The 57671-nt window shown below is 44.0% G+C and carries 61 protein-coding genes (1 of these 61 only partly in view); 31 read left to right on the top strand and 30 right to left on the bottom strand.

Annotation, left to right across the window (positions count from 1 at the left end):
* Window positions 1-340: 340 nt before the first annotated feature.
* From Y697_RS08315 to Y697_RS08290, 6 genes are read left to right on the top strand one after another with little or no spacing between them, the layout of a single operon-like run.
* Complete coding sequence (locus tag Y697_RS08315; RefSeq protein ID WP_121551170.1) at window positions 341-1318, top strand: LacI family DNA-binding transcriptional regulator; 978 nt, start codon at window positions 341-343, stop codon at window positions 1316-1318.
* Window positions 1319-1336: 18 nt separating this feature from the next.
* Window positions 1337-2587, top strand: coding sequence for an extracellular solute-binding protein (locus tag Y697_RS08310; protein WP_121551169.1), 1251 nt, complete (start codon window positions 1337-1339; stop codon window positions 2585-2587).
* 18 nt (window positions 2588-2605) lie between these two features.
* The gene (locus Y697_RS08305) at window positions 2606-3484 is read left to right on the top strand and encodes a carbohydrate ABC transporter permease (RefSeq protein ID WP_121551168.1); all 879 of its coding nucleotides are present in this window, start codon (window positions 2606-2608) and stop codon (window positions 3482-3484) included.
* A complete protein-coding gene (locus Y697_RS08300; protein WP_121551167.1) occupies window positions 3481-4299 on the top strand; it encodes a carbohydrate ABC transporter permease in 819 nt (272 codons plus the stop codon). Before Y697_RS08305 ends, Y697_RS08300 begins: the two co-directional genes overlap by 4 nt.
* Before the next feature lie 12 nt (window positions 4300-4311).
* Entirely contained in the window at window positions 4312-5193 is an 882-nt protein-coding gene (locus tag Y697_RS08295) for a glycosidase (RefSeq protein ID WP_121551166.1), read from the top strand.
* Between the two features lie 4 nt (window positions 5194-5197).
* A complete protein-coding gene (locus Y697_RS08290) occupies window positions 5198-6148 on the top strand; it encodes a glycoside hydrolase family 130 protein (RefSeq protein WP_121551165.1) in 951 nt (316 codons plus the stop codon).
* 27 nt (window positions 6149-6175) lie between these two features.
* On the opposite strand, the gene Y697_RS08285 is transcribed toward Y697_RS08290, so the two are convergent.
* Genes Y697_RS08285 through trpS form a run of 4 tightly spaced genes read right to left on the bottom strand, consistent with a single transcriptional unit; the run spans window position 6176 to window position 9135 of the window.
* Window positions 6176-6856 carry a pseudouridine synthase gene (locus Y697_RS08285; RefSeq protein WP_259462397.1) on the bottom strand — a complete coding sequence of 227 codons (681 nt, stop codon included), beginning with the start codon at window positions 6854-6856 and terminating at the stop codon, window positions 6176-6178.
* Window positions 6816-7460, bottom strand: coding sequence for an SMC-Scp complex subunit ScpB (gene scpB / locus Y697_RS08280; RefSeq protein ID WP_121551163.1), 645 nt, complete (start codon window positions 7458-7460; stop codon window positions 6816-6818). The genes Y697_RS08285 and scpB overlap by 41 nt, the downstream gene beginning before the upstream one ends.
* A complete protein-coding gene (locus Y697_RS08275; protein ID WP_121551162.1) occupies window positions 7457-8149 on the bottom strand; it encodes a ScpA family protein in 693 nt (230 codons plus the stop codon). The genes scpB and Y697_RS08275 overlap by 4 nt, the downstream gene beginning before the upstream one ends.
* Before the next feature lie 2 nt (window positions 8150-8151).
* Window positions 8152-9135 carry a tryptophan--tRNA ligase gene (gene trpS / locus Y697_RS08270; protein ID WP_121551161.1) on the bottom strand — a complete coding sequence of 328 codons (984 nt, stop codon included), beginning with the start codon at window positions 9133-9135 and terminating at the stop codon, window positions 8152-8154.
* A 143-nt stretch (window positions 9136-9278) separates the two neighbouring features.
* Between trpS and Y697_RS08265 the strand changes: the two genes are divergently transcribed.
* Together Y697_RS08265 and Y697_RS08260 are read left to right on the top strand one after the other, a co-directional pair.
* Window positions 9279-9872, top strand: coding sequence for a DUF4897 domain-containing protein (locus Y697_RS08265; RefSeq protein WP_121551160.1), 594 nt, complete (start codon window positions 9279-9281; stop codon window positions 9870-9872).
* Entirely contained in the window at window positions 9865-10620 is a 756-nt protein-coding gene (locus tag Y697_RS08260; RefSeq protein WP_121551175.1) for an NAD-dependent protein deacylase, read from the top strand. The genes Y697_RS08265 and Y697_RS08260 overlap by 8 nt, the downstream gene beginning before the upstream one ends.
* Here the strand turns inward: Y697_RS08260 and prmC are convergent.
* From prmC to Y697_RS08235, 5 genes are read right to left on the bottom strand one after another with little or no spacing between them, the layout of a single operon-like run.
* Entirely contained in the window at window positions 10595-11428 is an 834-nt protein-coding gene (gene prmC / locus Y697_RS08255; protein ID WP_121551159.1) for a peptide chain release factor N(5)-glutamine methyltransferase, read from the bottom strand. The two genes, Y697_RS08260 and prmC, sit on opposite strands and share 26 nt — an antisense overlap.
* Window positions 11425-11727, bottom strand: coding sequence for a metal-sulfur cluster assembly factor (locus tag Y697_RS08250; protein WP_121551158.1), 303 nt, complete (start codon window positions 11725-11727; stop codon window positions 11425-11427). Before Y697_RS08250 ends, prmC begins: the two co-directional genes overlap by 4 nt.
* A gap of 1 nt (window position 11728) precedes the next feature.
* Entirely contained in the window at window positions 11729-12751 is a 1023-nt protein-coding gene (locus Y697_RS08245) for a SurA N-terminal domain-containing protein (RefSeq protein WP_259462393.1), read from the bottom strand.
* Window positions 12748-13533, bottom strand: coding sequence for a nucleoside triphosphate pyrophosphohydrolase (mazG, locus tag Y697_RS08240; protein ID WP_121551157.1), 786 nt, complete (start codon window positions 13531-13533; stop codon window positions 12748-12750). Before mazG ends, Y697_RS08245 begins: the two co-directional genes overlap by 4 nt.
* On the bottom strand, window positions 13530-14234 hold the full coding sequence (locus Y697_RS08235) for a ribonuclease HII (RefSeq protein WP_259462392.1): 705 nt from the start codon (window positions 14232-14234) through the stop codon (window positions 13530-13532). Before Y697_RS08235 ends, mazG begins: the two co-directional genes overlap by 4 nt.
* Window positions 14235-14411: 177 nt before the next feature.
* Between Y697_RS08235 and Y697_RS08230 the strand changes: the two genes are divergently transcribed.
* The 7 genes from Y697_RS08230 to Y697_RS08200 all read left to right on the top strand — a co-directional run bounded on the left by Y697_RS08230 (window position 14412) and on the right by Y697_RS08200 (window position 20297).
* Entirely contained in the window at window positions 14412-14870 is a 459-nt protein-coding gene (locus Y697_RS08230) for a MarR family winged helix-turn-helix transcriptional regulator (RefSeq protein WP_121551155.1), read from the top strand.
* A 17-nt stretch (window positions 14871-14887) separates the two neighbouring features.
* The gene (locus Y697_RS08225) at window positions 14888-15553 is read left to right on the top strand and encodes an OstA family protein (protein ID WP_121551154.1); all 666 of its coding nucleotides are present in this window, start codon (window positions 14888-14890) and stop codon (window positions 15551-15553) included.
* Window positions 15554-15567: 14 nt separating this feature from the next.
* Window positions 15568-16836: a serine--tRNA ligase gene (serS, locus tag Y697_RS08220; RefSeq protein WP_121551153.1), complete on the top strand. Its 1269-nt coding sequence runs from the start codon at window positions 15568-15570 to the stop codon at window positions 16834-16836.
* On the top strand, window positions 16837-17523 hold the full coding sequence (locus Y697_RS08215; RefSeq protein ID WP_121551152.1) for a 16S rRNA (uracil(1498)-N(3))-methyltransferase: 687 nt from the start codon (window positions 16837-16839) through the stop codon (window positions 17521-17523).
* Between the two features lie 12 nt (window positions 17524-17535).
* Window positions 17536-18462 (top strand): 1-phosphofructokinase family hexose kinase, encoded by a 927-nt coding sequence (locus Y697_RS08210; protein WP_121551151.1) that lies wholly within the window; start codon window positions 17536-17538, stop codon window positions 18460-18462.
* Window positions 18463-18556: 94 nt separating this feature from the next.
* Entirely contained in the window at window positions 18557-19264 is a 708-nt protein-coding gene (locus Y697_RS08205) for a DUF4332 domain-containing protein (protein ID WP_121551150.1), read from the top strand.
* 145 nt (window positions 19265-19409) lie between these two features.
* Window positions 19410-20297 carry an AraC family transcriptional regulator gene (locus tag Y697_RS08200; protein WP_121551149.1) on the top strand — a complete coding sequence of 296 codons (888 nt, stop codon included), beginning with the start codon at window positions 19410-19412 and terminating at the stop codon, window positions 20295-20297.
* 39 nt (window positions 20298-20336) lie between these two features.
* On the opposite strand, the gene Y697_RS08195 is transcribed toward Y697_RS08200, so the two are convergent.
* The 4 genes from Y697_RS08195 to Y697_RS08180 form a co-directional block, all read right to left on the bottom strand.
* On the bottom strand, window positions 20337-21677 hold the full coding sequence (locus Y697_RS08195; RefSeq protein ID WP_121551148.1) for a cyclic 2,3-diphosphoglycerate synthase: 1341 nt from the start codon (window positions 21675-21677) through the stop codon (window positions 20337-20339).
* A 153-nt stretch (window positions 21678-21830) separates the two neighbouring features.
* Window positions 21831-22019: a hypothetical protein gene (locus Y697_RS08190; protein ID WP_121551147.1), complete on the bottom strand. Its 189-nt coding sequence runs from the start codon at window positions 22017-22019 to the stop codon at window positions 21831-21833.
* A 5-nt stretch (window positions 22020-22024) separates the two neighbouring features.
* Window positions 22025-23101 (bottom strand): ThiF family adenylyltransferase, encoded by a 1077-nt coding sequence (locus Y697_RS08185; RefSeq protein WP_121551146.1) that lies wholly within the window; start codon window positions 23099-23101, stop codon window positions 22025-22027.
* A 359-nt stretch (window positions 23102-23460) separates the two neighbouring features.
* The gene (locus tag Y697_RS08180; protein WP_121551145.1) at window positions 23461-25191 is read right to left on the bottom strand and encodes an ABC transporter ATP-binding protein; all 1731 of its coding nucleotides are present in this window, start codon (window positions 25189-25191) and stop codon (window positions 23461-23463) included.
* A gap of 207 nt (window positions 25192-25398) precedes the next feature.
* Here Y697_RS08180 and Y697_RS08175 point away from each other — a divergent pair, with 207 nt between their 5' ends.
* From Y697_RS08175 to Y697_RS08165, 3 genes are all read left to right on the top strand, one after another.
* On the top strand, window positions 25399-25953 hold the full coding sequence (locus Y697_RS08175) for a flavodoxin domain-containing protein (RefSeq protein WP_121551144.1): 555 nt from the start codon (window positions 25399-25401) through the stop codon (window positions 25951-25953).
* 320 nt (window positions 25954-26273) lie between these two features.
* Window positions 26274-27011 carry a GNAT family N-acetyltransferase gene (locus Y697_RS08170; protein WP_121551143.1) on the top strand — a complete coding sequence of 246 codons (738 nt, stop codon included), beginning with the start codon at window positions 26274-26276 and terminating at the stop codon, window positions 27009-27011.
* Window positions 27012-27665 carry a Crp/Fnr family transcriptional regulator gene (locus Y697_RS08165; RefSeq protein ID WP_121551142.1) on the top strand — a complete coding sequence of 218 codons (654 nt, stop codon included), beginning with the start codon at window positions 27012-27014 and terminating at the stop codon, window positions 27663-27665.
* Here the strand turns inward: Y697_RS08165 and Y697_RS08160 are convergent.
* From Y697_RS08160 to Y697_RS08150, 3 genes are read right to left on the bottom strand one after another with little or no spacing between them, the layout of a single operon-like run.
* Complete coding sequence (locus Y697_RS08160; protein ID WP_121551141.1) at window positions 27662-28318, bottom strand: HAD family phosphatase; 657 nt, start codon at window positions 28316-28318, stop codon at window positions 27662-27664. The two genes, Y697_RS08165 and Y697_RS08160, sit on opposite strands and share 4 nt — an antisense overlap.
* Window positions 28315-29382, bottom strand: a complete 1068-nt coding sequence (locus Y697_RS08155; protein WP_121551140.1) for a winged helix-turn-helix domain-containing protein — start codon at window positions 29380-29382, stop codon at window positions 28315-28317. Before Y697_RS08155 ends, Y697_RS08160 begins: the two co-directional genes overlap by 4 nt.
* Window positions 29382-30458 carry a helix-turn-helix transcriptional regulator gene (locus Y697_RS08150; RefSeq protein ID WP_259462391.1) on the bottom strand — a complete coding sequence of 359 codons (1077 nt, stop codon included), beginning with the start codon at window positions 30456-30458 and terminating at the stop codon, window positions 29382-29384. The genes Y697_RS08155 and Y697_RS08150 overlap by 1 nt, the downstream gene beginning before the upstream one ends.
* A 1069-nt stretch (window positions 30459-31527) precedes the next feature.
* Here Y697_RS08150 and queD point away from each other — a divergent pair.
* Together queD and Y697_RS08140 are read left to right on the top strand one after the other, a co-directional pair.
* Window positions 31528-31896: a 6-carboxytetrahydropterin synthase QueD gene (queD, locus tag Y697_RS08145; protein ID WP_121551138.1), complete on the top strand. Its 369-nt coding sequence runs from the start codon at window positions 31528-31530 to the stop codon at window positions 31894-31896.
* On the top strand, window positions 31890-32675 hold the full coding sequence (locus Y697_RS08140; RefSeq protein ID WP_121551137.1) for an energy-coupling factor transporter transmembrane protein EcfT: 786 nt from the start codon (window positions 31890-31892) through the stop codon (window positions 32673-32675). The genes queD and Y697_RS08140 overlap by 7 nt, the downstream gene beginning before the upstream one ends.
* On the opposite strand, the gene Y697_RS08135 is transcribed toward Y697_RS08140, so the two are convergent.
* From Y697_RS08135 to Y697_RS08100, 8 genes are read right to left on the bottom strand one after another with little or no spacing between them, the layout of a single operon-like run.
* The gene (locus Y697_RS08135; protein WP_121551136.1) at window positions 32665-33942 is read right to left on the bottom strand and encodes a HEAT repeat domain-containing protein; all 1278 of its coding nucleotides are present in this window, start codon (window positions 33940-33942) and stop codon (window positions 32665-32667) included. The genes Y697_RS08140 and Y697_RS08135 overlap by 11 nt on opposite strands.
* A gap of 1 nt (window position 33943) precedes the next feature.
* Window positions 33944-34360, bottom strand: coding sequence for a type II secretion system protein J (locus tag Y697_RS08130; protein ID WP_121551135.1), 417 nt, complete (start codon window positions 34358-34360; stop codon window positions 33944-33946).
* A complete protein-coding gene (gene gltX / locus Y697_RS08125) occupies window positions 34335-35756 on the bottom strand; it encodes a glutamate--tRNA ligase (RefSeq protein WP_121551134.1) in 1422 nt (473 codons plus the stop codon). Before gltX ends, Y697_RS08130 begins: the two co-directional genes overlap by 26 nt.
* The gene (locus Y697_RS08120) at window positions 35743-36273 is read right to left on the bottom strand and encodes a TIGR00725 family protein (protein WP_121551133.1); all 531 of its coding nucleotides are present in this window, start codon (window positions 36271-36273) and stop codon (window positions 35743-35745) included. Before Y697_RS08120 ends, gltX begins: the two co-directional genes overlap by 14 nt.
* Window positions 36270-36992, bottom strand: a complete 723-nt coding sequence (gene lptB / locus Y697_RS08115; protein WP_121551132.1) for an LPS export ABC transporter ATP-binding protein — start codon at window positions 36990-36992, stop codon at window positions 36270-36272. Before lptB ends, Y697_RS08120 begins: the two co-directional genes overlap by 4 nt.
* Window positions 36989-37486 carry an OmpH family outer membrane protein gene (locus Y697_RS08110; protein WP_121551131.1) on the bottom strand — a complete coding sequence of 166 codons (498 nt, stop codon included), beginning with the start codon at window positions 37484-37486 and terminating at the stop codon, window positions 36989-36991. Before Y697_RS08110 ends, lptB begins: the two co-directional genes overlap by 4 nt.
* Window positions 37487-37497: 11 nt before the next feature.
* Window positions 37498-37944, bottom strand: coding sequence for a D-aminoacyl-tRNA deacylase (gene dtd, locus Y697_RS08105; RefSeq protein WP_121551130.1), 447 nt, complete (start codon window positions 37942-37944; stop codon window positions 37498-37500).
* Complete coding sequence (locus Y697_RS08100) at window positions 37941-40118, bottom strand: bifunctional (p)ppGpp synthetase/guanosine-3',5'-bis(diphosphate) 3'-pyrophosphohydrolase (protein WP_121551129.1); 2178 nt, start codon at window positions 40116-40118, stop codon at window positions 37941-37943. Before Y697_RS08100 ends, dtd begins: the two co-directional genes overlap by 4 nt.
* A gap of 180 nt (window positions 40119-40298) precedes the next feature.
* On the opposite strand from Y697_RS08100, the gene Y697_RS08095 reads away from it, so the two are divergent.
* From Y697_RS08095 to Y697_RS08075, 5 genes are all read left to right on the top strand, one after another.
* Window positions 40299-41216, top strand: a complete 918-nt coding sequence (locus Y697_RS08095) for an alpha/beta hydrolase (protein WP_121551128.1) — start codon at window positions 40299-40301, stop codon at window positions 41214-41216.
* Between the two features lie 16 nt (window positions 41217-41232).
* Window positions 41233-41754, top strand: coding sequence for a type 1 glutamine amidotransferase domain-containing protein (locus Y697_RS08090; protein WP_121551127.1), 522 nt, complete (start codon window positions 41233-41235; stop codon window positions 41752-41754).
* A 265-nt stretch (window positions 41755-42019) separates the two neighbouring features.
* Window positions 42020-44440 (top strand): heavy metal translocating P-type ATPase, encoded by a 2421-nt coding sequence (locus Y697_RS08085; protein ID WP_121551126.1) that lies wholly within the window; start codon window positions 42020-42022, stop codon window positions 44438-44440.
* A 14-nt stretch (window positions 44441-44454) separates the two neighbouring features.
* A complete protein-coding gene (locus Y697_RS08080; RefSeq protein ID WP_121551125.1) occupies window positions 44455-44670 on the top strand; it encodes a heavy-metal-associated domain-containing protein in 216 nt (71 codons plus the stop codon).
* The gene (locus Y697_RS08075; protein WP_121551124.1) at window positions 44663-44944 is read left to right on the top strand and encodes a metal-sensing transcriptional repressor; all 282 of its coding nucleotides are present in this window, start codon (window positions 44663-44665) and stop codon (window positions 44942-44944) included. The genes Y697_RS08080 and Y697_RS08075 overlap by 8 nt, the downstream gene beginning before the upstream one ends.
* On the opposite strand, the gene Y697_RS08070 is transcribed toward Y697_RS08075, so the two are convergent.
* The 3 genes from Y697_RS08070 to Y697_RS08060 form a co-directional block, all read right to left on the bottom strand.
* Window positions 44941-45291 carry a hypothetical protein gene (locus tag Y697_RS08070; protein ID WP_121551123.1) on the bottom strand — a complete coding sequence of 117 codons (351 nt, stop codon included), beginning with the start codon at window positions 45289-45291 and terminating at the stop codon, window positions 44941-44943. The genes Y697_RS08075 and Y697_RS08070 overlap by 4 nt on opposite strands.
* Window positions 45291-46520 (bottom strand): OFA family MFS transporter, encoded by a 1230-nt coding sequence (locus Y697_RS08065; protein ID WP_121551122.1) that lies wholly within the window; start codon window positions 46518-46520, stop codon window positions 45291-45293. Before Y697_RS08065 ends, Y697_RS08070 begins: the two co-directional genes overlap by 1 nt.
* Window positions 46521-46659: 139 nt before the next feature.
* Window positions 46660-47070 carry a nuclear transport factor 2 family protein gene (locus Y697_RS08060; RefSeq protein ID WP_259462387.1) on the bottom strand — a complete coding sequence of 137 codons (411 nt, stop codon included), beginning with the start codon at window positions 47068-47070 and terminating at the stop codon, window positions 46660-46662.
* A 107-nt stretch (window positions 47071-47177) separates the two neighbouring features.
* Between Y697_RS08060 and Y697_RS08055 the strand changes: the two genes are divergently transcribed.
* Window positions 47178-47663 (top strand): hypothetical protein, encoded by a 486-nt coding sequence (locus Y697_RS08055; protein ID WP_147433192.1) that lies wholly within the window; start codon window positions 47178-47180, stop codon window positions 47661-47663.
* Window positions 47664-47666: 3 nt separating this feature from the next.
* On the opposite strand, the gene Y697_RS08050 is transcribed toward Y697_RS08055, so the two are convergent.
* On the bottom strand, window positions 47667-48446 hold the full coding sequence (locus tag Y697_RS08050) for a GNAT family N-acetyltransferase (RefSeq protein ID WP_121551120.1): 780 nt from the start codon (window positions 48444-48446) through the stop codon (window positions 47667-47669).
* 143 nt (window positions 48447-48589) lie between these two features.
* Between Y697_RS08050 and Y697_RS08045 the strand changes: the two genes are divergently transcribed.
* Together Y697_RS08045 and Y697_RS08040 are read left to right on the top strand one after the other, a co-directional pair.
* The gene (locus Y697_RS08045; protein ID WP_121551119.1) at window positions 48590-49225 is read left to right on the top strand and encodes a 4Fe-4S binding protein; all 636 of its coding nucleotides are present in this window, start codon (window positions 48590-48592) and stop codon (window positions 49223-49225) included.
* A 150-nt stretch (window positions 49226-49375) separates the two neighbouring features.
* Window positions 49376-52534, top strand: coding sequence for a PAS domain S-box protein (locus Y697_RS08040; RefSeq protein ID WP_121551118.1), 3159 nt, complete (start codon window positions 49376-49378; stop codon window positions 52532-52534).
* Between the two features lie 42 nt (window positions 52535-52576).
* Here Y697_RS08040 and Y697_RS08035 read toward each other — a convergent pair whose 3' ends face one another.
* Complete coding sequence (locus tag Y697_RS08035; RefSeq protein ID WP_259462386.1) at window positions 52577-53476, bottom strand: hypothetical protein; 900 nt, start codon at window positions 53474-53476, stop codon at window positions 52577-52579.
* 370 nt (window positions 53477-53846) lie between these two features.
* On the opposite strand from Y697_RS08035, the gene Y697_RS08030 reads away from it, so the two are divergent.
* Window positions 53847-54704, top strand: coding sequence for a MurR/RpiR family transcriptional regulator (locus Y697_RS08030; protein WP_121551116.1), 858 nt, complete (start codon window positions 53847-53849; stop codon window positions 54702-54704).
* Window positions 54705-54880: 176 nt separating this feature from the next.
* On the top strand, window positions 54881-55786 hold the full coding sequence (locus Y697_RS08025) for an isoaspartyl peptidase/L-asparaginase family protein (RefSeq protein WP_121551115.1): 906 nt from the start codon (window positions 54881-54883) through the stop codon (window positions 55784-55786).
* Window positions 55787-55789: 3 nt separating this feature from the next.
* On the opposite strand, the gene Y697_RS08020 is transcribed toward Y697_RS08025, so the two are convergent.
* Complete coding sequence (locus tag Y697_RS08020; RefSeq protein ID WP_121551114.1) at window positions 55790-57175, bottom strand: MATE family efflux transporter; 1386 nt, start codon at window positions 57173-57175, stop codon at window positions 55790-55792.
* Between the two features lie 269 nt (window positions 57176-57444).
* Here Y697_RS08020 and dctP point away from each other — a divergent pair, with 269 nt between their 5' ends.
* Window positions 57445-57671, top strand: the 5' portion of a protein-coding gene (gene dctP / locus Y697_RS08015) for a TRAP transporter substrate-binding protein DctP (RefSeq protein ID WP_121551113.1). It continues 1138 nt past the right edge of the window; 227 of the gene's 1365 nt are visible here — the first part of the coding sequence; it begins with the start codon at window positions 57445-57447; the stop codon falls past the right edge of the window.

Genomic DNA, 57671 nt, shown 5'->3' with positions numbered 1-57671 from the left:
AGTCGATGTGAAATCGCTTACATATCAATGAGATTATAGAATCTCATGACTTCTTTGATCTAGAAGAATTTTGATCGTACTAGAACTACTAATGATGCTGATAGGCTAAGAAGATCATATAATTAGCTATTTCATACTATTGCTTCTCTTTTAATGAATAATAGACAATATACAACGTAATATAGGGATATAGAAATAAATAACGCGAATTTATAGCTTGATCATTCTTATTCATCATCAGATGATCTTGATTGACCGGGAATAGATGTGATTATCCTTACTAAATAAGGGTATATTATTTTTGAGGCTGTAAGCGTTTACATATATTGAGGTGATACTTGTGTCTGCAAAACTATCCGATGTCGCCAGACTAGCAGAAGTCTCAACAGCGACAGTTTCCAGAGTGCTTAACAAAAGCGGATACGTTTCTCAGAAATCCAGAGAGAAGGTCCTTTTGGCTGTTGAAGAACTTGAATACAGCCCTTCTAGAGTTGCCAGTTACCTCGCAAGCCGGAAGCTCACTTTCAATATTGGAATTGTCGCAGGAAAGAGATTGTTCCGAATTCTCTCTGATAAGTCAGATCAATTCTATACTATCGTCCTGAACGGAATAGAAGCGTTTTTCAGAAGCAATAATATGAGAGGTGAGCTTATTCCAATCGATGAGTTTTCGAACGATTTTGATGGATATCTCATGATTGGAGGAGAAATAAAAGAAAATGATGTTAGAAGTGTTAAGAACAGGGGAAAGCCAGTTGTACTTATTGACCAATACTTGGCCGGAGTGAAAGTTGATTGTGTCGTCTCTGATGGATATGACGGAGCCATTTATGGAATCAGAAAGTTGCTTTCAAAGGGATTGAAGAAGATTGTGAATATCCATGGCCCCTTATCTCACTTTGGCTTCAAGGATAGGTACGATGGCTATGTTTCGGCAATGGAAAGCGCTGGTCTCCTTCCGAAAGCGTTTGAATTTGATGAGGAGAACGATAACATGAGCCCTATTATCGATCTCTTGCTTTCAAGATATGGACTTCCAGATGCTGTCTTTGGATGTAACGATACTGCAGCGATAAGAGCACTGGAAGAGCTGCAGGCTAGAGGGATAAGGATTCCGGAAGAGGTCTCGATAATTGGATTTGATGATATAGTGAGTTCTTCTGCCACCTCTCCTTCACTAACAACTTTCAAGATCTTCAAGCAGGAGATGGGAGTCGTTGCATCAAGAAGATTGCAGAGCTTGCTAATCGGAAGTGAGCCTCATCCGACGAAGATTTCTTTGTTCACTGAATTCATTCAGAGAGAGAGCACTTCATAGAAAAGGAGGTAAAGCATAATGAAAAAGACTCTTCTGTTAGTAGCGTTCCTGTGTTTCCTTATTGGGTTATTTGGCACTGAACTGGTATTCTGGACAGCACCCAATCCCCTCCAGGAAAGCTTCTGGAAGGAGGTTGTTACTGAGTGGAATCAGAATAACCCTGAAATCCAGATAAAGTGGTCAACGATTCCCGCAGCGGGTAGTTCAGAAGAAGCTATACTGACATCAATAGCATCTGGAAGAATGCCAGATATCTGTACAAACATCTTCTCGGGCTTTGCAGCACAGCTTATTGAAGCAGATATACTAGTCCCCTTGAATTCTTTTCCAGATTTCTGGGAACTCATGGAACAGAGAAAAATGACCTCCATTGTCGAAAACTGGAAGTTTGGAAGCGACTATTTCGTTCTCCCCATTTACTCTAACCCCATAATGATGTGGTGGAGATCAGACATTCTGAAGGAGCTGGGTTATGACAAGCCGCCCAGGACCTACTCGGAAATCTATGAGATTAGTGAGAAGTACTCCTTGCCCTATGAAAAGTATGGAACGCTTGTAGTTATGGGCAGAAACTGGTACGACAGGTGGTACGACTTCATAACTTACTACTATTCTGCTAGCGAAGGTTCTCCTTATCTCGATGTTGAAAAGGCAAGAGCTCTATTCAACAACGACACTGGAAAAGAAGTCGTTACGTTCATCGACACTATGTTCAGAAATAACTGGACGGCGGTTGATCTAGGTAGCAATCCATTTTACTTTGGAGTCGTTCTTGGAGGTATATTTGGACCGTGGGAGATAAATCAAGCCAGGAATCTCTTCCCCGATGTCTTTGATCACATAACAATAACTCCTCCCCCAGTTCCAGATGATTACCCCGAAGACAACCCGATATTTACTTTCGCTGATACTAAAGGATTAGTCATGTTTGCCACAACAAAGCACAAGGAAGAAGCATGGAGCTTTATCAAATGGGTCTATTCAGACATCGAGAAAGACAGAAAGTGGATGGAGGTCACTAATCTTCCACCAGCAAGGGAGGATCTGCTTACTAACCCGATATTTCAGCAATACATGGAGGATAATCCAAAGTTTGCTGCCTACGCTAGCCACGTTGCCTATGCGGTCCCCCCAGCGCTTACTACGAAGACAGTTGAAGTTCAGGATATTCTCACAACATTCCTAATAGAGCAAATAATGTATGGAAAATCCAGTCCGTTCGATGCACTAGGTGATGCGGCAACGAGAATACGTAGAGAACTCTTCTAGGAGAAGAGGTGATTTACTGTGAGGAAGAGATTGAAAACCATCGACGCAATAAAAGGCTGGTCTCTGTCAGGCGGATATCTCATATATACGGCAATTTTTTGGGGATATCCGTTTGTCTGGCTGGTAATTCTTGCCCTTTCAAAATGGAACTACTTCACCCCCAGAAAATTCGTCTGGTTTGAGAATTTCGTAAGGTTGTTCCAAGATGAGCTCTTCTGGAGGGTCGTACTGAACACCTTCAACTTCATGCTGTATTTCATTCCGATGGTTCTCGGTCTCTCCTTGCTTTTTGCTCTTGGCTTGAAGAGAGTCAAGCTATTCCGAACATTTTTCATACTCGCATTTCTCGTAGCAAATGTCTCCTCCGGAGTTGCCTATTCTATAATCTTTCAGAAATTGTTCGCAATAAACGGTCCTCTTAATGAGCTCACAAGAGCCTTATTTGGAATCACCATTCCCTGGTTTAGCAGTCCTCAACTGGCCACTCTATCTATAGCTGCGATGGTGACTTGGAAGTTTATCGGTTATTACGGCCTTATCCTCTTTTCCGGGCTTCAGGCAATCCCCGAAAGTCTCTATGAAGCGGCAGAACTGGATGGCGCAGGGAAAACAACCAAGTTCTTCAGAATCACTCTGCCTCTCATTAATCCCTCTTTAGTTATGGTATTAGTTCTTTCTCTTACCCTTACTTTCGGGATATTCACTGAACCCTTCCTAATCACTGGAGGTGGTCCAATGAGGACTACATACACGTTTCAGATGCTGATATACACCACCGCATTCCAGAAGATAAATCCCGGCTATGCCTCATCACTGGCTATAGTTGTGGCCTTACTAAGCTACGGATGCGTCATACTGACTAGGAAGCTTGTTGAGCGGGAGGTGGAAATTGTATGAAAAAACTTTCTACGATTATCCTCTACATTGTTCTCTTTGCCACCTCAATTGTATGGATCTATCCATACGTTTGGATGCTATTATCATCGTTCAAACCGACCAACGAGATTTACGGCGGATTTCTTCCAAGTCAGTTCACTTTCGAGAATTACAAGTTCATACTGGAAGCTGCCGACAAAATGGAAAGGCCCTTCATTCAGGCTCTTGGCAATTCTATTTTCATATCGGTAACCGTCACGTTGGGAGTACTAGTAACCTCGGCTCTAGTCGGTTTCGGACTATCCAGGCTGAGTTTCAAAGGAAGAAATGCAGTATTCAATTTCATAATCTTTCAAATGATATTCCCGGGATTTCTCTTCATTGTTCCTTTATATGTCCTTATAAGGAATCTCGGTCTCATTGACACCAGAACAGCTCTCATACTTCCTTCACTCGTATCTGCCTGGGGAATATTCATGTTCACACAGTCCTTCAGAGCAGTACCTAACGAGTACCTAGAAGCGGCCAGAATGGATGGAGCAAATGATCTATGGATAATCACCAGGGTTTTAGTTCCACTTGCAAGTTCAACTGTATCGATCGTAGGTCTCTTCACTTTCATCGGAATATGGGATAATTTCATGTGGCCTCTGATTGTTGTGAGCGACTACACAAAGATGCCGCTTTCAGTACTTCTTGCAAGCTTCAATATGCAGTACGGAAGCTATCTGGGTCCGGTCCTTGCAGGTTCTGTACTTCAAACTATGCCAATGGTAGTAATATTCCTGGTGTTCAGAAAGTACTTCCTTCAAGGAATCTCTATGTCATTGAAATAAGGAGTGAAAGTTGTGATCAAACTAAAAAGGCACCCGTTAAATCCTCTGTTTTCTCCGATATCGCAACATCATTGGGAATCCAAATATGTTTTCAACTGCGCCGTTATAAAACGGCAAGGGTTGTTTCACATGATTTACAGGGCTCAGGGCGAAGATATGGTATCGAGAATGGGATACGCCGTTTCACTAGATGGACTCAGATTCAACCGTTTTGAAAAACCCGTCTTCACTCCCGGAAGTCAGTGGGAACTCTACGGTGTTGAAGATCCCAGGTTGACTGAGCTGGAAGGAAAAACCTATATGCAATACACCGCATACTCACCTCAAGGGATTAGAATATCAATGGCTTCGACTATTGACTTTCTTCGGTGGGAACGTTACGGCGTAATAATTCCAGATATCGACAACAAAGATGCAGCGCTCTTCCCAAAGAAGATTAGGGGTCGCTATGTGATGTTCCATAGAATTGAGCCAGACATGTACCTGGCATATTCAGATGATTTAGATACATGGTCGAAATTCACTTCCATCGCAGGTCCCAGAACAGGTAAGTGGGACAACCTGAAAATTGGAGTAGGTGCACCTCCAGTTGAGACCGAATACGGATGGCTTGTACTTTACCATGGTGTTGAAAATACCCCTAGACCAACTTATCGACTTGGCTTTATGGTTCTGGATCTAGAGAACCCCGAGAAAGTTATAAAGAGAAGCGATGAACCAATTCTTGAACCTGAAGAAGAGTGGGAAATCTTTGGAGGTGTTCCCAACGTTGTCTTCTCCGACGCGATGGTTGAGCATGAAGATAACTATTTCATCTATTACGGAGCGGCAGATAACCATATTGCCGTCGCAACAATTGAGAAAGAGGCTGTGTTTGACTGGATAAGGAGTTGATCATATGAAAAGACAATTGATATTGGTATTTCTCTTCCTGGTTTCATTTGGATGTGCAGTCTCTATAAAGTTTGAATCGCTTTATAATATTGAAAGAGCTTCTACTCTTCCTTTGCTGATGCCACAAGGTATTGAATGGGAAAGCAAGGCCGTATTCAATCCGACTGCCATAGTTGTGGATTCAACAGTGTATCTGCTGTACAGGTCTGAAGACTGGACGGGAACAGGTAGATGGCACGGCACATCCAGGATAGGCATGGCCAAGTCGGAAGATGGGTTTGAATTTTCACGAAATGATCTTCCCCTGATATCTCCCACTGAGCCATACGAAATCCCAGGTGGATGTGAAGATCCCCGTATAGTGAAGATTGAAGAACTCTACATTCTCACTTACACAGGATATGACGGTGGGAAAGCGAGACTATGCATCGCTACATCAACAGATTTTGTTGAATGGGAAAAGCAGGGACCGGTCTTTGAAGGTGATACATGGTCAAAGTCCGGTGCGATTGTACCTGCAAAGATTGATGGCAAGTATTTCATGTATTTCGGCGATTCCTCTATTAAGCTCGCTTACTCCACAGACCTGAAGAACTGGACTATCTATCCCCGACCAGTAATGGAACCAAGACCGGGAAACTTTGACAGCAGGTTGATCGAGCCAGGCCCAACTCCAATAATCACTGATGAAGGAATATTGTTGATCTATAACAGTGCGGATTTTTCGACGATCTACAGACCCGGAGCTGCCCTGTTTGATATCAATAATCCCAGGAAACTTGTAAGAAGGACGGACAAACCTCTTGTTGAGCCGGAACTTTCCTGGGAAAAGCAAGGTCAAGTTCCGAACGTAATTTTCATTGAAGGGGCGGTAGTCATGGAAGAAAGACTGATTCTTTACTACGGAGCAGCTGACACTTACATTGGTGCGTTCGTTGTCGATCTGAGCAGCTGAAGAGAAAGACCCTGCCAGTATATGCAGCTAAAGGTTCTTGTTGACTTTTCCGGGGGTCCTCTTCTGGGCCCCTTTGCTTAGCAAATCAATTTCCTTCCGGCTAAGTCTCTTTACATCGCCAGGATTAGGAACAAGAGATATACCCAATGACCCGATTGATACTCTGACAAGGCTCACAACTGGTTTATTGAACACCCTAAAAATCTCTCTTATCTCTCGTTTATGGCCCTCATAAATCGTAATAGAATACTTCGAAAAGTTTCTTTCACTTCTTAGAAGCCTTATCTTTGCGGGAGAGGTTTTGAATCCATCGTTAAGAGTGACTCCAATCTTCACTGCTTGGAGTTCGCTATCGGCAAGAATCCCCTTTACTCCCGCAACATAAGTTTTTTCTATCTCCGAAGCAGGATGAGAAACAAGATTTGCAAGATCGCCGTCGTTTGTCATCAATATGAGACCACAGCTGTCTTGATCTAGCCTTCCCACATGAAAAACCCTCTCCTTAATCTTTCCATTAATTAAGTCTGTAAGCGTTTTTCTTCCTCGATCATCGCTCATGGCGCTGAGATATCCAATGGGTTTGTTGACTAAATAGACTACCTTCTCTTCGCTGGAAAAACTCAGTCTGCTTCCGTCAAGAAGTATTTGAGAAGATTCAGGCGTTACATCAAGTCTCGGATAAGTTTCTATCCTGCCGTTCAATTTCACTCTCCCGTCCAAAATCGCTTGCGTTGATTTTCTCCTCGACATTCCCGTTATCTGTGAGATTATCTCGTGAAGTCTCAAATTTATCTTCTCCCTCGCCGAAAGCCAACCCTTGAACGATCTCTGCAAGATCGTCAACCTGAAACAACTCGTAGAATCGAGAACTAACTTTGTAGAGGTAAGGCCTCCCGGGCAACTTAGACTTTCTCTTTCCGATGAGCCCCATTTTCGATAGCTCTAGAAGCTGGGACTGCGAAGAACGTCCCCTAACAAGCTCAACATCATTCCTGGTTAGCGGACCTTTGATGGCTACAATTGCCAGAACTTCCATCTGAGTGTCTGTTATGCTTACAAGAGGCCTTACCGAAATTTGACTCACATATGACTGAATCGATGCCTTCGTATAGAACCTGAGCTTTCCATTGACTGACTTGATCACAACACCGTGTTCATGACCTTCATATTCTTTTTCAAGTTCTTCAAGAAGCAACATAACCTGACTAAGCTTTATCCCAATAATCGAGGCTATTCGTGAAGGCTCAATTCCACTCTTTGCTGAAAATATCAATGCTTCCATGACGGCCTTCTTTGTTAATTCCTCGCTCACGAAACCTTCCTCCTGAGAGTGAGAGGTTCTACGGTGTCAAGATAATACCTGTTCAGTTTTAGCAACTCAAGAACTGCCAGAAAGGAAACGATAATCTCTGATCTGCTTTCGAGACTCATTAGGAATTTGTAAAGCTCTATCGTTTCATAGAGTTGCTCAATCTGCATCATTCTATCTTCAACGTTTACGCTTTCCGAGACTATTGTATATACCCTCTCTCTTAGCACAGTTTCTTTTAGTATTGCCTTGAACGCTTCTGTCAATTCATCTGGAAGATCTTCCTTTCTTTCTCTATCTACAGTTGGCCTCGCGGTTGCCCTTTCATAGCTGTATGCATCATACAGCTTTACCCTAAATTCCTTAGACAGGTCCTTCAGAGCCTTATACTCCTCGACTCTCCGGTAAAGCTCCTTCCTCTGGTTGTCAAATACTTCAGCCTCGTTGTTACTGATTCTGGGAAGCAGAGCTTTCGATTTCATCTCCATTAGGGTTGAAGCCATAACAAGGAAATCCGAAGTCACTACCATGTCAAGTGATTTCATTTTATTTACATGCGTGATGAACTCATCTGCAATAACTGTGATAGGTATCAAACGAATATCCACCCGGTGTTTCCTGACTAGATAAACCAGTAGATCAAGTGGTCCTTCAAATTCTGGAAAACTGAAGACCAGTTCAAGCTGTTCCATGGTCACCACCCCAGCTTCGTTGCTTCAAGAACTTTCTTCATTGTCTCCTTTGCCACTTCTCTAGCCTTTCGATTTCCATCTTCAATTATTCTGGAAAGCTCTGAAGTGTTCTCCTTGAGATATGACAGTCTTTCCCACACAGGAGATAGTTTGGCGACAAGGTTTCTCTGAAGTACCCTCTTGCATTCAAGGCACCCTATATTTGCCGTCTTGCATCCTTCAACAACCCATTCTTTTTCTTCATCAGATGAAGTGAAGGCTTTGTGATAGTCCCAAACCGGGCATTTCTCAGGATCTCCAGGATCATTTCTTCTCTTTCTTGCAGGATCTGTCATCATTGGAGCAATCATTTTCCAGAGCTCTTTCTCATCTGTATCTATAAGAATATAGTTTTCATAGCTCTTGGACATCTTTCTGCCGTCCGTCCCAGGAAGCTTGGGAACTTTTGCCAGAATAGGCTCAGGCTCTGGAAAGACCTCGGCAAATTGGTTGTTAAATTTCCTGGCAATCTCCCTGGTAAGCTCTACGTGATATATCTGATCCTCTCCAACTGGAACTCCTGTGGCAAGATACATTAGAATATCTGCGGCCTGAAGAACTGGGTACAGCAAGAATCCACCACTTGATAGATCCCTGTTTGCTATCTGTTCCTTCTGATCCTTGTAAGTGGGAACACGCTCTAGCCTAGAAACAGATACAAGCATTGAAAAATAAAGGAATAGCTCCGCATGTTCCTTTATTGCAGATTGAATGAACAGAACCGACTTCTCCGGATCAAGACCAACTGAAACATATGTTCTGATGATGTCGAGAGTCCAGTCGTGAAAACTAGAAGTTGCATCAATGTGAGAAGTAAGACCGTGCCAGTTTGCCACGAAGTAGAAACATTGATTCCCCTGGTCTTGCAGTTCCTTCCACTTCTCTAGAGTGACAAAATGCCCCAGATGAAGTCTGCCAGTGGAGCGCATACCGCTTAGAATTCGCACTGAAATCCCTCCAAACCGAAACACAGAAATATAAATGCACTAGCTGATCGTTGATGGCAACCACAAAGGGCCACAATGTATTTTAGCACAGAATGATGTTATCATATTCTCAGGGCAATCTAATAATTATTGGGAGGTTACAAATGAAATTCAACACCCTTCTTATCATACTTGTTGTTGTTATGGTTGGAATGACTGCAATAAACATGTTCATGGCATTTAACAACAGACTGGATATAGATACCTTGTCATCCAACAGCAACTATTCATATGACTACGAGGGCCGGGCTACACTTGATATCGAAACCGAGATAATTTTCAACAAACCCAGCCAGATGACACAATTCCTTGAACAATACGATAAATCTCAGGAAGAACAACTGACAGATTTTCAGGAATCAATGAACCAGTTCGCGGAGAGCTTCAGCAGACAGATGTTTGTTGAGGACTTTCAATCTACGGCTACGGTTCTTGGTTCAAACAGAGTGAAGGTAATTGAACACGCTGTCATTTCAGGTTTTGCAGCCGTTGAGGACGGTGTAGTAAATACTGACATGGGAGAGATGGAATTCGATCTGACTGGTGAAGCTTATTCGCTGACAGTCTCGCTGCCTCTCGATGCAACGATAATTGGTGTAGACCCCGCCCCCACGTTCTCTGCAGATGAAAATGTCTTCGTTTGGACCGATACAGGCAAGACAAACTTTCCGAAGATTCAATTTGCAAGAGGTGAGTAGCGTCAGCCAAGAAGCCGATTTGCTCATTTCCCTGATAAGAGAATCAGCAAACACCTCGGTACTTACTGGTGCGGGCGTTTCCGTTGCAAGCGGCATTCCAGATTTTAGAAGCCCTGGGGGTCTTTACAGTAAAGTCTCACCAGCTATTTTTGAGATAAGCGCATTCATGAAGGACCCTGCCGGATACTACAAAGTGGCAAAAGAGAGAATCCACACGATGGCAGACGCCAAACCCAATGCAACTCACATTCTCTTGGTGAAGCTTCAGAAAATGGGGTTAATCAAAACGATAATAACTCAGAACATCGATGGTCTTCAACAGAAGGCCGGGGCAAAAGAAGTGGTTGAACTGCACGGGACAGCCTCTTTGTTTGATTGTATGAAATGTGGAAAGGAATTTGACAGGACAGAGCTTGAACTCGTTCTACAAAGAACCGATGTCCCTAAATGCAGTTGCGGTGGTCTGATAAAACCAAGAATCGTCTTTTTCGGTGAGATGCTTCCCGAAGATGCAATCGAAAAGGCAGAGGAAGCTGCGCAAAACTGTAATCTCTTTCTTGCTATGGGCTCTTCACTGATGGTGTATCCGGCTGCTCAGTTTCCAGTTATTGCCAGATCTTCCGGTGCAAAAGTCGCAATCATTAACAGGGAAGAGACGGGTCTAGATTATCTTGCTGATCATCTCTTCAGGGTCGAACTGGAAAGGTTTTCATGCCAAGTTCTCAATCTTCTGGATGAAGAATCATGAACCGGTAGTTTCCCAAGAAGTCCTTCCTGAACTCGTAGCAGTAACCTCGCAGGTCTCGAGCCAGCCCTATAAGCCCTTCAGTCTCGTATTGCGATATTTCGAGGTAGACTCTCTTTCCGAAGGGTAGATGTCTGAAGAACTTCCTGTAGAAGTCGAGACCATCCTCTCCTCCATCCAGCGCAATCCGAGGTTCATGGTTTCTTACGGCTAAATCCAGAGAATTCATGTCGGTTGTCCTAATATATGGAGGATTAGAAACTAGGACTTCCACATGTTCTAGAAAAGAATCTAGCCCTTCTATGTTGTTTGCCTCAATGAACTTTATGTTATGAATGCCATTTCTCTTGGCATTTTCCTCTGCCAGTGCAAGGGCCTCTTTCGAAATGTCTGTCGCGTAAACAATCGCGGAAGGAATATGACTGGCCAATGCACACGCTATCGCTCCGCTTCCCGTTCCTATGTCGGCGAATACTCTTGAACTGTTTTCACTGGCAATGACAATCTCAACCAGCTCCTCTGTCTCGTTACGGGGAATTAAGACGCTATGAGAGAGCTTTAGTCGAATACCAAGGAAATCTCTGAATCCCAGCACATAATCTATCGGTTCTCCACTTGCAACTCTCTCCACCGCAGCAAGATATCTATTGGCCAGTGGATACTCGATTTCTTCAGTATTCTTGAGGATAATGTCGGCTCCACTCAGAGATAAAAATTCCTTCGCAAGCAGTAACACAACAAAGCGGGAATTATCAATTCCCGCCTCGGCTAGTTTCTTCCTGGATATCTCCGCTAATTGCTGTAATCTCAAATTCCTAGCATCTTTCTTACGTCGTCACTCGCCATCTCAGGTGTCCAGGGTGGGTCGAAGGTAAGTTCCATTTTGACATCACCGATCCCTTCGATCTCGCTCACTTTTCTTCTTGCATCTTCGAGCATAAGCCCGGCCAAAGGACACATAGGCGTCGTCATTGTCATTTTGACTCTGACATCGTTGTTTTCTTGAACTTCTACACCGTATATCAATCCGAGGGAGACAATATCAAAACCTATTTCGAGATCGTACACTTCGCCCAGAGCTTTCATGACAGCTTCTTTTGTCACACTCAATCTACTCTCCTCCATCAGTATCGTAGTATCTCTCTACAACAGCTCCTTCTTTGAAAGCTTTGAATTCCTGCTCCTTCCATATTCTCCAGAGCAAGTCCTTCTTCTCTGCAATCAGAATTTGCCGTATCTCTTCCCTTACGTCATCAATGCCCTGAGCGCCGGCCGGAGAATATGACTCAAGATAAATAACAGCATATTTGTTGTCAAGAGTCACGACCGAAGAAAGCAACTCGCCATTAGTCGGTTTGAAGAGAGATTTCACAACCTCGGGATTCAGATTCTCAATCTCCTGTCTCGTGAAACTCCCCGACTGAACTTCAGGAAAGGTATCGAGTACAGAAGCAGGATTAGCATCCCTAGATGCCGCCTTCCATACCGAGTAGGCTTCAGAGAAAGAATCAAAAAGTAGCACTTTTAGATTGGCCCTTTCCTCCTCAATTGCATACCTGGAGGAGTTGGCCAGATAGTACTGCTCAACTTCCTCTTCCGTAACAGTTGCATTTTCAGTAACAGCTTCATAGAGACCATTAAGAACCTCTTTGTAGGCCAAATCTCTAACCACTTTCGCCTCATAGGAACTCAGCCCATCGATGTACCCTTTGAGAATGTAGAAAAGATCCGCATCTGTCTTTTCAATAGCTAATTCTGTGAGAGTATCCATGATTGATTTGTTGACAACGCCTCTCAGAACCTCGGTGTCGGCTTCTATTCCAGCTTCCCTAGCATACTGAATAATAAGCGTCTCTTCGATCAGAGCCTCCAGAGAATTTCTTTCGTATTCCTCCAGTAATTTCTGGCCGGCTTCAGTATTCAGAAGCATCTCTGAAAAGAGAGGGTCAACCTCTTCAATCCTCTTTGATATCTCAGTATAGTTGGGCAAAACTTTCGAAAGGAAAGCATCCATGGTGATAACCTCGCCATTTACCTTGGCGGCTATCCCACTTTCAGATAACTCCTCTGTCTGTGCAAGCGCTGTTACAACAAATAACATAATCATCAGGGCAGCGATTAGCAGCTTCTTCAATTTGTACCCTCCTTCGCTTTTTCCCACAGGTGATTGAGCTCATCTATGGTCATGCTTTCAATTTCCAGACCGTACTTCTCAATATGACTCTCCATATCTCGAAAACGGTTCACAAATTTCTCAGTTGATCTCTTTAAAGCCAATTCAGGATCCACATCAAGGAATCTCGATAGATTTGCAATCGTAAAGAGAAGATCTCCGACTTCCTCTTCAATTTTCTTCTTATCCTTTCCCTTTATAGCACAGTCTAGCTCTTCTATCTCTTCGTTTACCTTGTTGCGTGGGCCGCTTATCTCATCCCAATCAAAACCTACGACCGAAGCATTCTCCTGAACCCTACGAGCCAGACTCAGTGCCGGAAGTGCCTTGTTGATCTTACCAATAGAGGAACTCTCAGTTGAGTCTACTCCCTTTTCCTTCGCTTTTATTTCTTCCCACTGGCGATAAGAATAACCCTTTGAATCGGAAAAGACATGGGGGTGCCTTCTCACGAGCTTATCTATTAGTAACCTTACAACATCCGTAATCGTGAAGGCCTTTCTCTCAGCAGCAATCTGTGAATGAAATACTACCTGAAGAAGGATATCACCAAGCTCCTCGGCAAGCTCTTCGTCATTTCCACCATCTATGGCATCAAGCACCTCATACGCCTCTTCAATCAAATATGGTCTAAGTGTCTTATGAGTCTGTGCTATATCCCATTCACAGCCTCCTGGAGATCTCAGTTTCTCCATTGTCTCAATGAGTCTTATCCATTCGCTTTCCTCAAATGTCCTTCTCAATTCTTGACCTCCATTGTAGCTAACCCTGCTCTAAAAAGCCTTGCGCTACTTACTTCATTTTCTTCTGACCATCGCGATACAAGTTCCTTGGGAATCAATTCTCGAATCGGCCTGTAAGTTAGTCTGTGCCAAGTTGTCGGTCCAAATTTTCTCAGAGCATTAAGATGCATTTCAGTACAATAACCCTTGTGCCTTCTATAACCATACTCAGGATACAATGAATCGAGAGAATCCATAATCCGATCTCTAAACACCTTTGCAATTATTGAAGCACTGGCTATCGATGCGCTTTTTTGATCTCCACGGACGATGCACTCGCCCTTCACATCCAATTTCAGCCACTTTCCGTCAACGATTACATAATCTGGCCTCTCAGAAAGAACGCTCAGTGCCCTGTTCATTGCCAGCCTGGTGGCTGCAAAGACGTTGAAGAGATCTATCTCTTCAGGCGACGAAAGCCCTATACCTATTATGGAGTTCTCGATTATTCTTTCAAACAACGATTCTCTAATTCTTCTGCATAGAGCTTTAGAATCGTAAACCCCTTCCACTGGATTAAGAACAATAACTGCAGCTGCTACAACGGGACCGGCAAGAGGACCTCTTCCGGCTTCATCTACACCCGCAACTATCTTGTGATCTACTCTGTAAGCGGCATCAAATCTAACAAGTTTAGTATACTCTTCTTCAGATAATTTCATACTGAAATTATACATCACCATTTCATTGGCTTCAGCACACGATACGAACGCCACAGAACTAGAGTAATGAACGTAAGCAACCTGAGAATCAGTCTTAACCGCGGTAAATATGATGATATAATCTCTTGAGTAGTACCGTTTTCTGTCAACCAATACAGAGGGTTTGGAGGTGTAGTGATGTCCGTAAATGAAATCAAAAAGGAAGACGCTGCAATTCTTGAGAAGAATCTTAGAACGATTTCTACGAGGATTAGAAGGGAAGGAAGAAAGGTTCTGAGGGACTTCCCGATCACTCCGGCCCAATTCGATGTCCTTCAGGTTCTTTTCTTCAATGGAGAAAAGAGGATGAGTGACATCAGTCGCTGGCTTGGAATTACCAAGAGCACAACAACGGGTCTTGTGAAAAGGCTTATTGATGCTGATTTGGTAGAACGAAGACGTTCCGACAAAGATAGGAGATCATTCATAATCGACATTTCCGATTCCGGAAGAACACTTATAGAGAAAGTTATCGATAGAAGAGTAGAGTACCTGAAATCGGTAATGACTGAAATAAAGTCCGATCAGGTAAAGGCTCTCGAGGTAATTGTCAAGAATCTTTTAGAGATAATGGACTCTAAGAAAGCAAACGAATAATCGTCTGGAGGTAGTTTATGAAGAGAAAGAGTGTTATTATAATTGGACTAATTTTTGTTTCCCTTGCAGCAACAATCTTTGCCAGTACAGTAAGAATAAAGGGAGACACAGTCCTGGGATCTCTGCAGAAAGAGGTCTTCACTTTTATTGGAAATGTCTTCATTAACAAGGACGGAGAGATTTACGTTGAGACTCCACTGGCAACTGCGACAAAGGGTACTACTGATTGGGAGAGTTTTGTCACTGAAGGCGAAACCTTTGTAAGATTTCAGACTGGTGAGGCGACCTCTTCATCGCTTGACTACAATCTTGAGAACTCAACCGGTACATTGCTTGAAGATGTTGAAGCCATAATTTACTCAAAAGAGGATGATGGTAAGGACATATATGTTTACAGGACCGAGATCCTCAATTTCGATCAGAAAACAGAATACTATGAGGGTTTCGCAAAGGAAACAAAGGAGGCAACACCCAACCTGATTTTCATTGACTACAAAGGCGATCTCAATGTTGATACACTCTACTTCGAGTATTTTGGAGATACGGGGCTCCTTAATTTGAGAGGAAATGTCTTTGTTGACGATTTCAAGAACAGTCGAAAGATTTGGGCCGCTGAACTGATATACGACACAAATGATGACTCATTTGAAGGAAAAGATGTTGAGATAGAGCTTGTTTTCTAGCAGGAGGAAAGAACATGATTGATGTAAGGTTGATTAGGGAAAACTCCGGAATTTTGAGGAGAGCTCTTGAGCACAGGCAGATGACCTCAGAGCTGTTGGATGAGATCGTTGATATGGAATCAAAGAGGAGAGAGGCGCTGCTGGTAGTTGAACAAAAAAAGGCCGAGAGAAATAGCATATCTTCGGAAATTGCCCGCGCCAAAGCAATCAAAGATGAAAAACTTGCTCTTTCGCTTATGGAAAGAGCGAAGGAGGTCTCATCCGAGGTCAAGGAACTTGATAACCGAACTTCTCAGATAGAAGAAGAACTGAAAAATAAGCTTCTCTATCTTCCCAATATTCCATCATCGACAACACCCGTTGGCAAGAGTGAGGAAGATAACGTCGTCGTTAGGAAGTGGGGAGAACCGAGAAAGGTCGACTTTGAGATCCGACCGCACTGGGATTACGGGCCGGAAACTGGTCTTATAGACTTTGAAAGAGCCGCGAAAATTTCTGGAGCGAGATTTATAATCCTCAGAAGGGATCTAGCAAGACTTGAGAGGGCAATTGCCAATTTCATGCTTGATCTACATCACTCTAAGGGATATGAAGAAGTTGCTCTTCCTTTCATGGTTAAGAGGGCTACAATGCAGGCAACCGGCCAGCTCCCAAAATTCGAGGACGAAGCCTACAGAATCGATCCCGACGATATGTTTATGATACCTACGGCAGAAGTGCCTCTTGTTTCGCAGCACATGGACGAGATTATCGAAGGAGATCTACCTAAGAAATACACGGCTTACAGTGCATGCTTCAGGAGAGAGGCAGGATCGTACGGAAAGGATGTTCGTGGAATGATAAGAGTACACCAATTTGACAAGGTTGAGCTTGTCTGGTTCACCCGTCCCGATGATTCTTACGATGCGCTTGAGAACCTTACGGCCGATGCTGAAGATGTTCTTAGGAAGTTGGAACTTCCTTACCGGGTAGTTGCTCTTTGTACTGGGGATATCGGATTTGCCTCGGCCAAGACCTATGATCTTGAAGTTTGGTTGCCTTCTTACAGCACTTATAGAGAGATTTCTTCCTGTTCAAACGTTGAGGACTTCCAGCCAAGACGAGCCAACATAAGGTTCAGAGACAGTGACAACAAACTGAAGTTTGTACACTGTTTAAATGGCTCGGGACTGGCCGTTGGAAGGACCCTGGTAGCAATAGTTGAAAACTACCAGAGAAGTGATGGAAAGATTGATGTGCCCAAAGCCCTCGTACCATACATGAGGCAGGAGGTCATTGGTTAGTTGCCCAATGCTTTCTTTGTTCTGCCCGAAGACAACAGAGTCATTCTAGACAGCAGTGAAACCATACATCTGAGAGTGACTAGAGCAAGCCCTGGTGACAAACTAACGGGCATTGATGGCAAAGGTACCATTTACAGATTTCTTCTAGATGAACTTGGGAAATCATCTGCCTCGGGAACTATTATTGGGCGTGAGCATGTCGAGAAAGACGGTAAGAGTATTACTGTAGCCGTGGCAGCGACAAAGTGGCCACGGCTTCATATTTTGATAGAGAAAGCAACCGAATTGGGAGTCGACAGAATCGAATTGTTCAATAGCCTTAGGTCGGTTTCAAGAGTTGATGAAAGTAAGCTGAATAAGTTTAATGCGGTCGCAAGGGAAGCGGCCAAGCAGAGTGTTAATCCTTACATTCCCGAGATTACTGTATCCCAGACACTTCTTCTAGAGGGATCATATAACCTGCTTCTGGAATTCGGTGGCAGGCCTCTAGCAGAAGTAGAAAAAGAACTTGCCGTTGAAGAAAAACTGCGATTGATCGTAGGACCAGAAGGGGGCTTCGCGCCGGAGGAGATAAAAGACGCTTCGACCCGATGTACGCCCGTTTCATTGGGAAGAAGGACTCTAAGAGTCGAGACAAGCGTAATTGTAGTGCTCGGAATCATCAACTATCGTCTCGGCAGGATGTAGGAGGTGTAAATAATGATTTTCTCACTTACTTTGAATGCAGCGCTGGATAGATTCTTGTATACAGACGCTCTAATCGAGGACGATACGGTGAGGGTAGATAGAGTAAAAGATTACCCTGCAGGCAAGGGTGTCGACGTATCACGTGTGATAAATGAACTGGGAGGCCATTCAGTCGCTATTGCCTTTCTTGGAGGTCATACCGGAAAGGTAATAGAAGAGATGCTCGATGATGAGGGAGTCGTTTATGCAACGGTAAGAAGTGAAGAAGAAACAAGGACCAACATTCTCGTCCAGACGGGAAGCGGTCAATACAGAATGAGTCTTCCAGGTCCGGTAATATCCGTCAAGGAAGTCTACAAACTTTACAAAACAATCGACATACTTTTGAGAAAGGACGACTATCTCCTTTTGTGCGGAAGCATTCCGGAAGGAGTAAGCAGCAATATCTACGCACAACTCTGTTCAAGGATGAGGAACATTGGAGTCAACGTTTACATCGATTCCGACAAGGAGCCTTTCTCCAAGGGGGTTGAGGCCAAGCCAAGAGGAATAAAGCCAAATATTCACGAACTTCAAAGGCTGCTCAATCGAGAGCTAATCGGAGAGGCGGATTTCAGAAAGGCAATTTCAGAAGTGTCGAGCAGGTATTCAGTCGAGGAAATTCTTCTGACTATGGGAGCCGAGGGAGCGATTGCATCAGTGAGTGGGGAGTTCTATCGTATTCGTGTACCTGAAGTACCTGTCAAGAGCGCGGTTGGCGCAGGGGACTCTTTCCTGGCGGCATACTGCATGTACAGAGAACTTGGCGAGACGGCAAAAACTGCATTGAAAATGGCTGGTGCCGCCAGTTCAGCTGCCGTCATGACGCCCGGCACAGAGCTTTGTAGATTCGATGACGTGATGAGTCTTGCTTCGAAGATAACTGTAGAAGCACTGTAATTAATACATTGTTTGACTATGTTCATTTGGGTGGCTAAGAAGGTCTATTCTCCAGATCGTTTAGGCGTTTTCTCTTCGCAAGGGATGTGATTGGATGATAAAAGAGGAAGATTTCATAGCCTTCTTGAAGAGTAAAGGTAAGAGTGAGAATGTTATCGACTTGATGTTGTCTGGAGTTGCATCTTTTGAGAGATTCCTTCTTGATTCGAATGAGAAATCAATTGAAGAGGCAGAAAAAGAGGATATTGAAGGCTTCGCAAAATCGAACTACAATGACAAAGCCCGCCTGAAGCAACAACTGCGTAGCATAGCACAGTATTTCTGTTTTCTTTCTGAACCTTCACTTGCGAAATACGCCTCGGAACTTCGTGAAAAAGAAATTGCAGCAAAGAGGAAAGGCATGAGACTAGATAGATTCTCCGGGTACGACAGGACAATAGTGGAAAAACTCGCGAAAGAGGGCATATTTTACACCTATCAAATGATCGCAGCCGCAGGTTCGCCTGAGCTGAGAGAAAGCCTGGCTGCACGCACCGGAATTGAAATGGAAAGAATACTTGAATACCTTAGACTCTCGGATCTTTCGAGACTAGGTGGAATGAAGGGAGTTAGGGCGAGGCTATACTACGACGCTGGAGTAGATACCCTGGACAAACTTTCTAACTGGAACCCTGAGGAACTTAGGACGATGCTTGTCGACTTCGTCAGGAAAACGGGCTTCAAGGGAATACCTCCTCTGCCGAAAGAAGTAAGCAGCACAATAGAAGCGGCTAAGAAGCTTGAAAGGCTTGTTGACTTCTGATGTTGCCGTGATTAACGGTGTCGTTCAGTCGGAATTGTTTTTGGATTGACTCGGCTTAGAAGAAACTCCATCATGATTCTTTCGATCAAAAACAAGCCCGTCCATACTTGTATAATCTTTAAGACGATTATTGCGAAGGTGGAGGATGTCCAGAGACACTTCTTTGAAAGAGGATTACATCGATTGTGTGAACTCCGTTATAGATTACATTGAGGAGCACCTTTCATCCCCGATAACTCTCGACGATCTTTGCTCAGAAATCTTCTACTCATCAGTTCATCTTCAGCGAATCTTCTTCCACACTGTTGGCGAGACGATAGGCCAGTACCGCAAGGGTAGAAGGTTGAGCGTGGCTGCCGACAAACTTGCTACAACCTCGATGAGTATTCTGGAGATCGCCCTGCAGTTAGGCTATGATTCGCAGGAATCATTTACCAGAGCATTCAAAAGCAGATACTACTTGACGCCTGGCAAGTATCGCAGGCTTGAACTCCACTTCACCGTCACTCAGAAAAAGAGACTGTGCAAAAAAGACCTGATAGGTCTCAAGGGAGGAATAAGAATGGAACCAGAAATCATCCACAAATCGGCATTCAAAGTCATTGGTTTGAAGTACTACGGAAATGATCCGGCGAACAACTGCCCGAAACTCTGGAGAGATTTCATGGAGAGGCATACCGAGATCGACAATGTCATATCGGCGAAGGAAAGCTACGGGCTGATGTGCACAGGTGAAGAGGACTTCATAGACGGCAAGTTCGACTACATAGCCTCTTTGGCCGTCTCGACTCTGGAAAGAATCCCGGAGGGAATGATTGGGGCAGAAGTACCTGAGGCAACCTACGCCGTTTTCACTCACAAGGGAGAGCTTGACTCACTGCAGGATACTTACGAGTACATCTATGGAAAGTGGTTTCAGAATTCCGAGTATGAACCGGTCGGACTGAATGAGTTTGAACTGTATGATGAAAGATTCACAGGGAAAGAAGATTCTGAGTTTGACATCTACATACCGATAAAGAAGAAGAGATAAAAGAAGGGGACTGGATTATCCAGTCCCCTTTTTGCCGATCTACAATATGTTGTGTTCCTTAAGGAAGTCTTCTATTATCTCTTCTAGATCGGGCTTCCCTATCTCCTGAAGCTCATAACCGATTCTTACGGCAGGTTTCTTTATGTCGATTACCCTTCTCAGGTCAATCGGAGTACCAATTATTACAAGATCTACGTCGGCCTTGTTTATGGTATCCTCTAGCTCATTCATCTGCTTTTCGCCATATCCCATGGCCGGAAGGATTTGATCCAGGTGGTTGTACTTCTCATATGTTGAAACGAGTGATCCTACTGCATAAGGCCTTGGATCAACTATCTCGGATGCGCCAAACTTCTTTGCTGCTACCCATCCCGCACCGTACTTCATTCCACCGTGGGTCAGGGTCGGGCCATCCTCTACGACGAGAACTCTCTTGCCCTTTATCTCGGACGACTTGCCTCCCTCAATTGTTATCGGTGAAGCGCCGTCAACTACAATGGCGTTGGGATTGAATTTCGCGATATTTCTTCGGACGATGTCGATATCTTCTGGAGAAGCCGTCTCCTCCTTGTTGATAACAATTACATCAGCCATCATTAGATTCGTGAATCCCGGGTAGTATGTAGTCTCGTGACCGGCTCTATGAGGATCGGTTACAGTTATATACAGATCTGTCTTATAAAATGAGAAATCATTGTTTCCGCCGTCCCATATTATTACGTCTACATCCTCTTTTTCGGCTTCTCTGAGGATCGCTTCGTAATCGACCCCGGCATATATAACGGCATTTCGATCTATATGGGGTTCGTATTCCTCTCTCTCTTCGATAGTGCATTCGTGTTTATCCAGATCTGAATAATCGGCAAATCTCTGGACCTTCTGCTTCACAAGATCTCCATAAGGCATCGGATGTCTGATAGAGACAACCTTCTTACCCTTGGCTCTCAGAATGTCGAGCACTCTTCTGGTTGTCTGGCTCTTTCCACAACCCGTCCTAACTGCGCAGATAGAGATTACCGGTTTCGAGGATTTAACCATTGTCTTGCTGGGTCCAAGTAGAATGAAATCCGCACCGTGCGCGTTCGCTATTGCCGCCCTCTCCATGACATATTGATGTGGAAGATCGCTGTATGCGAGAACGACCTGATCGATCTTGTGCTCATCGATCAATTTGCCGAATTCCTCTTCCGGAAGTATCGGAATGCCATTTGGATAGAGTCTGCCTGCGAGTTCCGCAGGATACTTTTTTCCATCGATTCCAGGAATCTGTGTCGCCGTGAAGGCTACTACTTCGAACTCTTCGTTGTCTCTGTAGTAAGTGTTGAAGTTATGAAAGTCCCTTCCAGCCGCACCGAGAATCAAAACCTTTTTCTTTTCCAATTTCTCCACCTCCATATATATTTCAACTATCCATTAGAATTCTACATTCAAGAGATGCTCCCTACAAAAAAACCTAATTCCGCCACGAAACGATAGCGATCAAAAGAAAGCACTATATGTTCTTATGCGCAAGTATGCGTCGGTATGCGCCATTTATCCTCCGTTAGCAGCACTGATTATTAGAACTCTCGACTTCACCGGGATCATCTCCTCTTTCCTTACCAGTCGGCCATTCACCATAACCAGAACGGAGACCCGCCCAAGTCGAGTCTCCTTTATCAGTTCACCGTAACTCAGATCTCTATCGAAATTCCACTTCTTGTCTCCGTAAACAACTTCCAAAAGAGTCACCTCTTCGCTAACGAACAAACGGGACAGTCTTCCCTACGTTCAACAGTTATCTCTTCGAATCTGTGTTTTTTCAGATCGAACCAGAAGATTTTGCCTTCGTAATTTCTGTTATTAAGGTAACTCGTAACCAAAGCCGCTTCTAGCAACCCGCCAAAATAAGTTGTAAATGCCAGAATGCCTCTGGAAGCCTCTGTGTCTATCCTGTTGTCTCCCATGAAACATCTGTAGCACGGTGTACTTCTGTCTCTTAACATAACATATCCGCTAGATCCTTCAACTCCCGAATCGACAAAAGGAATACCATTACGATAACAAGCATCATTAATCAAATATCTCGTCTCAAAATTGTCAACACAGCTAACAACAATATCCGGCCTCTCCGACTTGATAGAAACCGGATCGAATTCTCTCTCATAGATCTTGGCCCTTACCCCACAATAGTAAGTAGACAACTTTCGCTCAAGAACGCTGGCCTTTGAAAGACCCACATCTCCATAATCGTACAATATTTGTCGGTGCAAATTGTTAAGCTTTACCTTTCCGGGTTCAATGATGCAAATATCATCGATACCGTTATCTAGCAAGGTCTTTATTAAAGGACTTCCTAATCCTCCAGCGCCAACGACCATTACCCTTCCCTTTCGGGAGATTTTCTCGAGATTCACCGGAAGCCCTTTGACGGAAGTTGTACTTGAAACCTCATTCATAAACCAGAAAAAAACTATTCCGGCAATTACCGGCGAAAATATTATCGGCAGAGTATGTGGAAAGCTTACGATTTTCTTCCCATCATCTTCCGAAATTCTTATTTCATCTCCATCTCTGAACTCCATAGTCTCTTTCTGCCTGTAGATCAAAGGTGAGTAAAACGGAAGGATTCTTTGTCTTGGAAAATCTCTAGTAATACCGGAAAGACCGCTCCTTATCAACAATTCCGCTACCATCTCTTCCATCTTACCCGAGAGTCCGCCGAATGTCTCCTCTGACAGTCGCAGAAGGAAAGATCTTGTCACTCCCTCAACCAGCAGCTGCCGTTCATACCATCTGAAAAGAAACTCCCTTTCAATATCCATAGGCATCCCTCCAAGGAACTCCGGCTGCATCCAAGTATAACAAATAAACCTTAATGGACAATCTGGAAGCCATAATTGCCGAGGTGGTGAAAAGCAATTTCTCCAAACCGGGAGTTCTAGTTAGCGGGAAACGGTGCATTGACTACAACTCTTCGAATCACTTCTAGAAGGAAGACTCTACCCATCAGCACTGTCAAGTCGTATGCATCTTGCTACCTCGGATCAGCTGAAAAGGTGAGAAGTCGCCGAGAGAACTTTCTTCGCAATTCGTTTAGAAATATCACGAAAAGACTCCTCGAAGAATCTGTCTCAACTGCACTCAGTCTACCCGACAGATACTCGAATATGGGAAGAAGCGATCACATATCGGGTATATAGCCCTTAAATTGCGCTCTGTAAAGTCTTGCATAGTGTCCGCCCTTCTTAAGAAGTTCATCGTGGCTACCTCTTTCGATTATCCCTTCGCTGGTTATCACAACTATCTCGTCGGCATTCTTTATAGTCGAAAGTCTGTGGGCAATTACAAGGGTCGTGCGTCCCTTCGAGAGAGCTTCAAGAGATTCCTGTATCTTAAGTTCAGTCTCATTGTCCAGTGCAGAAGTAGCTTCATCAAGGATTAGAAGGGGCGGATTCTTCAAGAACACTCGGGCAATCGAAATTCTCTGTTTTTGTCCTCCGGAAAGCATAACGCCTCTTTCGCCGACATATGAATCGTATCCGTGTTCTAGGCTCAGAATGAAATCATGGATGTTTGCTCTTTTGGCTGCTTCAATTATTTCTTCATCTGATGCGTCGCCCTTACCATAAGCAATATTATCCCGAATACTTCCTGCGAATAGAAAAACGTCTTGCTGAACAATCCCAATTTGGCTCCTCAACGAATTCAGAGTAACATCACGAATGTCTGTTCCATCTATAGTAATCTTTCCGCTCGTGACATCATAGAACCTTGGAATCAGGTGACAAAGCGTTGTCTTTCCTCCTCCTGAAGGTCCGACAAGAGCGACCATTTTTCCTGCAGGAATATGGAGGCTAATATTGGAAAGGACGTTCACTCCGCCCTCATATGCAAAAGATACTTCTTCTACTCTGATATCTCCCTTGGCATCGGTTAACTCAATCGCATCGGGAGAATCAGTGATGCTGGACTTAGTCTCCATTATCTCCACGAACCTCTCAAAACCAGACATGCCGTCTTCATATTGCTGTGCAAATTGCATAAGTCTCCTTATCGGCTGCAGAAAAAGATCAACGTAGAGAAAGTAGGCAACAAAACCTCCAACAGTTATCTCACCAGAATAAGTCAGGTAACCTCCAAATGCAAGAACAGTTACTTTGAGCATGTTCATCATCAGATCTATACCGGTAGTCATTTCTGCCATCGATTTGAAAGCGAACTGCCTTGATTCTTTGAACTCCTGGTTCCCAAGATCGAACTTGTTTTTTTCGAACTCCTCATTGGTAAATGACTGAGCTACTCTAATTCCTGAAATGCTGTTTTCGAGCTGTGCGTTGACGTTGGCTATTTTCTTCCTCACTAATCTGAATGCCTTTGCCATCTTTTGTCTCTTCTTGACGCCATACCAGATCATGAAAGGAATATAGGCAAAAACAACTAGAGTTAACCTCCAGTCATTCTGCATTAAGATCAAGAAAGCTCCAACCAAAGTAACAGTCGAAATGAAGAGATCCTCAGGACCATGGTGCGCAAGTTCCGTAATTTCTCGCAGATCGTTCACTATCCTAGACATAATCTTTCCGGTTCTGACTTTGTCAAAATAGCTAAAGGACAACGTTTGAAGATGAGAAAAGATATCCTTCCTCATGTTGTATTCCATTCTTACCCCCACAACATGACCCCAATAGTTGACCACATAGTTGAAAACGGCTCTCAGAACAAAGAGCAGCGCCATAACTACTGCGATAATGACAATCCCTCTCATATTCCCGGAAGGTATATAGTTATCGAGCGCTAATGTAGTGAACCTGGGAAATACCAGATCAATTCCCGCAATCATGAAAGCACAAGCCATATCAAGTATGAATAGCCTTAGATGTGGCCGATAGTAGGCTATGAATTTTCGAATCATCGCAAGCCTCCTTAGTAAGGTAAGCGTCTCAATTCTACATTAGAATCCTCTAGATAACAAGTTTCCAAGCGATAACTGTTAGAATGAAGCCCTCCTCGGAGTCTGAAGTTCGGGGAATCAGTTTGAGATTTGCATTGATGAGCCAACAGTGAAATCTACTGCTAAAATTAATAGGCATATCTATGCAAGTCATAAGGGAGGAATAATGTGTCAGAAGTAGTTGTGCTATACAAGACCAAGTATGGAAATTCAAAAAAGTATGCAACCTGGATTGCCGAAGAAGTTGGAGCAGAAATTTTTAACGTTGATGACTTCAATCCTGATAATCTCCATAATTACGACGTTATTGTCTATGGGGGATCGTTATACGCCACAGGCATCATTGGACTGCCAAGAATTAGAAAGAGCATAGAGACTCTCAAGAATAAAAAAGTGATCGTCTTCTCTGTCGGTGCGTCTCCGGCAAAGCCCGAAGTAATTGAAGATATCAAGACGAAGAATTTTTCCCTAGAAATGGCTAGCTTCGTGGAATTCTATCATCTGAGGGGAGGTTTTGACTTCAAGAAGTTGAAGCTCAGAGACAAGATCCTTATGTCCATGTTGAAGATGAAACTGGAGGCTAAGAAGAAACGAGGAGAAGAACTAACCGATGATGAGAAGGGTATGCTTGCAGCATACAGGATTGCGGTTGATTTCACCAGCAGGAAGGCAATTGAACCAATTGTCGAAAGTGTCAGTAGATTTCTTGAAAAGAAAGACTGAAGAATTGAACTTGTTGAGGGAAAGTCGCTTGGGAATCTAAAGTGAGTCAGACAAATTGACTGTCAATTCGTCAAGTCTAGACACAAAGGGGCAACAAAGGTTGAATTCCCGGAAGACGATTGCCTTTCTGCAATCAATTCGCACCTTTTACAGCTCTTATTGTGAAAACTTCATAGTGAGTTGTAGTATGATGCTGATGAGAGCTACTTGAAAACGTCTATCAAGAGGAAAGATGGAGGTTTTCGCCACTTGAACCATCCAAGTAATTCAAATGGTTCAATTGGGGAATTCAGTAAGGAAAAATACAGATCGGAGGCACTATGTCGAGAATTCGAATGTTTGAAGAGATTTCTCTTAATTCGTGGCCCGCGATTGATTCTAGGTTTAGAGATGGCTGGATAATAAGATGCGCAGGCGGATATACAAATAGGGCAAACTCAGTGTATCCACTATATGAGACTTTCGAAGCGTTGAACTGCAAGATTGAAGAGGTTAAGAATTTCTATAATTCAAGAGGGCTGCCTCCGATGTTCAAACTCACATCAGATTCAAAACCAGCTTGTCTCGATAATGTACTAGGAGAACTAGGATTTGAAGAAAAGGATCGGGCTCTTGTAATGACAAAGATAATTGCTGGTCAGCCTTGTGATCTTTCCGATCTGGATGTCCTTTCCAGTCCAGAAGACAGATGGCTTGAACTATTTTTCTCACTCAATAGAAGGGCAAGAGAAAATCAAGTATTGGCAAAAAGACTGTTAACATTGCTCCCTCCAAAAAGCACGTTTGTGCTTCTGAAAAAGAAAAGAGAATTTGTCGGTTGCGGTTTTGCCGTAATCCAAAGTGCTTTTTTGGGGCTATTTGGAATAGCTGTGAGAGAGACCGAAAGGCGAAAAGGATATGGAAGAGAAATGACTGAAAAGCTCCTGGAAGTTGGGAGGAAAAGAGGCGCAAAGATCGCTTATCTTCAAGTCGATGAACCGAATATAAGTGCCATATCCCTTTATTCGAAGATTGGTTTTCATGAGGAATACCAATACTGGTACAGAGTTGGTGAATAGATGCTGCATTCTGTTGATTTCTTCAGAGATCTGACTTTTCAGGAAAGAGAAGAAATACTTTCGGGTTCACGGACAATAACTTATCTGAGCAATCAAATCATCTATACGCCAGAAGACAGATGCGATTCGCTTAGCATAGTTCTCAAAGGCAAATTGAGGATATCGAAGCTACTTCCTTCTGGCCAGGAACAGATCATCAAACACCTTGAGAAAGGAGAGGTGTTTGGCGAAGCTCTCGTATTTGCTGGAAGAAGATATGCTTCACACGTAGTGTCGGAAGAAGACTCGGAGATTCTTAATATCCCGAAGGAAGTACTTCTAAGCTCCTTCAAAAACCAGCGTTTTCTGCTATCGTATCTGAGAAGCATTTCTGAAAAGACTCTAAACCTTTCGGGTATCATTGAGATGCTTTCACTGGCAACCGTAAAGAAGAAGATCGCCAGTTATCTGCTGGAACTATCTCTGGAGAAGGAAACTCATATCTTTAAGCTTCCATGCTCAAAAAAGACGCTAGCAAACCTCATGGGATCAACAAGAGAGGTAGTATCCAGAAATTTCTCTGAGTTACAGAGAGACGGAATCATTTCTATGCCTGACAGAAGTACAGTTGAGATAAGGAATCTGAAGCGGTTGGAAGGTATTCTTTTCGATTAAGCCTTGCCGTTCAGAAGCGTTTCAAGGTACTTCTTGACTCCGTAGAGATCATCAAATACATGACTTGAAGCTGACAGATCAAGGTGAACGTTCTCTCCGTGTCTAACTCCAAGCACTTCCATTCCAGCCCCAATACCACTCTTTATACCATTTGGCGAGTCTTCAATGACTATGCACTCTTCAGGATTAACTCCCAGGAGCTCCGAGGCTCTAAGATAGATCATAGGTGAGGGCTTTGATTCATCCACTTCATCGCCACCCACAATTATTTCGAAGTAGTCTAGCACACCAATCTTCTTCATGAGTTCCTCAACTGCCGCTTTCTCTGTAGACGATGCTATAGCCAGCCCTACCTTTTCCGAAAGGAAATCAAGAAGGTTCACTAATCCGGGATTAGGGACCAATGACTCTCTGGCGAGTTTCAAATATCTTTCCATGTATCTCCTGCCGAACTCTTCAGGTTCAATTTCAAGCCCCGCAGTCTGGACAACAACTTTCTGGGTTTCAGTCATCTTTAGACCCATCTGTCTCTCAAACAACTCGACGCTGATTTTTCCACCAAGCTCATTTACAAGCTGCGTGCAAGCTTTTCTATAGATCTTCTCCGAATCGATAATCACTCCATCCATATCGAATATTGTTGCTCTAATCATTTCTTCTCCTTTACGTTCAACAGATTTCTAATGTCTGCTACTGCCCTGCCTATGGTCTCTCTTCGCACACAGATTATGCTACTAAATGGGTCTATATCGATCAACGATGATTTGAAAAGAAGCCCCATATGGTAAGAAATCGTTGACTTGGCCAGACCAGTGAATTCAACCAGATCTTTTTGCAGGGCTGGCTCCTTGCTCAGCCTCTTCAGAATCTTGAATCTCGTCTCATCTGACAACACTTTCAAAAGGCTTCTTAACCTAACTTCTTCTGGAATTCTCCCTGAAAAGTCTTCTGTAACCTCTTCAAGACCCATTATTAAGAGGTGAAAGGTTGGATAAGTCATCAGACCAGAGTTTGTGTGAGGCACTGAATTTTGAAGCGTTATGTATAGAGGCTTGCTCTCATTAAGAGTAATGCCGTAGTAGTCGAGGAAGTTCAAAAAAGCGTCTTTGACTTTCTGCGGTGAATTGCTCTCTATGTAACCTTTAACAAGATCCATATTCAACTCTCTCAACCCGCTACGTTCATAGTAATCAAGAATTCTAAGTGTGTTAGAAGAAAGAAAATCCATTGCGGTCTTTGGAAAGAAAAGTAATTGATTGATGAACCATATCGTATCTGCACTTGTGCCACCGATTACCTCAACCGCCTTCGAAACCTTCTGAGGTTCCTCAAGTATCATTTTTTTCAGATCATGGTGAGAAATCTTTAGCCTTCTATCAGCAAAGACCTGAATGAAGCGATCCTTTATTAACTCAAGTCCTTCATCCTTTACGTTCAAGCTCTCCTCAATCTTTACAATCATTCCGTCCTGAAGTTTCTGCCTTATCGGAAAGAGAATTGGAGCCATTACACCTAGCTCGTTCATAAAGGTTGTGTACATTCTTGTAGACCATTCTACGTCCTTCAGCAGCAGTTCCCGGAATTCCATTAGCTGGGTAGCAGGTTCGTAGTCTACTCCCAATGTCTTAAGCACTTTCTCGACAGGGCCTGTGTTAAGCGAAAACTGAATGGCCATTGTTAAGTCGTATATTTCGAAATAGCCGGTTATCATCTCCATCAACTTTCACCTTCATCGTAAAGCATCTCAAGCCTTCTGAGTATCTTTTCGAGACGCTCTTTATTCAATGAGAAATACACACGTCGGTGGTCTTTACGGCTAGTGACGAGTGCGAGTTCTGCTAACGTTGACAGATGGTATGAAATAGTCGCTTTTGACAGGCCAACAAGCTTGGCCAGCTCATCCACATATTTCGAATCTTCGGATATGGCTTTCAAGATCTGCATTTTTGTCTGATCTGATAGATTTCTTAGAAACAGTCTGAGGGTGTTGTCAGTTATTACGGGATTCATAATCTCTCCAATTTGCTTAAAGTGCTCACTGAAAACTATGAGCTGGATATTGCATACGCTAGAAAACTTGAGTCCCGAATACTTCAGAGTATTCTGAAAAAGCAAGTGAAGGGGTAGGTCCTCCCTTGCCTTAATTCCGTAGAATTCAAGAAAATCCTCTGCTACTTCCTCATACTCCTCGGCTTTGAATATTTTCAGCCTTTCAACAACCTTGTCACGATTCCTTTTTCTTAAGCCAGATTGATCATAGTATTTCTTCAGTTCGCCCAGCGCGAAGAGAAGGATTTCCTTTGACTGTCTTGGAAACTTTATCAATTGGGTGATAAACCACGTTGTGTTTTCTGAAAGATCTTCTGCCTTTTCAACAGCCTCGGAGACAATGCTCAGGTCTCCCTGAAGTGTCTTGTTAGCGTCCTCTTGAGAGAGATTTAGATTGTTCAACATTATACTAGCAACAACGCAGCTGGCTCTATCTTCAAAATTATTTGCAAGACTTTCGATAGAATCCTCAAGGGGTATCTCTCGCCCAGGTTCATCCGGAAAATCGCAGAAGAAGATGACGCTGTCTTTAATCTCAGAGAAGACATCGACCGCCATCCTTATCGACCAGTTTTCGCTACTGTTGACCCGATCAAGGAATTCCCCAAGTTCTCTTCCAGGCTCGAAATCCAATCCAAGATCATGAGACACAGCATTAAAATAACTCTTTCTATCTGCAAACCCACATGCCATTAGAATCTCTACAAGTTCAACGTATCCCGGTATGATCTTCAAGGAATACACCTCTCCAGTTCGACTTGTATTGAATTATAGCATAGATACTGTTAGAGATACATTGAACCACCTTTATCTGTTCACTCGCCACCGTGAAACCCTCTTCATTCAACCTTCTATACAGTTAATAGTTTTCATCATCGATACTCTATGTACAGGACAAGAGAATCAGGTCCGACTTAATTGATATATTGTTAGAAGTTCATCGCCCCTTAACAAGGATAGTTTGACAACCATCAAACACAGTGTTATGATCTGAGTGTAAGAGATGAATCGAACGAAAACAAAAGGAGGAGTCGATTATGAAGAAGAGATCACCAAGAACAGGAAAAGACGTTCAAAAAGAAATCGACAAGGCGAGATCGGCTTCTGCAAGATACGGAAATTTCTTAGCTCTATAGATTAATTACACCAGTAGAATCGCGATATACAAGCAACCCCCCTTTTCCCCCACGGAAAGAAAGATGACTTCGGGTCTCAAAAGAGGCCCTTTTTTTATGTCTTCAAGTCAAAAATCAGAAGAATCAGAGAGCTTATTCCAGAGAATACCCAATCAATTTCCATAAGGTTGGAACGCTCAATACTCTGGGGTTTCAACTCTCGCTCTCTATTCTTCTAATTGCTCCTTTTTCTCGTCTAATAGCTATCCGTGACCAATCCACCACCCAGTTCGATGAACCTATTTCATTGCAATAATAGCAATCAGTTAGACGGTGATCAAACGTTTCTATGTTGACATGGCAGTTATATAACCTCGGATAAGGCTCGCCAAGTGGTTTGTTGGTTCACAATTTATGGCATCTCTTTTAGAAATCCTATGCTCGCGTCATCTGTTCCCCATTGACTGCCGTTCTAACCCGCGTCTGATTTCGGAATCTACTGTGCCTTTTCTTATTCCTTCATAGTGGTGGGGTGAAACGCCGATGTCAGCCACCATTAATAGGATTTCTCAATTTGATAGCCCAGACAAACAATAGATATTTCTTAAGCTTTGGTGTTTCTGACAAGTGAGAATAGGATATGATAGTTGCATAAGAAGGTCTATATTGTTTGTGAGAAAGGAAGGTGATAGGGACCAATGTTCTTCCTAACTAAGGAATTCACATTTGATGCGGCTCATAATCTGACAAGTTATCACGGAAAGTGTGAGAAACTTCACGGCCACACTTATAAGCTACAGATAACAGTTGCAGGAGAGAAGAATCAAGAGGATATGGTCGTTGATTTTTTGCAGCTAAAAGATTTGGTCAAATCGGAGGTTTTGAACTTACTCGATCATGCATACATAAATGATGTTATACCTCAGCCGACCGCAGAGAACATCGCTGAGTGGATATTCAAACGCCTGGCTTCCAGGGTTGAGGGGAACCAATACGAGCTTTATGAAGTGGCGGTGTGGGAAACACCGACTAGCTTTGTTCGTTATAGGGAGAGAGCTGTTTGGTAGGAATTCCACTTGGGCGTTTCGTTCCGGTTGATTCGGTTATTCACAAATTGTCACCAGTAGCAAAGACCATATCCTTTGTTTCGCTTGCGGTCGGCTCTCTTTTTCTGAGCGGGTTTGGAGATTTCACAGTCTTCTTATCACTTTGGATAATTCTCTCCGGACTTTCGGCAGTTCCTTTCAGGGAGTATATGAAGGCACTTCGGGGAATAAGATTGTTGATCCTGTTGATCGTGGTCTTTCAGATCCTTTTCTCTCACGGAAAAGTCCTGCTGGACCTAAAAGTGTTGAGAATTACGGAAGAAGGTTTAATTAACTCTGTTTTGCTTTCGGGGAGAATGATTCTTGCCGTGCTTTTCAGTATAGTTCTCTCACTCACGACATCTCCCCTTGAGATCTCTTTTTCTGTGGAAGAGATTGTCAGCAAGTTCCCTGCCAGCAGGAAACGGTCTTCTGAACTTGGGATGGCGCTTTCGTTGACACTTACTTTCATCCCACTGATTTCTCTTCAAACAAACCGGATAATCATGGCACAGAAGGCGAGAGGCGTTGATTTTGACAGAGGAAGCATTACTTCAAAAGTGAAAAACTCGCTATCAGTAGTGATCCCGGTAATTACGACATCGCTAAAAAAGGCTCAGGATACTGCAGTCGCCCTTCAGATTAGGGGCTACAAACCCGGACAAAAGTTAACTAGCCTTAGGGAAAAGAGCTGGTCTTCAAACGACTCGATTCTTCTGGTAGTAACGGTCCTTTCAATTTTGAGTGCCATCATACTGTGAAGCCGAAAAGATCTGCTAAACGAGAAGGATTGATTCTTGCCATGGCCCGGGCAGAAGCTATCCTGAGGCGGCTTTCGTTGGAAGCATCCAATACTATTCCCTCAAGATGCGGGAGAAGACCGTCCAGTTTAAGAAGGCCTGCTACTGAAGAAGCAAGTATTCTTGTCTGAAGCTCCTCTTTTCTGTTAGAAAGAATCCTTCCAACATGGTCTCCCATATCTATGGTCTTGAGTTTTTTTATTGCTCTCAACGATGCTTTCTTTAGCTTCGATGATGTCGACCTGAGCGACTCGTCGATCACGTCCTCAATTGAATGATCCATGAGATTAGCCAAAGCCTCCATACACACCGCTCTCACTCTGTCAGAGGGGTCCTCCAGTCCAGCATGGAGAATCTCAACTGCGGAAGGCTCAACCAAACCCTTGACATATTGAGCACCAACGAACCTCATCTCTTCATCTTCCGAATCCATAAACCTTTCCGCAGCCTGCAGTAGAGAAACATCATATCCTTTGATCTTTCTATAGGTCTTCAGAGCAGCTATCGCAACGGTTCTATCCTCGGATTCGATGAGCTTTCTTAGTGCGGGAAGCGAAATCTCTTCAGGGAAAGACTCAAAAACCTCGACCAGGGTTCGCTTAATATTGGCGGCACGAAAGTCCTTTAGAAGTGCAAGCATTCTCTCAGCAGTACCCGAATTCCGCTGGCCCAGTTTTGAAAGCAAAGCAATTTTCTGAAATTTTCTAGATAGTGAAGAGAGCTCCTCTTCTTTCAGTTCGAGTTCTCCATTGAAGGCAGCCAGAATCCCTCGAATATCATTGCTGGGATCCTCCGCAAACTCTTTGAGAAGTTCTCTCTCCCCAGCTTCTGCAAGAGCTATTACAAAAGTTTTTCTAACCTTCTTTGAAGGATCTGCGGCAATTCTTCTCGCAAGATCCTCATCTTCATAACCAAACTCAGTCAGCTCTTTAACCGTTATACTACGAACCAGGTCTGAGGGATCGTCTAAGGCTTTGAGTATAGTGTCGCGACTTTCACCGGCTTTTGCCATCGAAGCAACAGCATTTTTCCTTACTTCAGGAGACGGATCTTCTAGAAAGGATTCGATATTCTCTATCTTCATCTCTCTATCGGAGGCGGACTTCACAGCCCTGGCCCTAACATATGCCGAAGGTGAATCCAGCATATCTTTCAGATTCATTTCGGCCCTTGAGGAAATCTCTTCTTCAATTGCATGAAGCATCTTTCTTATTTCTTTTGGATTCATTTTATCCACCTTCAATCCCAATCAGGATTTCTCTTTCATCAATAATGAATCTAACTATCTCTTCTTCTTCAAAAAAGCCGGCTGACTTCTGAAATTCAGTCACCGTGTTATATGAATTTCCGGATCTTCTCATTATTCTGTTACCGGAAACGTAATACCTAATTCTCTTATATTCACCTTCAATAATCGCGTCAAAACTGATGAAGGAAACTCCCCAGGAGAAGTTTCCGGTTGAACGGGAGAGGTCCCTCTCTAGAATATCGAAGGTTCTGGACAGAGCCGTGTAAGCCTTTGTTTCTTTCACTATGCTGAATGACATCGCCAGTGACAAATTCACTATCTTGAAAATGGATATTAGCAGCAACGCTGATACAGCAAGAGAGACGACCATCTCAATCAGAGAGATTCCCTTCTTCATACTCTATCATTTCGAGCAGACTCTCCAATCTCTCCAAAACTCTATCTCGACCAAGCACCGAAATCGTCTCGAAAAGTCCTGGAGTCACGAGTCTGCCCGTTACCCCCCCTCGTAGAGTCTGGAAAGTATTCTTCTTTGACGTGATCTTTTCTTCTGCAAGTTCTCTTACGGTCTTTTCGACAGCCTCAACAGACCAATCAGATGCGTCTTCAAACTTTCTGATTGCTGCAGATATTAGGTCCTTGCTCCATTCATTGTGCAAATATTTGACAACGTAGTCCTCTTGATAATCGACTTCATTGCTGAAAAAGGGAGCCGAGAAATCGAATAATTGTTCAAGAGTGTTAATCTTTTCTCTGGACATTGTGAGGACTTCTCTTGAGTAAAACTGATCGGCTTCGATACTGGCATAGTAGTCAAATCTTCCTGTAAACTTCAGCCACAGTCCAAACTGCACGATCAGCTCTTCGGGTTCGAGCAATCTCAAGTGTTTTCCATTGATCCATTCCAGCTTTTCGTAATCGAAGACTACACCCTTATTAGAGATATCGGAAGGAATGAAATCTCTGACTTTTTCATGGTAGTCGAAGATTTCCTGATCCACTGTCCATCCGAGAAGGGCTAGATAGTTCATTAATCCTACGCTGAGATAACCTTCCCTTCTGAAATGATCTACACTCGTGTGACCATGCCTCTTTGAAAGAGGAGCTCTGTCACTCCCAAGAATCAGCGGTATGTGCATAAAAGTTGGCGGTTCCCAGTTGAGAGCTCTGTATATCATTATCTGTCTAGGAGTGTTTGTAAGATGATCTTCCCCTCTGAAAACGTGTGTGATATCCATCATGTGATCATCGATGACCACCGCAAAATTGTAGGTAGGAAATCCATTGGATTTAATTATTATGAAGTCAGAGAAGTTCTCATTCTCAAAGGTCATCTCACCCTTTGAAAGATCGGAAAACTGCGTCTTGCCTCCCGGAATCTTGAACTTGACGGTATAGACCTCATCGTCTGCTAATTGTGGGATCTCAGTCAAGGTCCGCAGAACATTTTCCTGATCGGATTTCGAATAGACAGCACAGTACGCGTGCCCTCTTTCAATAAGCTCTTGAGCATATTTGTCGTAGAAGCCAAGTTCTACTCTCTCACTCTGCCTATAGGGTCCGAAGTCCCCGCCAATGTCCGGCCCTTCCGACCAGTCGAGACCGCACCACTTCATTGAGGTGAGAATCTGATCTTCAAATATCTTCTCAGAACGCTCAGTATCGGTATCTTCTATTCTCAGCACGAAACTTCCATTTTGATTCTTCGCAAATAACCAGTTAAATAGCGCCGTCCTCACACCACCAACGTGAAGATTGCCGGTAGGACTTGGCGCAAATCTACACCTTACCATTGTCAGCCTCCTCGAGAAACCTCTCAAGATCTTCAATACAACCTGCCACTCTTATTTCGACTGTCTTTCTCTCGTCCAGATACTTATCATCTACAAGTACCGATCTGATCCTGTCGGTCCAACCGCCTGTATTCTCCATAAGAATCACTGGGCGTCCGTATGAGTACGAAGAAATAATCTCGAGTAGTGTCCCGGCCTGACCCCCAATAGATATTACTACATCGGCAGACTTTGTGAGTATCAATGATCTCAAAGCAAAATCCATTCCGGTTCGAATTCTAACCTCATTGTGATTGTTGCCTTCATCGCCGGAAGGGAGAACTCCGACTACTCGGCCCCCTTCAATAGAGACTGCTCTCGAAACAAATTCCATCACTCCATCTCTTCCACCGGTCATGACAACATGCCCTTGTCTGGCAAGCAACTTTCCGACTTCTTCACAAATACTTCGAAGCTCCTTTACAGGGCTGTTGTTTATAGAACCCGAATATCCAATAACTGCTACGTGAAGCATCATTCGTCACTTCCCAGATATTTCTCTACAACCTGACTATCTGCGAGCACGGCCTCCGGGTCACCTGAGGAGATCACTTCTCCCTTGTACAGAACGTAAAGCCTGTCGACAACCTTAGCTATTGAAGAAACATCGTGATCTGTTACAATAACTCCAATCCCTCTGTTCTTCAACTTTCTAATCATCTTCTGAATATCCTTTACAGTCATCGGATCAATTCCAACGAAAGGTTCGTCCAACAGTATAAATGAAGGGGAAAGAGTCATTGTCCTTGCAAATTCCAGTCTCCTCTTTTCTCCTCCCGATATAAGAGAAGCGACCTGATCTTTCAGCGAAAGAATCCCGAACTCGTCAAGAATCTCGCTTGCCTTTTCATAGCAATTGTCTTCCTGACCCGTGAGCCTCATAACCATTGTCAGATTCTCAACTACAGTTAGACCTCTGAAAATCGACGTCTCTTGTGGGAGGTAAGCGATTCCTCTCCTTGACCTTTCATGAATCGGGAGATGCGTTATATTTTCATCATCAAGAAAGATACTACCTGAGTTAGGAATAACGATTCCAAGAATCGACTTGAAGGCAGTTGTTTTCCCGGCCCCATTTGGCCCCAGGAGACCGACTACCTCAAGAGAAGATGCCTCCAATGAGACATCTTTCAGTACTCTTCTTCTTCCATAGCGCTTGTCAAGATGCTCGCACTTCAGATAAGAAGGATCACTCAATTCTGAAAACCTTTCATGTACTCAATTATTGCGTCGGTAATATCATATGCAGCAGAACCATAAACGACTATCTCACTAGAGATAACCATGTCGATCCCGATGAATGTCGCGTAATCTCTAATTCGCTTGTTAACCTGCTCCATTATGACCTGCAGCTTTGCATTGTAAGTAGTTTCCAGTGTCTGTTCGTACTGACTCTTCTTGGCAAGAATCTCCTGCTGTTTCTGCAGAAGCGCATCTTGTCCTGCTCCGGAATTTGCCAGATCTTGATACTCCTTGCTCAGACTATCAAGCTGACCCTGATAAAACTCTGTGTCTTTCTGATAATCAGTGTTCAAAGTTACCCAATCTTTTGTAGCTTCAAGAACTTTCTGCATATCGGCAAATGCGATTTTTGCAGGCTCAGATGGTCCCGCACCGCTTTCAGAGACTACAATTGCCCCGACCGCCGATACCATAATCACGATAAGAAGAAATTTCAAGGATCTTTTCACAAGAACACCTCCTAAAATACTCTCTTTGAATCCAGTAAGATCGTCACGGGGCCACTATTAACAAGTTCCACATTCATGTGTGCCTGGAAGACCCCTGTCTCAACTTTCACAGTCTTAGACGCAGTCTGGAGAAAATCGTTGAAGAGATCTATGGCTACCTCTGGCTCAGCGGCATCAGTAAAAGAGGGTCGTCGACCCTTTCTAGCATCTCCCATAATTGTGAACTGCGAAATCGCAAGAAGTGCTCCCGAAACATCTATTAGTGAAAGATTCATTTTCCCGCTTCCGTCTTCGAAGATACGCAGGTTCAGAGTCTTATCTACCAACCATTCCACGTCTTTCCTGCTATCCTCCCTGCCAACACCGACCAACACCAGAAGCCCCTTATCTATCTTTCCTGTAACTTTACCATCTACTAACACACTTGCTCTATTAACTCTTTGAACTACAGCCCTCACGCTACCCCTCCAAATCTCTTGACGTTCTGAACACCCTTCATGCCCCTGAGACTCTCCATTACTGAAGTAAGGTGGGCAACGTCTTTTACCAGGATATTCGCAATCAGTGTATCATATCCCCATCTTCCTGCTTCAACGGAGTACTTCATTACTTTTGCATTTTTGTTTTCAAGTCTTTCAAGGAATTTGTGAATCAGGGTTTTGTCTGTACCGTCAAATTCTACTACTATCCAGGCGCTGAATTTCCCTCCAGTAACGATATTCCAATGCGCCTCCACCAGCTTATCCTCGCTAATGTCTTTCAAATTCCGACAGTTTCGATTATGAATCGAAATTCCCCTACTACTCATCACTGCAATTATGTCATCTCCAGGGAGCGGCGTACAGCACTTTGCAAAATAGACGGCAATACCCGTCTCGCCTCCGACTGTCACTTCATTTCCCTTTGCCTGTTTCTGCTTGATCAATTCAGTCTCTTCGGGAAGAGTCTCGACCTCTTCCTCTTTGGGGGCAAGAATACTGAGAACCTCTCCCATTGTTATCGATCCATCTCCGAGCTTACTGAAAAGGTCGTTTTCGTTGTGCGCACCCAACCTGTTCATAAGGGCCTTTATTTGTTCTCCCTCAATGAGGTCATCCATCGAAACGGCAAGACGTTTGCTTATCTTTCTGAATATCTCCTTGCCTCGTTCCACCAGTTTCGCGGAGTATTCGTTCTTGAAGAATCTTTTTATCTTGGCCTTAGTTGAATTTGCCCGAACGTATTTCAACCAATCAAGGCTTGGACCTTCGCTCGATTTGTTCACTATTACCTCTACCCTGTCTCCAAGCTGCAATTCATAGTTGACGGGAACGAGTCGATCATTTACCTTCGCGCCTGCGTAATGATGACCAACTTCAGTATGGATAGCATAAGCGAAATCTATTGGTGTCGCTCCTTTTGGAAGATGAACAACCTCACCTTTTGGTGTAAAGACGAATACCTCCTCAACCTCTAGTTCTCTAGAAATCGATTCCATGTCCTTGAAGCTTTCGATGAAATCCTTCTGCCAGTCAACAAGCTGCGTGAACCAGCTTCTATCTTTTACGTCGATGCCTTCCTTATAAACCCAGTGAGAGGCAACTCCGTATTCGGCCTCCTTGTGCATCCTTTCGCTTCTTATCTGAATCTCGAGAGGTTCACCCCTGTGAGTAATTAAAGTTGTATGGAGAGATTTATAGCCGTTCGATTTTGGAGCAGCAATGTAGTCCTTGAATCTACCGGGCATCGGTGGCCAAAGAGAGTGCACTGCCCCGAGTATTTTGTAACAATTCACTTCATCTCCAGTAATAATTCTGAGGGCAATTAAATCGAATACTTCGTCAAAAGATCTATTCTTCTTTATCATTTTCTGCCATATACTGTATAGATGTTTCACTCTGCCTTCAATCAACGCGGATATTCTATTCTTTCTGAGCTCCCGAAGTACAATCTCCTTGTACTCGTCCATTATGTCCTGGCGTTCTTTGAGCTTTCTATTGACTTTGAACTTCAATTCTTTGAACTCTTCGGGATACTCATACTTGAAAGAAAGATCTTCAAGCTCAGCCTGAATTTTGTGCATACCTATTCTGTGAGCAATGGGAGCATAGATCTGTATAGTCTCCCTTGCCTTATCGCGTTTCTTTTCGGGATCTTTCAGGAAATCAAGTGTTCTCATATTATGCAGTCTGTCTGCAAGTTTAACGATTATTATTCTCGGGTCTTCGGAAAGCGCGAGGAGCATTTTACGCAGAGTCTCTACCTTCATTCTCGACTTGACGATCTTTGATTCAAGCTTTTCGTTGAGTTTCAGGTTGCTTATCTTGGTTACGCCGTCAACAATAAGGGCCACTGTTTCGCCATACTTTTCCTCAATTTCTGAAAGTGGCACATTGCAGTCTTCAACAATATCATGGAGTATGCCAGCGACAATCGTATCGTTATCTGCCGAGAACTGAGCAAGAATCTTCGCAACTTCTATCGGATGGCTGATAAACGGTTCTCCGGAGTCCCTCATCTGTTCCTGATGATGAAAGCGTGCAAACTCATAGGCGTCGAAGATCCGCTCTTTGTCTCTCCTTTTGAGGCGATATTGAAGAATACTTTCGAGGTCACCCAAGAGAATCTGGGCATCGATTTCAGTTCTGGCCACTATCTCACCTTCTATTTGTTTATTTTAGCATGAAGGAACTGGTGAATACAGCGAGCCACGCGCTCAGATTTCCAGTAGTGGATGTTGAGAAGCTTATTCTTCAGGTCGGGTTTAGAGCATCGACTTAATCAAAAGTGTAGAATATTAGAGTAATCACTGTTCTGTCACGGGGGTGAATATGTGAAGAAACAGTCACTGCCTAGAGCGTTGTTAATCATGTTTATGATTTCACTGTCGATGAGCTGTTTCGCCGCTTTCATAGACTCACATCATATCGTCACGGAAAGCGAAGTCCACTTCATCATCGAGGGAGAGAGAATAAACGGTGTTCTGACACGTCCAGAGTCTTCAGAATGCCCTGTACCAGTTATCGTGCTACTTCATGGATTTCTGGGACATATGAATGATCTTCTTGTGTACGATTCTGAAGAATCTCTCTACGAAATGACCGCAAGGCTTTTCGCCGAAAAGGGCCTTGCATCTTTGAGGTTTGACTTCAGGGGCTCAGGAACCAGTAATGGCGAATGGAAAGACACTACCTTCACGAAACAGATATCCGATGCGATAACTTCGATTGACTTTCTTTCGTCAGTGGAAGATGTAGACAGCCGAAGAATCGGCGTAATCGGTCTCAGCCAGGGCGGTCTCGTCGCAGCCTGTCTCGCAGCTCGCGATTCCAGAGTCAAGAGTGTTGCCCTCTGGTCGGCAGTCGCAATACCCGTTCACACATATTCGGCACTTCTCGGTAATGATTCCGTTGATAGAGCCATTAACGCAGATCCATTCGAAGAAATCACAGCAGGGATCTCCTGGGGTGGAACAACTGTTCTCAGAAAGGAATTCTTTGATGAGCTGTTTCTGATAAATCCCGTTGCCGAAATCGTTTCCTACGATGGCCCTCTACTGGTTGTTTCTGGATCGAAGGACGACCTGGTCTTTCCCCAACCGGAAGTCTCAAATCTCTTCACAATGTACCACAAAGGTGTAGACAGACTGCTTCAACAGGATTCCGGTCACATATTCGACCTTTTCGAAAGAAAGGATAAAGTGCTGGAGATCATCGATGCTACTCTGGAGTGGTTTTTGATAACTCTTTAGAAAGGGGTGGACAATTATGAGATTAGAAGGTAAGAAGATTGCCGTTCTTGTCGAAGACGGTTTTGAAGATCTCGAATTCTGGGTACCGGTGATGCGGCTTCGAGAAGAAGGTGCAGAGGTGGTCATTGCTGGTAGAGAGAAGGGCATTCTCTTTCTTGGCAAGAGCGGGCTTGAAGCCTTCTCGGATTCAGACTTCAAATCGATAGACCTCTCGGAAACGGATGGAATTTTGATTCCCGGAGGGTGGGCTCCCGACAAGCTTAGACGATTCGAAGAGGTGAAGAGTCTTGTTAAGGATGCCTATGAAAGAGGGAGCATTATCGGAATGATATGCCATGCCGGTCTCGTTGGAATATCGGCAGGAATTGTGAGGGGTTCGAAAGCAGTAGGAAGTGAAGGAATAAAGGATGATCTCTTAAATGCCGGTGCAAACTGGGTAGACGAACCCGCATTCACAGATCGTAATCTCGTTTGGGGTAGGGTAGTCAGGGACATTCCTGACTTCTGTAGAGAATTGGTGAAAGCTCTAGAAAAGTGATCACCAGCTACCAACCATTGAGAAAATTTGAAAATGAATCCAAATTGATGGGTCCAAAAGCGCTTTCCCAATTAGGGAAGCTTCTTTTCTAAGGTTTATTTAGTACGCTTCTTCCCTGTCCGGACTTAAAGGCAACTCTCCCGGTTTCATAAACTGCCAATTCCTTGAAATCCGACAACATTTATAGTATTATAGTCATATACCTCCCCCCGGGGAGGTATTCACAGAAATCTTTGTAGGCAAGACCAGTTTTGGAGGGTTTTGTATGGCTGAAGAATATATTGTAGAAGGCATGACCTGCGCGGCATGTGTGAGAGCTGTGGAAAGAGCTGTCTCTAAAATCGAAGGAGTGGAGAGGCCGGTAGTTAATCTCGCTACGGAACGTCTTACATTCGAAGTGTCTCGGGAAGTCGATAAAGACAGAGTATTTGAGGCAGTAAAGCGGGCAGGTTACAGTCTCAAAGAAATTCCGGTTTTCAGGAAGGCCGTAATGGAAATTGATGGAATGACATGCGCTTCCTGCAGTGCGGCCGTAGAAAAAGCAATCGGAAGGCTGCACGGAGTTGAGAATGTCAGTGTCAATCTATCTTCGGACACCGTTTCTTTTAAGTACGATCCAGATATCTTGAAAATCGGAGAGGTAAAAAAAGTAGTTGAAAAAGCCGGATACAGGCCAGGCAACCTCGTCACTGAAGCATTCGAAGAGAGCCGACTGAAAAAAGAAGCCGCAATAGCATCCTACAAGAGGAAGTTCATATTTTCTGCGGCCTTTGCTCTGCCGTTGTTGATAATCGCCATGGGCCATATGATAGGCCTTTCGCTTCCGGCAATCATCGACCCCCATCTCAATCCCTTTAACTTCGCTATAGTTCAGCTAGTTCTAACGATTCCGATAGTAGTTGCGGGTAGAGATTTCTATTTTAAGGGAATACCAAATCTCTTCAGAGGAAGCCCAAATATGGACACTCTAGTGGGTCTAGGGACGGGAGCGGCATTCTCTTACGGAATCTTTGCTACGGTTCAAATAGCCCTCGGCAGACACAGCTACGTTGGAGATTTGTACTTTGAATCGGCCGGAGTGATTATCGCTCTAATATCTCTCGGCAAGTATCTTGAGAATCTTTCAAGGGGAAGAACTTCCGATGCCATAATGAAACTTATGAAGCTTTCTCCCGAAACGGCTCTTTTGAAAGGGAAGGCCGGCTTCGAAGAAGTAGCGATTGAAGAGATAGAGGTTGGAGACGTTCTTCTTGTCAAACCTGGTATGAGAATCCCCGTGGATGGAAAAGTCTTGAATGGTACTAGCTCAGTAGATCAATCAGTGATTACCGGGGAATCGATTCCCGTAGATATCTCAGAGAGTTCGAAAGTAATTGGCGGCACTACGAATATCAATGGAGTATTCGAGATGAGAGCAACTGTCGTTGGAAGTGACACAGTACTTTCGAGAATAATCAAACTCGTCGAGGACGCACAGTCATCAAAGGCTCCGATAGCTAGAATGGCCGATATTGTCAGCGGTTATTTCGTCCCATTCGTTCTAGTAATCGCCGCAGTTACTTTCGCTGTTTGGATGACGCTTGGATATGGCTTTGTCTTCTCAATGTCCATGATGATAGCGGTGCTTGTAATAGCCTGTCCCTGCGCACTCGGACTTGCCACGCCTACCGCAATAATGGTGGGTACCGGTAGGGGAGCCGAAATGGGAATTCTCTTCCGAAACGGAGAAGCCCTTGAAATTACTCACAAGATTGGAGCCGTAGTTTTCGACAAGACGGGAACGATAACGGAAGGAAGGCCCAGGCTAGTAGATGTGCATACATTTGGGAAGCACGGAAGAGAAGGTGTGATGCAAATATCGGCCAGTATTGCTTCAAAGAGTTCCCACCCGCTCGATGTAGCTATCTCAGGTGCATATAGTGGTCCTCTCCTGGATGTTTCTTCATTTGAGGCTTATTCTGGCAAAGGAATTCTGGCGAGAGTCTCTGGGCAGGAAGTCAAGATGGGAAACCATCGTTTTATTTCTCTGACACCAGAAGAAAAAAAGCTTGTCGATGAGTTATCCACCGAGGGCAAGACACCCGTTGTTGTCTCCATAGAAGGTAGAGCGGCAGCAGTGCTTGGTATCGCCGATGTTGTAAGAGAGGATTCTATGGATGCGATTAAGTCACTGAAGAAAATGGGAATAGATACTTACATGATGACTGGTGACAACTCCAGGACTGCAATGGCAATTGCTAACCAAGTTGGAATTGAGAATGTAATATCGGAAGTGATGCCCGAAGACAAAGCCAAAAAGGTTTCCGATCTAAAGAGGGAAGGTAAGACAGTGATGATGGTAGGCGATGGGATAAATGATTCTCCGGCTCTTGCGGAGGCTCATATCGGAATTGCCGTTGGTTCTGGAACGGACATAGCTATTGAGACTGCAGATGTGGTACTTATGAGCGACAATCTAGACAATATTCCCAGAGCGATAAAGTTATCGAAAGAGACCATAAAGAACATTAAACAGAATCTTTTCTGGGCGTTCTTCTACAATGTAATCGGCATACCTTTGGCAGCCGGTCTCTTCTACGGAATTGCCGGAATAAGGCTTAATCCAATGGTAGCCGGAGCGGCGATGGCATTTTCCAGCGTGAGTGTGGTAACCAACGCATTGAGATTGAAGAGAATCAAGATCTGAAAGGGAGGAAGAAAATGAGACTGACAATTGAAGGAATGAGCTGCAACCACTGCAAGATGAGGGTAGAAAATTCATTGAAGGCTTTGGAAGGAGTCAAGGATGTAGAAGTTGATCTTGGAACCGGAGTGGCAACGATTAGCACTACAAAAGAGATAGACGACAGCTTATTGAAAGAAGCCGTCGAAGATGCCGGCTATACGTTAAAGGGAATCGAAAGAGAAGATGGATAATCACTCTCATCACAAACACAGCGGAGCGTTGAAGATTCTCAGGACAGCAAGGGGTCAAATAGACGGTATCGTAAAAATGATAGAAGAAGAGCGATATTGCATAGATATTTCGACACAGCTTCTGGCAGTTATCTCTCTTCTCAAAAAGGCAAACACAACCGTTGTCAACAAACACATCGAAACATGCATAAGAGAAGCCATCGATTCAGGAAATGCCGATGAGAAGATAGAAGAACTTGAAACCCTAATGAAATACATAGAAAAGAGTCTCTAGCCTTCTCCATGAGGCTCACCCTTTCTATCTCCATCGACTCCGAAAAAACTTTCAAGGTCTTCAAGAACACCCTCGAGTTCTTCATCTTCAACATCCCAAAGCTCTTCAACTCTTTGCTTAAGAAGAGCGTTTCTCTCTTCTACGGCTTCCAAGTACATAAGAAGCAAGCTTATTCTGTTGGAATTCATAGATCCCAACTTTCTCAGAGTATCAATGGATACCTTCTTCTCTTCATCTATTAGATCGCCCACTGAAAGAACAATATCCTCCAGCTTCCATTGAACGTCGTCCGACAATACTGCCAGGGTCTTTCTTATCTTCTCAAGTGTTTCTATACGTCTTGACATTAAGCTCCCCCTGATTCTGCTTTGTTGTATACAGCCTCGGGGTGTTTCACAATCAAACTGAGCAACGCCCCCGCAACGCTTAGAACAGCTGACACAATATAGCTTATCTCATATCCACCAGTAACATCTCGAGCAACTCCTCCCAGCAAAGGTCCGACAACACCGCCGACCCCCCAGGCAGTTATCATGACACCATAATTCACTCCCAGGTTCTTGACACCATAGAAATCTGCCGTTATCACGGGGAAGATGGCAAGCATCCCACCGAAAGTAAATCCGACTATACTCTTACCTATCAAAAGCGCAAGAGGGTTTCTGAGCGAGCTGAACAAGAAGTATATTACGGCCTGGATAGCGAACATCGTGAATAGTGTGGCAGTTCTACCGATGAAATCCGATATCGTTCCCCACGTTACGCGACCAATGAAATTAAAAATCGCATATACTACCACAAGCAGAAAACCGTTACTTATAGATGCCTGCTCGAGTCCGATCTTAGACATCTGGCCAATAATAAGCAACCCAGCAAATGTACCAAAGAAAAACATGGTCCACAACATATAGAACTGAGATGTTCTTATCATCTCAGTCAGTTTGTAATCCTTTGTTGCAAGTCTGTGAACTCTTCTCGATTTCTTCTTCAGTTTCACCTTCTCGAAACCATCGGAAGGGTTGGAGATAAAGAATGAGAGAGTAAACACAATAAGGAAGAAGAGAAAACCCAGGATCATCAGAGCTATAGGAAGGCCAAACAGCTCTATAAGGCCAGAAGTAAGGGGCGCGATATATACTGGAGCCAACCCGAAGCCACTCACTACGATCCCCGAGACTAGCCCTCTGTGATCTGAATGGAACCACTTCACGGCTGCCGGCGTTGGTGATGAATAACCGAAACCCATTGCCAATCCAAATACAAGTCCAAAGAAAATGGTCAAACCGGCTACCGTAAGATTCAACCCGGAAAAGACGAACCCTATACCGGCAAGCATCGAGGAAAAAAAGAGAACGGGTCTAGGACCAAATCTATCCTGCAGTTTTCCTCCCGGAATCATGGTAATGGCAAAGACTGCAGAAGCCAACATATAAGGTATTTGAGTCTGAGTTGCTGTCCAGTTGAAGTCGTCTATCAGGGCGGCAGAAATAATTCCCCATGAATAGAGGACGCCGAGCGTAAGGTTAACTCCAAGACCACTGAAAACTACGAGCCAGGCTTTCTTAGTGTTATCCACAGATTTGTCCTCCTGAAAATGACGTTAATTGCCGGGCAGATCTGTTCAGTCGGTTCGTAGTACCGTATCAATATTCTACATCATCAGTTAAGCATTAAGACCTCATGAAAACATGTATGATCTGCAAGAGAAGCCATGCTCACTTCTTGACCCTAAAAAGCTTAGCGAAGGAGCCTGCAATTGCCTGTTGAAAATGCAGCAACTGCCATCCACTGTCAGCCTTCATAAGAAAAGCCGAGCCAAAAATCTCCACTCTTCTGAAGGCAGCTTTCCTTGCAAATTTAATACCTCTTTTCCAAGAAATAGAACAGAGTGAAGGTTTTTCGACGGTAACTTCCCAAGATATCGGCTCGAAAAGAACTCCAAATGAATCGAATTCCTTTTTCAGAAGATCAAGGAATTCGTCAATGCCTTCGCTGACAAGTCCTTCAGGATTTATATAGGTGATTTCCTTACTGCAAAGTGCTCTTAATGACTCTGAATCCTGATTCCTATAGCTTTCGAAAAAGGCCTTTAGAACCTCTCTGGCCGACATCTCGCTCAGCTCCATTGAACAACACCTCACTCTTAATCACTATTAAGATTCTATCATTGAACTGCCCCGTCAAATGTGTACTGAATCGTATCGTTAGGCGTTCAAACAGGAATATAATCTCGTTGAAGAAGGAGGAGATTTCACTGAAAACGATTGCTATGATCTTCACCTTTCTGGTTTTCTTTGCGGCAGTTCCGGGACTCACACTGCGAGCTGGAATAGAAGGTCCAGCAATAATCGGCTTCTCTCTAGAACTGGACTCCGGTATCTACTGCGGGGTGGGAGCGATACCACCGATTACGATATTTGGTTCAGGTGGTCGCTGGTCTTTCTCGCTCACCGGAGGATACAGTTCGTCATTTGAGGTTCTTCGGAGAGAGAAGATGATAATTTCAGCTATTGCAAGAGGTTGTGCTGGAGCAATATTCTCCGGCGCACTCCATTTGGCGGCAATGGTGGGAATGCTTCTTGAGATCAAATGGAGTCTCAATCCTAGTTTCAAAACAGGTTTTCAGCTTGGGATGAGTCTTGGAATGTATCAGCGAATTACGAACCCGGAAACCAGTTTTGTTCCAATGGGTCAGATCGGAGTTGTCTTTGATTTCTGAAGGTTATTGTTTTCTGAACCTGAGTGTTTTCAGCTTGCCAATCTCTCTGAAACCCAGCCGATTATAGATCCTTCCCGCCTCTGGATTGTCGTATAGCAAGCACGGTATCTTTCCCTCGGCGAGTAAATCTTCACATAGCCTAGATACAACGGCCGAAGCAAGACCCCGCCCTCTGAAATCCTTTCTTGTTGCAACGCCAATTATCATTGCCATGTCAGAACTCTCTGAAGTACTGGCGGCCGTAGCCACGATCTCGCTCCCATCTTCAATCATGTATCTTCGGGTGCTACCGTCTCTCAGCGTGTCAATGAAGGACTCTTCTTCCGTAGCGTGAAACTCCTCTATGGAACCAAGAAAAGCAAGGAGTCTCAAAGCATCTTTCATCGTTGCCCTTCTTACCTTATGTATTGGCTCTATGAGACTGGGTTCTTTCAGAATTGCGAAATGTAGCGTGTCCTCTTCCTTGAGCAAGTCACTCAAATGCGAAGAAATAGCATCTATCCCACCAACTGTACCACTCAACATCATTGCCCTCTTGTACCTCCTTATGATTTCGGCTGCTTCTTTGAAATCCGTTCTATCAGTATCTGCAAGAACGAAGAATTTGTAGTACCGAAGTAGGATCCCGTCAGGGTGTTCGAAGTTTCCTTCAAGGAAGATTTCCAAATGCTTTGAATCTGGACTTGTATTCTCAATATCTCCTATTATGAACATGTTCAGCTCCTTTCTTCTGTACAGAAAAGGAAGGAGTCTCTTCCATTCACTTCCGTCGATCTTCTTCAAAGAATCACCACCAGTATTCAGACCTATAGAGAAGAATATACCAGAAAATCAATCAGGATCTTAGTCAATAGAGAAATTCGTGATAGATGTCACGGACTTGATCTCTCCAATGCTATAGACTTTGATCGAAGGGAGAGATTACTATGTCAAACAAAAAAGCCACAACTCTCAGAGTAATAGTGGAGATAATTTTTCTTGCACTCTTCTTATTCTTGTTGAGAAACAAGGATTTACAGAGGTGGTTCCTGATATTCGGAATCGGTCTCTTAGGAGCTATTTTTCTGGGAAGAGTCTATTGCGGATGGATATGTCCAATGGAGACATTATTCAGACCCATCAACTGGTTGTACTCTAAACTGAAGATTAAGAGACTCAAAACACCCGCAGTATTCAAGAACAACATATTTAGGTGGACTGTACTGGTGCTCTTCGTCATGCTCATGGTAGCCGTTAAGGCTTTTAGAATCAGGATGAACCTGCTTCTGTACATCACCGCTTTCTCAGTCTTAGTTACTCTGGTATTCGAAGAGGAATTCTGGCACAGATATATATGTCCCTTCGGAACACTTCTATCAATATTCTCAAGAAACCCGCTCTTTGGAATGAGAGTCGAAAAAACATCATGCGTTTCCTGTGGGATCTGTCAAAGAGTTTGCCCTGTAAGTGCGATTGAAAAAGAGGATGATGGTATGAAGATAGACACTTCAGAGTGCTTAGTATGCCTGAAGTGCAAGGAAAAATGTCCCAAGACCTCGATAACATATTCAAGGTCGAAATGATGGGTCTTTCCTAAGGAAAACACCAAAATAAAGTAAGCTCCTGCCGTTCCGTTCTCTTTCGGAACGGCTTTTTATAGTCAAAACATGGGCTTGCAACCGTATTCTTTAATGCTAGAATGATTCTATACTCCCGCGGAGAGAGGCGTCTAAGTGAGGAAAGAAAAAGGTAGCGACATTTCAGAAGAATCAGTTCTTGCCCTTCAAGAGAGGATTAAAGAACTTGATTGTCTCTACAAAATCTACAAGTCCCTTCACAAGGCCACTAATTCAGATGAAGCTGTTCGACTGGTTTTGGATCAGCTTGCAGGAGGATTCAGATATCCCGATCTTGTTACCGTAAGAATCGTGATTGATGGGCGACAATGCTCTTCGAAGGATACCTGGCATGAGAGTCGCACCATCTTTTCGGACCTGATTGTGGATGGAAGAACGGTAGGGGAAATCGGAGTCTCCCTCTCAGACCAGGTTAAATTTCCCGGAGAACCATTTCTTGATGAAGAGAGAAACCTTCTCTGCGCAGTGGCAGTCGGTCTATCAAATTCCCTTGAAAAAATCTCTACTAGTCAAATATTTAGGGAGAATCTAGAAAGATTTTCATTTGCTGTTGAAGCTTCTGGGGAAGGCATTTGGGACTGGAATATTGAAACCGGTGAAGCCTTTTTTTCGAAGCGGTGGAAGGACATGCTTGGTTTCTCTGACGAAGAGATCTCTGACCATGTCAGCGAATGGGAGAAGAGAATTCATCCCGAAGATGTTGAAGAGGTGAAGTCAGTTCTCAACAGATGTTTCAAGGGCGATATACCATTCTATGAAAAAGAGTACAGGCTTATAGGGAAGAACGGTTCTCTTGTCTGGGTTCGTGATAGAGCACGAATTGTCTCAAGAGACAGTGAAGGAAAACCCTTGAGGATGGTCGGAATGTACACCGATCTTACCCAGCGCAGGATGGATGAAATCAAACTTCAGAAGCTCAACAAATTGCTCACCCTAATGTTCAGGGCAAACGAATTTCTTGTCCATGCAAAGGATGAACATTCTTTACTTAAGGGACTTTGTGACATCGTGGTCGAAAATGGAGGGTTCCCTCTTGTCTGGATAGCCTTCAAGAAGTCCGGGGGGAAAATGCTGACTCCTGTTGCGGTAAGTGGAGTGGCAAAGGGATATCCCTACGAAGTTACAGTCGCCTGGGATAACAGCGAATTGAGCAGAAGCGCAATAGGAAAAGCCATAAAGACCGGCAGGACATTCATTTCAAGGGAAATCGACAGTTCACCCGACTATCTTCCTTGGAAGAAGACAGTTCTGAAGTACGGGTTGAAGTCATCGATTGCCGTGCCTCTTGTTATTGGAAAAGAGATTATCGGCGGCTTTGTTATTTATTCCACGGAGGAAGATGCATTTGATAATGAGGAGGTTCGCCTTCTTGAAGAGCTCGGCGAAGATATCTCCTATGGAATACTGTCACTGAGACTAGAGGCTCAGCTAGAGCATCAGAGCGGTGTTCTATCATCTATTAGAAGAGTAAACCAGCTGATAGTATCGGCAACCGATGTTGAAGAGTTGATTAAAAGAGCGACGGAGCTTATGACGGGTTCCCGCGGTTTCGAAAGATGTCTTCTTGTTCTAGTTGAGAATGAAAATGTGAAGAACTGGGCCGCTTCTGGCTTCAGCAGAACGCAGCTGCTCGAAGTCGACTCGATCTTCGAGTCGGGAGAAATTCCTCCTCTTTTGAGAAGGGCAATGGAAGAAGAAGGAGTGATCTCCTTAACTGGAAGAGAGTACAACAAACAATGCGTAACAAGCAGCGATTTAGATGATCTTGCAGTCTTCGCGAAAGGGCTCAGAATCGGTGGCAATATCCTGGGTGCTATGGCCGTAGTTATGAAACAGAGCTTCTCTTTTTCGAAGGATGAAAGAGATCTCTTTTCCGAAATCGTGGATGATATTTCTTTTGCGATTCATAAGATAAGAATTGAGAAGAACGAGAGAGTTCTTCAGAAGAGGTTTTCTCTTTTCATGGATAAACTGCCCGGAGCCGTATTCATTTCTGATAGTGACCTGAAGACTTCATACTTCAATGACTTCGCAGCCAGAGTCTTTGGTTTCAAAGAAGACTGGAAAGGAAAGAATCCCGAAGCCAACTATCCCGGAGAACTCGGCAAGCTAATACTCGAAGATGACAGGAGGACTCAGAACGGGGAAAACATCGTGAGGGAAGAGAGGGTACTCGGTACCGACGGCAAGGAAAGGATCCTCTATGTTCAGAAGTTTCCAATTGTTTCAGAAGAGGATAAACCCATGGTCGGTGCAATCGCCATGGATATTACCGAATGGAAGCTCGCAGAGATGGCCCTCACCAGATTGGGAAGAGTCATAGATCTTTCAGTGAATGAGCTATATATATTCGATCCAGAGACTCTGAGATTTCTGCAAGCGAACAAGGGTGCTATAGAGAATTCAGGGTACTCTCTTGAAGAGTTGCGAAAGATGACTCCACTGGATCTGAAGTTGGAGATGGACAGAAGGGTCTTCGAAGACATTATCTCCAGACTCAAAAAAGAGCCTGGAAGTTACGAGGTCTTCGAAACCGTTCATATAAGAAAGAATGGAACCGGGTATCCCGTCGAAGTAAGACTGCAGCTTCACGACAACGAATATGAACGTGTCTTTGTTGCCATTGTTTTGGATATCTCCGAGAGAAAGATCGCCGAGGCGTCAGTCAAGAAGAGCCTTGAGTCACTTATAAATACTTTGTCTTCCCTTGTTGAAGCGAGGGATCCCTACACTTCCGGCCATCAGAAACGTGTAAGCGAGCTTTCGACAGCAATAGCGAGAAAGCTGTTTTCTGAGGATGAGATGCATGAAGATATCGTTGAATCGATAAGGGTAGCCGCTTTGCTTCATGACATAGGGAAAAGCGCAGTGCCCACTGAAATACTGACGAAGCCGGTAAGACTGAACAATCTCGAATACGATTTAGTTAGAGAGCATTCAAAGAAGGGGTACGACATACTGAAAGAGGTTTACTTCCCATGGCCGATCGCCGATATCGTTGCTCAACACCATGAGAGACTTGATGGATCCGGATATCCCAGAGGATTAACGGGCGATGAAATCAGAATAGAGGCCCGTATTATTGCCGTTGCCGATGTAGTTGAGGCAATGTCTTCTCACAGACCTTATAGAGCATCTCTTGGAATAGAGGCGGCACTGGATGAAATACGGCAAAACTCTGGAAAGTTCTACGATCGCAGAGTCGTCGAAGCCTGCCTTGAGCTTTTCAAAGAGGGGTTTCAATTCACCGAGTAATCCAGGCGGCTTTTCCAGTGATAAGGAAGTTCCAAGCGACTTTCAGTTAAGCCTTCTTTCCAGCCTATTCAGGTAAAACTTCACTCCCGAAGAGAGATTACGAAGTACCTTGCAGCTTACTTCATCCAGTCTACGGGTATCCTGGGAACTGACGAGTTTGTCATAATACTCCTTTGACAACTCTGGCGATGGATTCTCGAAGGAATTGCCGCCGATAAGTCTTTTCACAGACAGTTCCACCTCGGGCAGAAGATTGAGGGCTCTCCTTCTAATTGTCTCCGCCATTTTTTCGAGTCCATCGAAGATGCCGACCTCAGTCCCCTCTATCTCCTCCAAAAAAGGTTTGTAGCCTCTCCACAATCGGTAGCCCAGATATCTGTCGTGAAATTTGTGATAGAAGCTGATTTTCTTGAACTGCTTCCTGTACAGAAAGGGTATCTTGAAAATTTCGACGGGAGAGCCGGGAGAGGTGTGATAAGGTGTTCCGCAGTCCTCAAGATAGTGGAGAGCCCTGGCAGCGAATCTTAGAACCCAATATCTATCTCTCTTCTCATTGGCCAGCATACTCAAACGGTCGAAGTGTAGAAATCTATCTATCACTTCACCGAATCGGAGAAGAATATGAAACTCCTCATGACGCCAAGTTCCACTTCCCCCCATGAATCTCTGTAAAGGTGAAAGACTTAAGCCTTCATCCATGCCAAAGTCGGGCTCATATGAATAAACTGTCAGAATCTGCCATGCGGGAGCTCTACCACTTCTTGGAAGCTTATTGTCGAAAAAGGGTAAGTACAGCTCCTCATCTGAACGTGAGAGGTACGGCCTTCCGAGGTAATCTTCAAAACCATCCTTAGAGCTATTGTACGGACCCTGATCATAAGCCCGATAGCAGTACGGTTTAATCTCGACTTCCTCAGATAGAAAGGCTTTTTCCATATCCATGCATTTGTGAGTCAAGACATCATGGCCATCCATCTCAGTTGTTTATAACCCAGCTCCTAATTAATGTAACTATATTCTATCATCTGCGCTGTTACATAGAATAACACCCTCTTGAGTAGATTTAACTATGATGTATTACGCCTCCAAATTACTCCAATGGATCTTCAACATATCAAATCAATCAGACTGAATCTCTAAAAGTGGAGGATCAAGATCAAGATCCAAGCTTCCATAGTTCAGTGATCATCTTTGTTTCTAGCGAGAAGAAGTATGTGCTGTTATGAAAATATAGTTTCAATATGCTATCATTATGAAAAGATATTTTCATAGAATACATGAATAATCAATTTCTTTCCGAAGGGTGATACCAATGGTATCCGAAGAAATAGCGAGAATCAAAGACGATTTATCTCCAGCTTATAAAAGGATTGCAACCTACATTCTCAAAGAATACTCGCAGGTGGGATTCATGTCCATTGAAGAACTCAGCTCTATGGCAGGCGCGAGCAAGGCATCTGTAGTTAGATTCTCCAGGCGTCTCGGTTTCTCGGGATTCAATGAACTGAAAAAGTCGATCCAGAGTGAACTTAGAAGAAGGCTATCGCCATATGAAAAGATCGCGACTACTGATCTTGACAGAGCTCCTATCGAAAACCAGCTGAAGTTGCTCGCTCAAAATGAGATTAACAATCTCAAAAACACCATCTCCGGAATAGGAGAAGAGATCCATAAATGGGTGGAGTCAATTAAGTCAGCCAGGAGTATCTACTTCGGTGGATTTGGAGCCACAAAGAATGTTGTCTCTCTTATGCAGTACACCATATCAGTTCTACAGAATAAACCAACATGGCTTCTGACGGGGTCAATTTCTGATTTCTCGTATACCATAAAGCTTATGGACAGAGCTGATGTTCTCGTTGTAATGACCTTTCCTCCCTACTCGAAAGAGATAGAATACATGGTCGATTTTGCAGGCGAGAGGAAGGTTCGGACCCTCCTTGTAACGGATTCGATTGAATGTCCTATCTATTCTAGAGCCTATTCGGTAATAGTATGCGAGAACAACTCACTTCTGTTTGGGAATTCCTTCGTTGGACCCGTTGCAGTAGCGGAAATGATAGGGAACTTCATTATCCTAAGTGAGAAACAGACAGGCATGGAGGAAATGAAAAAGCTATTTGAAGTGGAGGAAAGAGGCTACAGAGCTATAAGTATGGAGGACCGGTAGAAATAGGTCTGGTGTAAGCAAAAAGCTAAATGAATCTGCTTTAGTCTTAAGAAATACGATGGAATCGAAGTGGGGAATTGCTTTTTTACCATTTGTGGCTTTCTTATTCTTTAGTTTAACGAGGAATGTTCTCTTTTCTTTTAAGACCCATTATCCATTTGGAGCGGGGTGTTGGTATGAAAACCATCATTGTACACGGCGGTACAGGAAGCTTCAAGAGTGACAAGGACTTCGATGAACACAGGAGAGGAGTTGAAGAAGCAGTCATACATGGGTACTCCACTCTTGAAGAAAGAAACAGCTCTGAAGAAGCCGTAATAGCCGCCGTGTCCAAGATGGAAGAGAACCCTACATTTAATTGCGGCAGGGGATCGGTACTTAACTACAATGGCCAGATTGAAATGGACGCCGCGATAATGGACAATAATCTGAATGCGGGAGCAGTTTCCGGGCTGAAGAGAATTCTGCATCCCATAATGGTGGCACGGGCCGTCATGGAGCAAACCGATCATGTTTTGCTCGCAGGAGCCGAACTAGAGGAATTTGTTAAAGTATTGGAATTTCCCAGAGATGACGCCCTCGTTGTTCCTCACAGATACCAGCAGTGGAAGGGTGAACTGGAAAGAATTGAAAGAGGCGAAAAGACACGTTTTGGGAAAAGCATCTCGCTGGCCAGAAAGGCACAAGAGTATCACTCCACCTGTGGAGCGGTTGCCATAGATGACCATGGAAGAATGGTTGCAGGGACGTCGACAGGCGGAATGTCAATGAAGAGTTTCGGAAGGGTCGGCGATACTCCAATTATCGGTGCAGGAACCTACGCAGACTCATTCGGTGCAGTTTCTGCAACGGGCCATGGAGAAAAGATTATGAAACTCACTCTGAGCAGGCTGGTAGCTTTCTTTATGGAACAGTATCCAGCCCAAAAAGCAGTTGACATAGCTCTGGAGAGAGCAAGATACTCCGAGTGCGAATGCGGTCTAATAGCAATCGATAGGTATGGAAATATCGGGATTGGGCACACTTCAAAAGATATGTCGTGGGCTATAATGAAAGATGGTCATCCGCCGTTGATCTTCTAGGAATCACTGGCCACCTTTCTCTGCAAGAGAAAGCTCCCTACTTTGAACCTTCAGTTTCTTGACAATCGCTACGGCAAGAATTGCGGCAACAAACAGAGTAAAGAAATCTGCAACTGTCTGAGAGTAAATGACCCCGTTGAGCCCGAAGAACCTTGGCAAAAAGATTACTGCCGGGATAAGGAAGAAACCTTGTTTCGACATCGACAGCAATCCTGCCGCGAATCCCTTTCCAAGAGCCTGAAATAGGACTGTAAAAGTTATGACGAAGCCGAATGTCGGAAAGAAGATGTTTACCGCCCTAAAGGCTCTGGAACCCACGTCGATCACTTCGGGATCGTTACTGAAGATGCTGATAATCGAATCCGGTATAGTCAATCCGATTATGGCAAAAACCGATGCAAAAACCGTTGTCACGATCACCGAAAATCTCAGAGCTTCGAAAACCCTCGAAAACTTCTTCGCACCGTAATTATAGCCCGCAACCGGTTGAAAGGCTTGACCGTAACCGAATAGAACCATCATGCCCAACATGAGAACCCTCATTGTTATTCCGACGGCCGCAACGGCATGGTCCCCGTAGTTTCCAGCAGCGTTATTCAAGAGCGCGACGGCGAAACTCGACAAGGATTGCCGAAGGAATGTCGGGAGCCCAATTTTGAAGATTTCTGAGTATATCTGAAGAGAAAACCTGTACAGTCTTATCGATAGATTTGTGTAACTCTTCTTTCTTACGAAGTACTCGAGTATGATAATCGTCGAGATAGACTGAGAGATGACCGTCGCAACGGCCGCTCCCGTGATCCCCATTCCAAATCCGAAGATGAAGACAGGATCGAGCGCAACATTGAGAAGAGCTCCAGAAACCATAGCAACCATGAATCTCTGGGCGTTGCCTTCCGCCCTAACGAGATTGTTCATGGTCATGTTCATCATGGTAAATATCGACCCCATGATAATTATCATTGTGTATTCCCTCGCGTACTCCATAATAGTCTCGGTAGCTCCAAAAGCGGTAAGAAGAGGATCAAGGAATATAAGCCCCAGTATTGTGAAGGCAATTCCCGTGGCAAAACTTGTAAAGAGAGCCGTGGATGCTGCTTTATCGGCTTGCCTCTTATCTCCGGCACCAAGTAGACGCGAAACATATGAAGCGGCCCCCACACCGTACGTCAGGCCGACGGCTCCTATGAGATTGAATATGGGAAAGGCAACTGCAACTGCGCCTACGGCGCTTGTGCCTATCCGCCCAATGAAGAAAGTATCGACAAGATTGTAGATAGCATTTGTCAACATTGCAATTATTGAAGGAATCGAAAGACCTATGAGAAGCGAAGGGATCTTCATCGTCCCCATTGCTCTCGCTCTTTCTTCGGAACTTCTGAATCTCAAGCAAAACCCTCCATTTCAGAGACGACCTGCTATCATAATACACTAATCCAGTCCAGTTGACAGGCATGCAAAGAACGGATAGCTAACGAATCTTGTTTGCTGGATTTTTTTGAAGTGTTCCCATTAACTTAGAAGCAAATGTACCCCTTCAGCTGCTTATTCGGGGTATATACTCTCGTTGCGATAGGAAAAGACCGCTGGGTATATATCGTCCTTACATAAAGCGATCGAACCGATAAGAGGCCTTATTGGCCCGAGGAGGAGATTACATGAGAAGAATGAAGCTAGTATCAGTCTTTCTCTTAGTCTCACTAATACTGCTTGGCGGATCGGTTTTTTCCGAGGTTCCAGAAATCTCTCTCGAGGAGATACTCAAATGGACTTCGGCTGAAACAAACGAAGATCCATATAAAAGAGAAAACATGGAGGCAAGAGGATTCTACCCGGATGGAGAACAAGAAGTGCCTGAGTTCTACAACTTCGCAGCAAATGTCCC

The sequence above is a fragment of the Mesotoga sp. BH458_6_3_2_1 genome, assembly GCF_003664995.1.
GTDB lineage: Bacteria > Thermotogota > Thermotogae > Petrotogales > Kosmotogaceae > Mesotoga.
This window is presented reverse-complemented; position numbering and strand designations above follow the sequence as displayed.

Coding starts and splice junctions, on each gene's coding strand:
- Y697_RS08310 (WP_121551169.1), top strand. CDS start 1,337: ATGAAAAAGACTCTTCTGTTAGTAGCGTTCCTGTGTTTCCTTATTGGG.
- Y697_RS08300 (WP_121551167.1), top strand. CDS start 3,481: ATGAAAAAACTTTCTACGATTATCCTCTACATTGTTCTCTTTGCCACC.
- Y697_RS08290 (WP_121551165.1), top strand. CDS start 5,198: ATGAAAAGACAATTGATATTGGTATTTCTCTTCCTGGTTTCATTTGGA.
- Y697_RS08275 (WP_121551162.1), bottom strand. CDS start 8,149: ATGGAACAGCTTGAACTGGTCTTCAGTTTTCCAGAATTTGAAGGACCA.
- Y697_RS08265 (WP_121551160.1), top strand. CDS start 9,279: ATGAAATTCAACACCCTTCTTATCATACTTGTTGTTGTTATGGTTGGA.
- Y697_RS08235 (WP_259462392.1), bottom strand. CDS start 14,234: ATGAAATTATCTGAAGAAGAGTATACTAAACTTGTTAGATTTGATGCC.
- Y697_RS08230 (WP_121551155.1), top strand. CDS start 14,412: ATGTCCGTAAATGAAATCAAAAAGGAAGACGCTGCAATTCTTGAGAAG.
- Y697_RS08225 (WP_121551154.1), top strand. CDS start 14,888: ATGAAGAGAAAGAGTGTTATTATAATTGGACTAATTTTTGTTTCCCTT.
- serS (WP_121551153.1), top strand. CDS start 15,568: ATGATTGATGTAAGGTTGATTAGGGAAAACTCCGGAATTTTGAGGAGA.
- Y697_RS08210 (WP_121551151.1), top strand. CDS start 17,536: ATGATTTTCTCACTTACTTTGAATGCAGCGCTGGATAGATTCTTGTAT.
- Y697_RS08205 (WP_121551150.1), top strand. CDS start 18,557: ATGATAAAAGAGGAAGATTTCATAGCCTTCTTGAAGAGTAAAGGTAAG.
- Y697_RS08200 (WP_121551149.1), top strand. CDS start 19,410: ATGTCCAGAGACACTTCTTTGAAAGAGGATTACATCGATTGTGTGAAC.
- Y697_RS08185 (WP_121551146.1), bottom strand. CDS start 23,101: ATGGATATTGAAAGGGAGTTTCTTTTCAGATGGTATGAACGGCAGCTG.
- Y697_RS08180 (WP_121551145.1), bottom strand. CDS start 25,191: ATGATTCGAAAATTCATAGCCTACTATCGGCCACATCTAAGGCTATTC.
- Y697_RS08170 (WP_121551143.1), top strand. CDS start 26,274: ATGTCGAGAATTCGAATGTTTGAAGAGATTTCTCTTAATTCGTGGCCC.
- Y697_RS08165 (WP_121551142.1), top strand. CDS start 27,012: ATGCTGCATTCTGTTGATTTCTTCAGAGATCTGACTTTTCAGGAAAGA.
- Y697_RS08160 (WP_121551141.1), bottom strand. CDS start 28,318: ATGATTAGAGCAACAATATTCGATATGGATGGAGTGATTATCGATTCG.
- Y697_RS08155 (WP_121551140.1), bottom strand. CDS start 29,382: ATGGAGATGATAACCGGCTATTTCGAAATATACGACTTAACAATGGCC.
- queD (WP_121551138.1), top strand. CDS start 31,528: ATGTTCTTCCTAACTAAGGAATTCACATTTGATGCGGCTCATAATCTG.
- Y697_RS08135 (WP_121551136.1), bottom strand. CDS start 33,942: ATGAATCCAAAAGAAATAAGAAAGATGCTTCATGCAATTGAAGAAGAG.
- Y697_RS08130 (WP_121551135.1), bottom strand. CDS start 34,360: ATGAAGAAGGGAATCTCTCTGATTGAGATGGTCGTCTCTCTTGCTGTA.
- gltX (WP_121551134.1), bottom strand. CDS start 35,756: ATGGTAAGGTGTAGATTTGCGCCAAGTCCTACCGGCAATCTTCACGTT.
- Y697_RS08120 (WP_121551133.1), bottom strand. CDS start 36,273: ATGATGCTTCACGTAGCAGTTATTGGATATTCGGGTTCTATAAACAAC.
- Y697_RS08090 (WP_121551127.1), top strand. CDS start 41,233: ATGAGATTAGAAGGTAAGAAGATTGCCGTTCTTGTCGAAGACGGTTTT.
- Y697_RS08085 (WP_121551126.1), top strand. CDS start 42,020: ATGGCTGAAGAATATATTGTAGAAGGCATGACCTGCGCGGCATGTGTG.
- Y697_RS08080 (WP_121551125.1), top strand. CDS start 44,455: ATGAGACTGACAATTGAAGGAATGAGCTGCAACCACTGCAAGATGAGG.
- Y697_RS08075 (WP_121551124.1), top strand. CDS start 44,663: ATGGATAATCACTCTCATCACAAACACAGCGGAGCGTTGAAGATTCTC.
- Y697_RS08070 (WP_121551123.1), bottom strand. CDS start 45,291: ATGTCAAGACGTATAGAAACACTTGAGAAGATAAGAAAGACCCTGGCA.
- Y697_RS08060 (WP_259462387.1), bottom strand. CDS start 47,070: ATGGAGCTGAGCGAGATGTCGGCCAGAGAGGTTCTAAAGGCCTTTTTC.
- Y697_RS08045 (WP_121551119.1), top strand. CDS start 48,590: ATGTCAAACAAAAAAGCCACAACTCTCAGAGTAATAGTGGAGATAATT.
- Y697_RS08035 (WP_259462386.1), bottom strand. CDS start 53,476: ATGGATATGGAAAAAGCCTTTCTATCTGAGGAAGTCGAGATTAAACCG.
- Y697_RS08030 (WP_121551116.1), top strand. CDS start 53,847: ATGGTATCCGAAGAAATAGCGAGAATCAAAGACGATTTATCTCCAGCT.
- Y697_RS08025 (WP_121551115.1), top strand. CDS start 54,881: ATGAAAACCATCATTGTACACGGCGGTACAGGAAGCTTCAAGAGTGAC.